The organism is Mycobacterium sp. 1245805.9, assembly GCF_001672915.1.
Taxonomy (GTDB): Bacteria; Actinomycetota; Actinomycetes; order Mycobacteriales; family Mycobacteriaceae; genus Mycobacterium.
The window spans coordinates 1-57,671 of sequence record NZ_LZKR01000168.1 but is presented as its reverse complement, the minus strand read 5'-3'; the positions used below and the strand labels follow the sequence as shown (position 1 = coordinate 57,671).

49 protein-coding genes and 1 pseudogene (1 of these 50 running past the window's edge) are annotated in these 57,671 nt (G+C 67.9%); 29 read left to right on the top strand and 21 right to left on the bottom strand.

The annotated features are described in order from the left end of the window. Positions 1–391, bottom strand: partial view of an acyl carrier protein gene (locus A9X00_RS22835; RefSeq protein ID WP_067158663.1) — the 5' portion only. It extends 2 nt beyond the left edge of the window; the window shows 391 of its 393 coding nt (coding positions 1–391); its start codon is at positions 389–391; only part of the stop codon is in view: it crosses the left edge, with 1 base visible at position 1. Further along, a complete protein-coding gene (locus A9X00_RS30170; protein ID WP_197515241.1) occupies positions 388–1,929 on the bottom strand; it encodes an AMP-binding protein in 1,542 nt (513 codons plus the stop codon). The genes A9X00_RS22835 and A9X00_RS30170 overlap by 4 nt, the downstream gene beginning before the upstream one ends. A 528-nt stretch (positions 1,930–2,457) precedes the next feature. On the opposite strand from A9X00_RS30170, the gene A9X00_RS22825 reads away from it, so the two are divergent. After that, positions 2,458–3,204 (top strand): class I SAM-dependent methyltransferase, encoded by a 747-nt coding sequence (locus A9X00_RS22825; RefSeq protein WP_067158659.1) that lies wholly within the window; start codon positions 2,458–2,460, stop codon positions 3,202–3,204. A gap of 3 nt (positions 3,205–3,207) precedes the next feature. On the opposite strand, the gene A9X00_RS22820 is transcribed toward A9X00_RS22825, so the two are convergent. The 3 genes from A9X00_RS22820 to A9X00_RS22810 form a co-directional block, all read right to left on the bottom strand. Further along, positions 3,208–3,588, bottom strand: a complete 381-nt coding sequence (locus A9X00_RS22820) for a DUF4189 domain-containing protein (RefSeq protein ID WP_067158657.1) — start codon at positions 3,586–3,588, stop codon at positions 3,208–3,210. A gap of 82 nt (positions 3,589–3,670) precedes the next feature. Then, entirely contained in the window at positions 3,671–4,105 is a 435-nt protein-coding gene (locus A9X00_RS22815; RefSeq protein WP_067158655.1) for a DUF4383 domain-containing protein, read from the bottom strand. A gap of 235 nt (positions 4,106–4,340) precedes the next feature. Then, entirely contained in the window at positions 4,341–5,897 is a 1,557-nt protein-coding gene (locus tag A9X00_RS22810; RefSeq protein WP_067158653.1) for a succinic semialdehyde dehydrogenase, read from the bottom strand. Between the two features lie 168 nt (positions 5,898–6,065). Here A9X00_RS22810 and A9X00_RS22805 point away from each other — a divergent pair, with 168 nt between their 5' ends. After that, entirely contained in the window at positions 6,066–7,499 is a 1,434-nt protein-coding gene (locus A9X00_RS22805; RefSeq protein WP_067158651.1) for an FAD-binding oxidoreductase, read from the top strand. 77 nt (positions 7,500–7,576) lie between these two features. Here A9X00_RS22805 and A9X00_RS22800 read toward each other — a convergent pair whose 3' ends face one another. From A9X00_RS22800 to A9X00_RS22790, 3 genes are all read right to left on the bottom strand, one after another. Then, complete coding sequence (locus A9X00_RS22800) at positions 7,577–10,420, bottom strand: RND family transporter (protein WP_067158649.1); 2,844 nt, start codon at positions 10,418–10,420, stop codon at positions 7,577–7,579. Then, positions 10,417–10,860, bottom strand: a complete 444-nt coding sequence (locus tag A9X00_RS22795; protein ID WP_067158647.1) for an MmpS family transport accessory protein — start codon at positions 10,858–10,860, stop codon at positions 10,417–10,419. The genes A9X00_RS22800 and A9X00_RS22795 overlap by 4 nt, the downstream gene beginning before the upstream one ends. A gap of 189 nt (positions 10,861–11,049) precedes the next feature. Beyond that, the gene (locus A9X00_RS22790) at positions 11,050–11,478 is read right to left on the bottom strand and encodes a hypothetical protein (protein WP_156772244.1); all 429 of its coding nucleotides are present in this window, start codon (positions 11,476–11,478) and stop codon (positions 11,050–11,052) included. A 113-nt stretch (positions 11,479–11,591) separates the two neighbouring features. Here A9X00_RS22790 and A9X00_RS22785 point away from each other — a divergent pair, with 113 nt between their 5' ends. The 8 genes from A9X00_RS22785 to A9X00_RS22750 all read left to right on the top strand — a co-directional run bounded on the left by A9X00_RS22785 (position 11,592) and on the right by A9X00_RS22750 (position 19,746). Further along, positions 11,592–12,164, top strand: coding sequence for a TetR/AcrR family transcriptional regulator (locus A9X00_RS22785; protein ID WP_067158645.1), 573 nt, complete (start codon positions 11,592–11,594; stop codon positions 12,162–12,164). A gap of 107 nt (positions 12,165–12,271) precedes the next feature. Beyond that, positions 12,272–13,030 (top strand): cysteine hydrolase, encoded by a 759-nt coding sequence (locus tag A9X00_RS22780; protein ID WP_067158642.1) that lies wholly within the window; start codon positions 12,272–12,274, stop codon positions 13,028–13,030. Beyond that, a complete protein-coding gene (locus A9X00_RS22775; RefSeq protein WP_067158640.1) occupies positions 13,009–13,950 on the top strand; it encodes an aldo/keto reductase in 942 nt (313 codons plus the stop codon). Before A9X00_RS22780 ends, A9X00_RS22775 begins: the two co-directional genes overlap by 22 nt. After that, positions 13,947–14,828 (top strand): pyridoxamine 5'-phosphate oxidase family protein, encoded by an 882-nt coding sequence (locus A9X00_RS22770; protein ID WP_067158638.1) that lies wholly within the window; start codon positions 13,947–13,949, stop codon positions 14,826–14,828. Before A9X00_RS22775 ends, A9X00_RS22770 begins: the two co-directional genes overlap by 4 nt. 57 nt (positions 14,829–14,885) lie before the next feature. After that, entirely contained in the window at positions 14,886–17,417 is a 2,532-nt protein-coding gene (locus A9X00_RS22765) for a SpoIIE family protein phosphatase (RefSeq protein ID WP_067158636.1), read from the top strand. Further along, on the top strand, positions 17,417–17,743 hold the full coding sequence (locus A9X00_RS22760; protein ID WP_067158680.1) for an STAS domain-containing protein: 327 nt from the start codon (positions 17,417–17,419) through the stop codon (positions 17,741–17,743). Before A9X00_RS22765 ends, A9X00_RS22760 begins: the two co-directional genes overlap by 1 nt. Positions 17,744–17,747: 4 nt before the next feature. Next, the gene (locus tag A9X00_RS22755; protein WP_067158634.1) at positions 17,748–18,530 is read left to right on the top strand and encodes a 3-hydroxybutyrate dehydrogenase; all 783 of its coding nucleotides are present in this window, start codon (positions 17,748–17,750) and stop codon (positions 18,528–18,530) included. Between the two features lie 178 nt (positions 18,531–18,708). Further along, on the top strand, positions 18,709–19,746 hold the full coding sequence (locus A9X00_RS22750; RefSeq protein ID WP_197515240.1) for a PE family protein: 1,038 nt from the start codon (positions 18,709–18,711) through the stop codon (positions 19,744–19,746). 57 nt (positions 19,747–19,803) lie between these two features. Here the strand turns inward: A9X00_RS22750 and A9X00_RS30920 are convergent, their stop codons facing one another. From A9X00_RS30920 to A9X00_RS22735, 3 genes are all read right to left on the bottom strand, one after another. After that, positions 19,804–20,550 (bottom strand): glycoside hydrolase, encoded by a 747-nt coding sequence (locus A9X00_RS30920; RefSeq protein ID WP_067158629.1) that lies wholly within the window; start codon positions 20,548–20,550, stop codon positions 19,804–19,806. A 43-nt stretch (positions 20,551–20,593) separates the two neighbouring features. Beyond that, complete coding sequence (locus A9X00_RS22740) at positions 20,594–22,231, bottom strand: L-lactate permease (protein ID WP_067158678.1); 1,638 nt, start codon at positions 22,229–22,231, stop codon at positions 20,594–20,596. Between the two features lie 229 nt (positions 22,232–22,460). Next, entirely contained in the window at positions 22,461–22,895 is a 435-nt protein-coding gene (locus A9X00_RS22735; protein WP_067158627.1) for a DUF6632 domain-containing protein, read from the bottom strand. Between the two features lie 326 nt (positions 22,896–23,221). Between A9X00_RS22735 and A9X00_RS22730 the strand changes: the two genes are divergently transcribed. Next, a complete protein-coding gene (locus tag A9X00_RS22730) occupies positions 23,222–25,501 on the top strand; it encodes an MMPL family transporter (RefSeq protein WP_067158677.1) in 2,280 nt (759 codons plus the stop codon). Positions 25,502–25,523: 22 nt separating this feature from the next. Here the strand turns inward: A9X00_RS22730 and A9X00_RS22725 are convergent, their stop codons facing one another. Continuing rightward, a complete protein-coding gene (locus A9X00_RS22725) occupies positions 25,524–25,775 on the bottom strand; it encodes a three-helix bundle dimerization domain-containing protein (RefSeq protein ID WP_067158625.1) in 252 nt (83 codons plus the stop codon). Positions 25,776–25,880: 105 nt separating this feature from the next. Here A9X00_RS22725 and A9X00_RS22720 point away from each other — a divergent pair, with 105 nt between their 5' ends. The 5 genes from A9X00_RS22720 (at position 25,881) to A9X00_RS22700 (ending at position 31,327) form a co-directional block, all read left to right on the top strand. Beyond that, positions 25,881–26,912, top strand: coding sequence for an epoxyqueuosine reductase (locus A9X00_RS22720; protein ID WP_067158623.1), 1,032 nt, complete (start codon positions 25,881–25,883; stop codon positions 26,910–26,912). 645 nt (positions 26,913–27,557) lie between these two features. Continuing rightward, positions 27,558–28,556, top strand: coding sequence for a sulfate ABC transporter substrate-binding protein (locus A9X00_RS22715; RefSeq protein WP_067158675.1), 999 nt, complete (start codon positions 27,558–27,560; stop codon positions 28,554–28,556). Next, complete coding sequence (gene cysT, locus A9X00_RS22710; protein WP_067158621.1) at positions 28,553–29,443, top strand: sulfate ABC transporter permease subunit CysT; 891 nt, start codon at positions 28,553–28,555, stop codon at positions 29,441–29,443. The genes A9X00_RS22715 and cysT overlap by 4 nt, the downstream gene beginning before the upstream one ends. Then, positions 29,440–30,243, top strand: coding sequence for a sulfate ABC transporter permease subunit CysW (cysW, locus tag A9X00_RS22705; RefSeq protein WP_067158619.1), 804 nt, complete (start codon positions 29,440–29,442; stop codon positions 30,241–30,243). Before cysT ends, cysW begins: the two co-directional genes overlap by 4 nt. Positions 30,244–30,265: 22 nt before the next feature. Continuing rightward, on the top strand, positions 30,266–31,327 hold the full coding sequence (locus A9X00_RS22700) for a sulfate/molybdate ABC transporter ATP-binding protein (RefSeq protein WP_067158617.1): 1,062 nt from the start codon (positions 30,266–30,268) through the stop codon (positions 31,325–31,327). A gap of 14 nt (positions 31,328–31,341) precedes the next feature. Here the strand turns inward: A9X00_RS22700 and A9X00_RS22695 are convergent, their stop codons facing one another. Beyond that, positions 31,342–31,677 carry a DUF732 domain-containing protein gene (locus tag A9X00_RS22695; protein ID WP_067158616.1) on the bottom strand — a complete coding sequence of 112 codons (336 nt, stop codon included), beginning with the start codon at positions 31,675–31,677 and terminating at the stop codon, positions 31,342–31,344. Positions 31,678–31,741: 64 nt separating this feature from the next. After that, a complete protein-coding gene (locus A9X00_RS22690; protein WP_067158614.1) occupies positions 31,742–32,116 on the bottom strand; it encodes a DUF732 domain-containing protein in 375 nt (124 codons plus the stop codon). A gap of 347 nt (positions 32,117–32,463) precedes the next feature. Between A9X00_RS22690 and A9X00_RS22685 the strand changes: the two genes are divergently transcribed. Both A9X00_RS22685 and A9X00_RS22680 read left to right on the top strand, forming a co-directional pair. Beyond that, complete coding sequence (locus A9X00_RS22685; protein ID WP_232006904.1) at positions 32,464–33,321, top strand: CDP-alcohol phosphatidyltransferase family protein; 858 nt, start codon at positions 32,464–32,466, stop codon at positions 33,319–33,321. After that, positions 33,318–34,007, top strand: a complete 690-nt coding sequence (locus A9X00_RS22680; RefSeq protein ID WP_082975444.1) for a lysophospholipid acyltransferase family protein — start codon at positions 33,318–33,320, stop codon at positions 34,005–34,007. The genes A9X00_RS22685 and A9X00_RS22680 overlap by 4 nt, the downstream gene beginning before the upstream one ends. Positions 34,008–34,014: 7 nt before the next feature. Here the strand turns inward: A9X00_RS22680 and A9X00_RS22675 are convergent, their stop codons facing one another. Further along, entirely contained in the window at positions 34,015–34,920 is a 906-nt protein-coding gene (locus tag A9X00_RS22675) for a phosphatidate cytidylyltransferase (RefSeq protein ID WP_067158612.1), read from the bottom strand. A gap of 167 nt (positions 34,921–35,087) precedes the next feature. Here A9X00_RS22675 and A9X00_RS22670 point away from each other — a divergent pair, with 167 nt between their 5' ends. The 3 genes from A9X00_RS22670 to A9X00_RS22660 are packed head-to-tail and all read left to right on the top strand — an operon-like array spanning position 35,088 to position 40,245. Then, entirely contained in the window at positions 35,088–36,893 is a 1,806-nt protein-coding gene (locus tag A9X00_RS22670) for an N-acetylglutaminylglutamine amidotransferase (protein ID WP_067158610.1), read from the top strand. Further along, positions 36,890–38,710 carry an N-acetylglutaminylglutamine synthetase gene (gene ngg / locus A9X00_RS22665; RefSeq protein WP_067158671.1) on the top strand — a complete coding sequence of 607 codons (1,821 nt, stop codon included), beginning with the start codon at positions 36,890–36,892 and terminating at the stop codon, positions 38,708–38,710. Before A9X00_RS22670 ends, ngg begins: the two co-directional genes overlap by 4 nt. A gap of 53 nt (positions 38,711–38,763) precedes the next feature. Next, positions 38,764–40,245 carry an MFS transporter gene (locus tag A9X00_RS22660; RefSeq protein ID WP_067158608.1) on the top strand — a complete coding sequence of 494 codons (1,482 nt, stop codon included), beginning with the start codon at positions 38,764–38,766 and terminating at the stop codon, positions 40,243–40,245. Positions 40,246–40,352: 107 nt separating this feature from the next. Here the strand turns inward: A9X00_RS22660 and A9X00_RS22655 are convergent. Further along, a pseudogene (locus tag A9X00_RS22655) lies at positions 40,353–41,009 on the bottom strand (DUF2293 domain-containing protein); the annotation flags it as partial. A 198-nt stretch (positions 41,010–41,207) separates the two neighbouring features. On the opposite strand from A9X00_RS22655, the gene A9X00_RS22650 reads away from it, so the two are divergent. The 3 genes from A9X00_RS22650 (at position 41,208) to A9X00_RS22640 (ending at position 45,968) form a co-directional block, all read left to right on the top strand. Beyond that, positions 41,208–43,385: a glutamine synthetase III gene (locus A9X00_RS22650; RefSeq protein ID WP_067158606.1), complete on the top strand. Its 2,178-nt coding sequence runs from the start codon at positions 41,208–41,210 to the stop codon at positions 43,383–43,385. A gap of 226 nt (positions 43,386–43,611) precedes the next feature. Then, positions 43,612–45,540: a serine/threonine-protein kinase gene (locus tag A9X00_RS22645; protein ID WP_156772242.1), complete on the top strand. Its 1,929-nt coding sequence runs from the start codon at positions 43,612–43,614 to the stop codon at positions 45,538–45,540. A 71-nt stretch (positions 45,541–45,611) separates the two neighbouring features. Further along, positions 45,612–45,968, top strand: a complete 357-nt coding sequence (locus tag A9X00_RS22640) for a hypothetical protein (RefSeq protein WP_067158602.1) — start codon at positions 45,612–45,614, stop codon at positions 45,966–45,968. Between the two features lie 6 nt (positions 45,969–45,974). On the opposite strand, the gene A9X00_RS22635 is transcribed toward A9X00_RS22640, so the two are convergent. Together A9X00_RS22635 and A9X00_RS22630 are read right to left on the bottom strand one after the other, a co-directional pair. Next, positions 45,975–47,792, bottom strand: a complete 1,818-nt coding sequence (locus tag A9X00_RS22635) for a serine/threonine protein kinase PknE (RefSeq protein WP_067158667.1) — start codon at positions 47,790–47,792, stop codon at positions 45,975–45,977. Between the two features lie 159 nt (positions 47,793–47,951). After that, positions 47,952–48,248 (bottom strand): hypothetical protein, encoded by a 297-nt coding sequence (locus A9X00_RS22630; RefSeq protein ID WP_369830783.1) that lies wholly within the window; start codon positions 48,246–48,248, stop codon positions 47,952–47,954. Positions 48,249–48,530: 282 nt separating this feature from the next. On the opposite strand from A9X00_RS22630, the gene A9X00_RS22625 reads away from it, so the two are divergent. Beyond that, positions 48,531–49,019, top strand: coding sequence for an SRPBCC family protein (locus A9X00_RS22625; RefSeq protein WP_067158598.1), 489 nt, complete (start codon positions 48,531–48,533; stop codon positions 49,017–49,019). A gap of 7 nt (positions 49,020–49,026) precedes the next feature. On the opposite strand, the gene A9X00_RS22620 is transcribed toward A9X00_RS22625, so the two are convergent. From A9X00_RS22620 to A9X00_RS22610, 3 genes are read right to left on the bottom strand one after another with little or no spacing between them, the layout of a single operon-like run. Beyond that, positions 49,027–49,701 (bottom strand): pyrimidine reductase family protein, encoded by a 675-nt coding sequence (locus A9X00_RS22620; RefSeq protein ID WP_067158596.1) that lies wholly within the window; start codon positions 49,699–49,701, stop codon positions 49,027–49,029. Between the two features lies 1 nt (position 49,702). After that, positions 49,703–50,200: a flavin reductase family protein gene (locus tag A9X00_RS22615; RefSeq protein WP_067158595.1), complete on the bottom strand. Its 498-nt coding sequence runs from the start codon at positions 50,198–50,200 to the stop codon at positions 49,703–49,705. 4 nt (positions 50,201–50,204) lie between these two features. Further along, positions 50,205–51,443, bottom strand: coding sequence for an APC family permease (locus A9X00_RS22610; protein ID WP_255363101.1), 1,239 nt, complete (start codon positions 51,441–51,443; stop codon positions 50,205–50,207). 42 nt (positions 51,444–51,485) lie between these two features. Between A9X00_RS22610 and A9X00_RS22605 the strand changes: the two genes are divergently transcribed. The 4 genes from A9X00_RS22605 to A9X00_RS32560 all read left to right on the top strand — a co-directional run bounded on the left by A9X00_RS22605 (position 51,486) and on the right by A9X00_RS32560 (position 57,546). Beyond that, complete coding sequence (locus tag A9X00_RS22605; protein ID WP_156772241.1) at positions 51,486–52,226, top strand: helix-turn-helix domain-containing protein; 741 nt, start codon at positions 51,486–51,488, stop codon at positions 52,224–52,226. Continuing rightward, positions 52,226–53,686: a multicopper oxidase family protein gene (locus tag A9X00_RS22600; RefSeq protein ID WP_156772240.1), complete on the top strand. Its 1,461-nt coding sequence runs from the start codon at positions 52,226–52,228 to the stop codon at positions 53,684–53,686. Before A9X00_RS22605 ends, A9X00_RS22600 begins: the two co-directional genes overlap by 1 nt. Positions 53,687–53,715: 29 nt before the next feature. Further along, entirely contained in the window at positions 53,716–55,551 is a 1,836-nt protein-coding gene (locus A9X00_RS32565) for a serine/threonine-protein kinase (protein ID WP_067158589.1), read from the top strand. A 96-nt stretch (positions 55,552–55,647) separates the two neighbouring features. Next, entirely contained in the window at positions 55,648–57,546 is a 1,899-nt protein-coding gene (locus tag A9X00_RS32560) for a serine/threonine-protein kinase (protein ID WP_067158587.1), read from the top strand. Positions 57,547–57,671 lie beyond the last annotated feature (125 nt).

Sequence of the window (57,671 nt, the reverse complement as noted above, 5' to 3'; positions counted from 1 at the left end):
AGGTAATCGGTAATCGGTACACGCCGTCGTCCTGGAGCTTTGGCAGGATGAGGTCGGCGAGTTCCGCGATCGTGAGTTCCGAGAACACGGCCACGGTCCCAACATCCAGGGCGATGTCGAGGGCGCGTTCGACTTCTAACAGGAGCTCGACCCTGGACGCCGACTCCAGGCCCAGGTCCAAGGCAAGGTTGGTGTCGCCGTTGAGTTCAAGGCCCGAAAAAGATGTGTGGATGGCGCGTACGGCGCGGATGATCACAGCCACGACGCGCTCGTGGGTCAATGGCTTGCTCCGCACGGTAGCCCCGTTGTGAGAAGGCATGGCCTTCGGAGCGGCATTATCCGTACGGATCTCGAGTTCCTCGTCGCGTGATGTGTTGGCAAAGTGGCTCATACGCTCGCCCCCTGAAGATCGGCGGCAATTCGACGCCTGCGCAATTTGCCGCTGGTTGTTTTGCTTAGCCCGTTCTGTGGGACGAATCTGACACCCGTCAAGGGCAGACCCGCTTCTCTGGCAGCTCGCAACAGCTCGCGACGAACGACGGCTGCCGCCGCGCCGTCGCCGACAGCCAAGTCGTTTTCGATCACCGCGACCATTTGGGTGGCGGCGTCGGATTCGACACCGACCACCGCGACGCGCCCCGTCTTGCCGAATCCGCCTCGCACCACGAAGTCCTCCACCTCGGTGGGCAGGTAATCCTCGCCCGCGACGCGCACGATTTCGGCCGCCCTGCCCGTGAAGACGAGTTCACCGTCGGCGATAAATCCGAGGTCCCCGGTGCGCACCGGGGCCGACGAGGGAATTGGGTCGCTCCCGAAAGGGCCCGAGCAGCGAGACGGTGACCGCACGACTACATCACCGATAACGTGCTCGCCCAACGGTTTTCCCCCGACCTCGATCCACACTTCGGTATTTCCGACGGGCGGCCCGACGGACATCAATTCGGTGGGGCGCCCATTCCGCTCAGAAATGTCGGGAGGCCTGACGGTGCGCCAGTGCCGATCTCCCGGGGTGCAGGTGACCATCAGTGTCGCGTCGGCCAGGCCGTAACACGGCCGCACCACGCCTTGGCCGCATCCGGCAACCGACTCGAAGGCCGCCAACACGCTGGGACGTACGACATCCGCGCCGACCAACACTGCGCGCAACGCATCGAGGCTGTGCCCGCGCGCTGCCAGTGCTTTGGTTGCGATGTGCATTCCGGCGGGGATGACGGGCCAGAACCTCACGCGGTGAGCTGCCATATGTTCGACCCATTGAGCCGGCGCTGTCAGGAACTCTTCGGGGCTCCATAACACGAGCGGGCAGCCGAGCCGTAAGGCCTGCAACGTGCTTATTAGACCCATGTCGTGCGACAGCGGCAGCCATGATCCCACTACGTCATCAGGCTCGGCCGCCGAGGCAGCCGCCAGTATTCCCAATTGGGCATAGATGGCGCGATGGGAAATCCGTAGCGGGCGAGGGCTGCCGACGCTGCCTGAACTGAACTGCAAGAAGGCAGTTTTCTCGTGAGCGGCGTCGCGTGCGGACTGCTCTGCTAGCTCATGCCACGTCCCGCGCAGGTAGGCGAACTGCGCGTCTACCTTTTCGGCAGCGTCAATAATGCGTTGTCGCACCGATATTGGGGACTCATAAGGCCTGGGTGCTGGCAGCACCAAAGGAACTCCACCGGCGAGTGCCACGGCAAAGAGCCCGGTTAGCACGTCCTCCGGCTGCTCGGCCAGGATCGGTACGACGGTTCCCGTCAGCTCGGGAGCGGTTGCTGATTTCGCTCGACCGGTGGCGACGATCTCTCTCGCGTCGAGCGTCGAGCGGGGACGAATGATCGGCGCCGCCGTCGACCGGCCTTCGATCCGCTCGCAGAGGTCGAGCCATATCGAACCGACGGAGGTATCTGCGGCCGATGTCCGTTCTGCAGTCCGGGATTTCATTCCCACACCTCGCATGGCCGGGCCGACACTCCGGGGTGTCTGTTGGGGGCGGCGCGTGACCTTCGCGACCGCGAAACCATGCCCTATGACCTAGTCAGATGCGAACCGGTGCACCGACATAGAGGGAGGGGGATCCATATCTCTGCAGGGATGAAATCGCCATGGATCAGTTCGCAGCAAAATGCTTGCGCAGCGCGTCGTTTCCCCGCGGTTTGATGCAGACACGATAAGTCCCCCCTGTCTGGAACACTCGCATCAGTGAATTCAGGTTACCGGCTCGGGCGGCGTTGCGGAACCACCATTTTCAGATGTATTTCGGGCGCATTGTCGGCGCCCGCACGCTCCTATCGCTCGCGTCGCGAACCTGTCGGGCGCGAGGTGTCCTCGAGTAGGCACGTAACGACGGCCCATCCGGTTCGAATCGCGGCTAACGTTGGAGCGCCGAGGAATTAGACAGTCGAGCAATTAGGTGGCGGCGCGTAGGCTGCGGTAACAGTTGGGGGATTGCAATCGCTTGGAGGAATCCATGTGACTGATTTGAATTCGACGTCGTCGCCCGCGTTGCGCAGGGCGCTGGAGTTGCTCGCCGACCCGCCAACTGAACCCGACGTCGCCAAGGGCTACCTCGATCTGCTGGGCGCCGGGGCGGTTGACGATTCCTCAGTGCCGAAGAGCACCGGGGTGATGCAGGCGGTGTGGGCTTCGTCGATTGTGGCGATGATTTACGACCACATCCAGGCCGTGCTGCGCAAGCTGCTCACCGCGTTTCAGTCCCCGGTCGAGTGGGCGAACTTCCCGCGGGGCGGAATCATGCTGGATGTCGGCTGCGGGCCCGCCAGCCTGACGGCGTCACTCGCGCGCGCCGCGGGCACGGACGGACTGGTGTTGGGCATCGATCGCTCCGCGGCGATGTTGGCACGCGCGGTACGCGTCGAATCGGGTGCGCAGATCGGGTTCCTGCGCGCAAACGCCCAGCAGCTTCCGCTGCGCGACGAAACGGTCGACGCCGTCGTCTCGGTCGGCGTCCTGCAATTCATGCCGGACCCCGCGGCGGCACTGGCGGAGATGGCGCGAGTGCTGCGACCGGGCGGACGGCTGGCCGTAGTGGTACCCATCATTCGTCACGCCGCCCGATTTTGGCGCAGGCTGCCAAGCCTCGATCCCTACGTGTTCGACGTGGACGAGGTCGGCAACACCCTGCGGGATCACGGGTTGGGCGGCGTGCGAACCAAAAACTTCGGTTCGATCCAGTGGGTGTGCGCCGAACGCGGGTAGGCACTACCCGGTGCAGTGAGTCTCGACGATGCGGCCCGACGAGACCTTGGCCAGCGCGCTGCGCTGAGCGACCGACGGGGTCGTGCCCCAGTCGGCGCCCCACCGGCCGGCTCCGAGAGCCAAAGCGGTGCAACCGTTTCGGGCCCACCCCGCGACGGTGCAGCCGGCGCCGTGCCGCTGGCAGTTACCCAGCGCGACGTGGGTGGCCTCCTCCATCGTGCTTGCATTGTTGGCCCAGCCCGTCCAGCCGGTGACGGGGGAGTAGGCGATGACGGCGTAGTGGTCGACGGCCGCGGCTTGTGCGGTGGGCGACGACATGAACGCAGCGCCGAAGAAGGCGGCGGCGGTTAAGGCGATCAGGGCGTAGATGCGGTGGCGGGTCATCGTGGAACCTCGTGAGTCGTTTTTGGTGGACGACCTCACCATCGGACGCGCCGCTTGGCGGATCCTAAAGAAATCCTTGGTGCTACCGCGCCTTTCGCAGGTCGGCGAGCGAGTTGCGCAATCCTCCGTCCAGCCGGATCTGCACGGCAGCCACCCCGAACATCACCGCCGCGGTCACCAAGTGCACCACCGCATCGGTGGTGTTGTTGGGGAACGTGAAAACGAGCGCGACCTGATGCGAGAAGAAGGCCCAAATCCCCGGCAGCGCACCGGCGATCGCAGCGACGATCAGATACAGCACGGCCCACGACTTGCGCAGCGCGAACACCAGGCCCGGGCCGAACAGGGCCAGGCCGGCGACGGCGTGCCAGCCGTTGTAGTCCATCCCGAGTAGCTGGACGGTCGGCGCGTTCGGCCCCGTCGCGAAGCTGGGCTCCATGATGAATCCGACGACCGCCTGGATGACGTGCAATACACAGATGATCAGCAGCCCGATCTGGGCAAAACTCCACCTCACATTGCACCTCCTTGTGCACTTTGGGATGCCAAAATACTACGCTTCGTAGTAGATCCAGGCAACGGTCCTCCGCTATACGGGCTGTTTTCACGTCACGCGCAGGGGGAACCCATTGTCAGAACGGGTACGACATGGACGTTGGAGTGGCACTTTTTCTGGTTGTATTGGCGATCTGGATGTTCGCCATCTGGCGTGACTACTGCGAACGTCACCCCCCGCGGCACTGACGACTCCGTCAGTGCCGCCCGGGCAGCCTCATCATCGTGCGCACGACGGGCACCAGCGACTTCTGCCAAAGGGTCGACGGAATCCCAAGGGGCGGATCGAGATTGAACACGCGCGCGGCCGCGATCGTCTGCGATTCGGTGTACTTCAGCAGGCCCTCGGCACCGTGCCGGCGGCCGACACCCGACTGGCCCATCCCGCCCATCGGCGCGCCGAGGCTGCCCCACGCGAACGCGTAACCCTCGTCGACGTTCACCGTTCCCGAGCGCAGCCGGGCCGCGATCTCCTGGCCCTCCGCGGTGGACCCTGCCCACACGCTGGCGTTCAGGCCGTACTCGGTGTCGTTGGCCTTCTCGACGGCCTCGTCGACGTCGGCGACGGGGTAGATCGAAACGAGCGGCCCGAACGTCTCGTTGGCCGCACACTCCATCTCCGGCGTGACGTCGGTGAGCACCGTCGGCTCGTAGAACAGCGGCCCGATGTCGGGGCGGGCCTTGCCGCCCGCAATCACCGTGGCGCCCTTGGCCTTCGCGTCCTCAACGTGGTCGGTCACGGTGTCCAGCTGGCTCGGCGAGATCAGGCTGCCCATGTCGACGGAGAAGTCATACGCGGTGCCGAGCTTCATGTTTCGCACCGCCGCGCCGAACTTGTTGGTGAACTCGTCGGCGACGTCCTTCTCGACGTAGATGCGCTCGATCGAGATGCACAGCTGACCCGCGTTGGAGAAGCACGCGCGGGTGGCCGCCTTGGCGACCTTGTCCAGGTTGGCCCCGCGCGTGACGATCATCGCGTTCTTGCCGCCGAGCTCGGCCGAGAAGCCGATGAGCCGACGGCCCGCGTGCTCGGCGAGCTGCCTGCCGGTGGCGGTCGAGCCGGTGAACATCAAGTAGTCGCAGTTCTCGATGATCGCGGTGCCCACCACCGAGCCCGGGCCGGGCACGATCGCGTACAGCGCCCGCGGCAGCCCCGCCCGGTACAACAGCTCGGCGCACGCCAGCGCGCAGTACGGCGTCTGGCTGTCGGGCTTGAGCACCACTGCGTTGCCCGCCACGAGCGCCGGCACCGAGTCGGACGCGGTGAGCGTCATGGGGTAGTTCCACGGTGAAATCACCCCGACGACACCCTTGGGCTGGTAGACGACCGTCGTCTTGCCCACCGCCGGGAGCAGCGCCTGCACCTTGCGCGGCTTCAGCAGGTCGGCGGCCACGTTCACGTAGTAGTTGGCGTTGGCCATCAGGTCGACGATTTCCTCCTGCGCCGCCCAGCGGGCCTTGCCCGCCTCGGCCTGCAGGAGGTCCATCAGGAACTGGCGGTTCTCGATGACCAGATCGCGATAGCGGCGGATGACGTCCACCCGCTCGGCGACCGGGCGCTTCGCCCAGTCGATCTGCGCCGCGCGGGCCTCGGCGAAAGCGGCCTCGACGTCGGCGGCCGTGCCGATGGGGATCGTGGTCAGCGGTCTACCGGTGAAAACCTCGTCGATCGTCTTGGTCTCGCGTGCGGTGATGTCCTTGATCGCGACCAGTTGACGCAGGCGGTCGAAGACCTCGGCTGACGGTGCGGACATGTCATTACCTCTCGAAAAAACGCAGCGGCCAAAACACCAGCCTAGGCCCGGCGGACCCGGGTCGGTAACGGTTGGGGCACGGTCCGGTTGCCCCGTGGCACGTCTCGCGGCCTCGCAGCGCCCGGCAATGACAATGCGGGATATGACGCGATCGCGGGAGCCCTGACGATGGCGCGTGAGATCTCTCGCCAGGCGTTCCTGCGCGGGGCCGCCGGCGCGTTGGCCGCCGGCGCGGTCTTCGGCCCGGTGCGGGCGACCGCGGTCCCCAACCCCTCCGGCTGGGACGGCCTGACCACCGCCATCGGCGGGAGGGTGGTGCTGCCGCAAGATCCCCAATTCGCCGGAGCGAAGCAGGTTTTCAACACCAACTACAACGGGTTCACTCCGGCGGCGATCGTCACCCCGACGTCGGCGGCGGACGTGCAAAAGGCGATGGCTTTCGCCGCCGCCAACAACCTGAAGGTCGCCCCGCGCAGCGGCGGGCACTCCTACATCGGCGCGTCCACGGCGAACGGCGCCGTGGTGTTCGACCTGCGCCAGCTGCCCGGGGGAATCAACTACGACGCGTCCACCGGGCAGGTCACCGTGACGCCCGCGACCAGCCTGTATGCGATCCACGAGGCGCTGGCCGCGGCCGGCCGGGGCATCCCGACGGGTACCTGCCCGTCGGTCGGCGCCGCGGGGCACGCGCTGGGCGGGGGACTGGGCGCCCAGTCGCGCCACGCCGGCCTGCTCTGTGACCAGCTGACGGCGGCATCGGTGGTGCTGCCCGGCGGCCAGGCCGTCACTGCCTCCGCAGCCAGCAACCCCGACCTGTTCTGGGCGCTGCGCGGCGGCGGTGGCGGCAACTTCGGGGTGACCACCTCGCTGACCTTCGCCACGTTTCCCACCCGGGACGTCGACGTGGTGAACCTCAACTTCCCACCGCAGGCGTTCGCGCAGGTCCTGCTCGGCTGGCAGAACTGGCTGCGCACCGCCGACGACAGCATGTGGGCACTGGCGGACAACACCGTCGACGGGTTCGGTACGCATCCCCGGATAATGGCGACCTGCCCGGCCGGATCGGGCAACAGCGTCGCGGCCGCCATCACCAAAGCCGTTGGGGTGCAACCGTCCGGGACCGAGAACCACACGTTCAACTACATGGACCTGGTGCGCTATCTGGCCGTCGGCAACCTCAACCCGTCGCCGCTGGGATACGTCGGGGGATCGGACGTCTTCACGACGCTCACCCCGGCCGCCGCCCAGGGGATCGCCTCGGCGGTCGAGGCATTTCCCCGTGGCGCGGGCCGCATGCTGGCCATCATGCACGCCCTCGACGGCGCGCTCGCCACGGTGGCGCCGGGGGCGACGGCCTTCCCGTGGCGACGGCAGTCCTCGCTGGTGCAGTGGTACGTCGAAACGGGCGACCCGGCGGCGGCGACGAGCTGGCTCGCCACGGCACACCAAGCGGTGCAACCGTATTCGGTCGGCGGCTACGTGAACTACATCGAGGCGAACCAGCCGGCGTCGCGCTACTTCGGACCCAACCTGTCCCGGCTCAGCGCCGTGCGGCAGAAGTACGATCCCGGCCGGGTCATGTTCTCGGGGCTCAACTTCTAGCGGGGTCGATCGATCTCATTTGCGATAGCGCCGGTGATATCGCAAATGGGAATCACCGCATGGCCGGCTGACGGTGCTCACGTGGCCGGCGTCGCCACGCGCTCCCGCAGCGGCCGGGACCGCACCAGCGTCGGCCACCAGAACCACGGCCCGAGGATGCGCAGGATGCACGGTACGACGAACGAACGCACGATCAGCGTGTCGAGCAGCAGGCCGATACAGACGGTCGACCCGACCTGGCCGACGGTGCGCAGATCGCTGCTCAGCATCGCCAGCATGGTGAACGCGAAAACCAAACCGGCAGAAGTCACTACACCACCGGTGCTGCCGAGCGCTCGGATCAGACCGGTGTGGATTCCGGCATGCAGCTCCTCTTTGACCCGAAGGATCAACAGCAGGTTGTAGTCCGAACCGACCGCCACCAGGATGATGAACGTCAGCGGCAACACCAACCAGTGCAGCGGCAGGCCGATGAGGTGCTGCCAGACGAGTATCGACAGCCCGAACGCCCCGGCATAGGAGAAGGCCACCGTTCCGGGGATGACGATCGCGGCCATCAGACTCCTGGTGAGGAACAGCATGATCAAGAAGATCAGCACGAAGGCGGCGATCGCCACAATGAGGAGATCGGACGCGGCGTATTGCTTGATGTCCTTGTTGGTGGATCCGGAACCGCCGATATAGACCTTCGAGCCGGCCAGCGAAGTTTCCTTGAGCGCAACGGTTATCGCGTTGGGGAACTGCTCGACGTGCTGCACGCCCTCCGGACCGTTGGCGTCGCCCTCGTGGGTGACGATGATCCGAGCGGCCTGGCCGTCCGGTGACATCAACAGCTGCATACCGGTCTTGACGTCCTCGTTGTCGAAACCCTCGTGCGGGATGTAGAAGAAGTCGTCGCTGCGGGCCTGGTCGAAGTCGAGTCCCACATTGATCTGGTCGTCGAATGTCTGGTTGGTCTGGGTGGTCTGCAGAGCCGACTGGCCGTAGGTGCTGACCAGAAGGTTGGCCAACGCCTCCGAGTCGTCGGCCGTCAACTTCAGCTGCACGATGATCTGCGGCACGATCTTGTCCATCTCCTCGAGGGAGGTCTTGGCCTGGTTGATGTCAGCCGCCAAATGGTCGATGTTGTCGAGCGTGTCGAACAACGACCTGAACGCCCAGCACATCGGGATGTCGAAACAGTGCCGCTCCCAATAGAAGTAGCTCTTGATCGGTCGGAAGAAGTCGTCGAAGTTCGAGATTTCCTGGTTCATCTCGTCCGTGACCCGTTGCAAATCCTCGACGGTGAGAACCGTCTTGTGCAGCTCGTCCGACAGGTTCTGGAAATAGTCGATCTCTTTGCGCGTGACCTCGACGGTGTGCTGCGTGATCTGCGCCTGCTGGTTGGTATTCGCGTTCTGCTGCTGGTTGAACGGCAGCTGTTGGCCGCTCCCGCTGCCTTGCGTGGTGAACAGATAGGGAATCGTGGCGTGTTCCAAGGCTCGGCCCATTGGTCGGGTGATGCTCTGCACCATCGCGACGCCGGGAAGGCGTTCGAGCGCCTTGGCCGCGCGGTCCAATGAGATGAAGTCGCCCGAGTTCCGCATGTCGTGATCCGTCTCGATCATCAGCATCTCGGAGAACAGCTTGCTCTTCGGGAAATGCCGATCGGCCGCCTGGAAGCCCAAATTGGCGGGCGCGTTGTGCGGCTGGTACTGCCGGTCGTCGTAGTTCTGCCGGTACGTCGGCACGAAGATCGCCCCGAGCAGAACCGCGGCGGCACTCGCGAACAGGATCGGCACCGGCCACCGGACCACGCTCGCCCCGATCCGCCGATACAGGTGTGCCTTGGCCTTGCTCCGCGGGTCGAAGAGCCCGAACAGGCTACCCAGCGCCAGGAAGGCGGGACCGAGCGTCAGCGCCGCCGCGATGGTGAACAGCATGCTGATCGCGACGGCCGGGCCCATGGTGTGGAAGTAGTTGAGTCGCGCGAACGTCAGGCAGTAACACGCCCCCGCGATCGTCAGCCCCGAGCCGAGGATGACCGGGGTGACGCTCTTGTAGGCGGTGTAGAAGGCCTCCTCCCGGCTCTCGCCGTCGTGTCGCGCCTCGTGATAGCGGCCCATCAGGAAGATGCCGTAGTCCGTGCCAGCGCCCAGGGTCAGCGCGACGACGATGTTCACCGCGAACGACGAGAGTTCGATGTACCCGAGATGCCCGAGGGTCGCGATCACCCCTTTCGCGACCAGCATCTCGAACAGCACCCCGGCCAGCGGCACGAACAGGGTGACGATGGAGCGGTACACCAGCAACAACATCCCGATGATGAGGAAGATCGTCACGATCGTGATGTCGTTCAGGCTCGAATTCGCGATCGCCACCGTGTCCGAGGCGAGGGGGGCCGCGCCGCTGACGTAGACCTTGAGCCCGGGCGGCGGCGTGTCCTTCGTTACGATGTCGCGAACGGCGGCAACGGACTCATTCGCTTGCATCTGGCCGATATCGCCCGCGAGGCGCAACAGCACGTAGGCGCACTTGCCGTCGAGGCTCTGCGCGCCGGCCGCGGTGATCGGCTTCCCCCACAGATCCATGGCGTACTGCACGTGCTTGGGGTCGCGCTTGAACCGGCGCATCAAATCGTCGTAGTACTGATGATCCGCGTCGCCCAGCGGCCGGTTGGCCTCCAGCACGATCATGGCCAAGCTGGTCGAATTGGACTCGTGGAACTTCGCACCGATGGACAGCAGCGCCCGCTGTGACGGCGCGTAGTGCGGGACCAATGGGCCCGCAAGCTCTTCTGCGACGCGCTCGACCTGGGGCATGAAGGTATTGGTAGACACGGCGAGCAGGCCCCAGAAGGCGATGATCGGGATCGCAAGGGCGCGAACCATTCTGGGGAAGAAGGGGCGCTTCGTCCGCTGCTCCGCCGGTTGTTCGCTCATGCGGACTTCACCAGGCAATAGACGTGTGCATCCTGATTGGTGTCGGACTGTTCAGCGCGGACAACGCCATTCACCCGAAGTCGGCAGCCGACCTGACCGCCATGAACCTGCGCCGAGATGCTGCCGGACACCACGGTGAGCGTCGTCGCCTCCGTATGCGACCACGGCAACGTCGTGAGATCGACCCGATGCGGATGCCCGTTGATATCCACCCAGACGAGCATCCCGCCTTCCCCGACGGAGCCGAACAATTCGTACGTGAGCCGCTTGATGCTGAACTCCGGCGGCGCCGCCGGCTGATTTACGGTGATGACGGGCGGGGGCTCCGAGAACTGGTGCACCTTGTACATGGCCACCCCACCAACACCGAGCGCGATGACGGCAACCAACGGCAACCAGACTCGCGCCAAGACCCGCCTGCCCACCGGTCGAGGGCTCATTCGATCACCTCTCGGAACTCGCTCGGGCCATCGTCTTTCTCCCCCCGGCCCCGCCCCTAGGCCAACTGCAGATAGTAGACGGTCATGTACTCAATGGACAGATGATCGTGAAAGAGTAGCGGCCCTGCGGCCGGAACGCGACCGCAGCGACCTGCGGGCGCACCTGCGGTCGCTCACGGCAACGCGGCTTCAGGACATCCTTTGCAGACGCCGCTTCAACCGTGCGCTGCGGAGGATTTGAGTCGTGAGATTTATGGAGGCCAGGATCGGGAAGATCCCGAGAAATGTCCGCTCGGAGGGCGTTGCTCCGTGCAAGTGGTAGAGACTGCCGAACACGTAGAAGCAGCCCAGCGAGAACAACGCACCCGGAATGCACAGCGTCAGCACCGAGCTGCGAGCGCCAAGGAGGTGCTTTGCGTAATCCAGCTCGTCTTGCGACATGGGTTCGCGCTTGCGCAGTTTGCGCGTGACCGCCTTGGCGCTGCCGATTTCGTCGCTGAGCGGGGGAGGCGGCCGGCCCTCCAGCCGTTTGACGTGTACAGCGGCAATGGCGGCGAACACCAACGCGAGCATCAGGGCGAGCAGCGTCAGGAAACCGAACAAACCCGAAGTCACCATTTCGCTCCTTCGCTCCCCGGTGAGCCGTCCAACGCCGCTCCAGACGCTACGCCACCCGACCCGCGTACACCGGCCGGCCGAAGATAGCCGACCGGTCGGCTACCATTGTTGCCATGCCCCGCCCGCCGAACCCCGAGGTGCGTGGCCGCCTGCTGGCGGCCGGGCTGGAACTCGTGCACAAGCGCGGATTCGCCGCCAGCGGAGTCAAGGACATCACCGACGCGGCCGGCGTCCCAAAGGGTTCGTTCTACGCGTATTTCCCCAGCAAGGAGGCCTTTGCCGCGGCGATCCTCGAGCACCACTGGGCAGACGTCGAGGCGCGGTTGCTGCCGCTCCTGGCGGCGGACGGGCCGGCGCAGGAACGGATCACCCGCTTCTTCCACGCGCTGGCCGACGAACACGAGGCCGGCGACTTCCTGCTCGGCTGCCTGGTCGGCAACCTGTCGCTCGAGCTCAGCGGCACGAGCGAGCCGGTACGCAAGGAACTCGTGAGCATCCTGGACCGCTGGGGTGCGGCCCTGGGCGAGTGCCTGCGTTCGGACGTTCGGGGCGACCTCGAAGCGGGAGACCTCGCCTTTCGGCTGATCGAGGCGTGGGAAGGGGCGGCCCTGCGTGGGAAGGTCACCCGCAGCCGCGCCCCGTACGACCGGTTCGAAGCGGTCACCGTCCCGGCGCTGCTGCACTGATGTGTCGCCTTCGGGAATGCCGGGACTGCCGGGCTTGTTAGATAGACGACTGGTCATCTATAGTAACGAGGTTGGATGAACCGGCGGCGATACGCAGGGAAGGCCCGATGACAGACCCGAGCGACTACGCTGAACCCCAGCATCCCGCCCTGCCGTATTCCGGCTTCACGCTCGACCTCGAGCACGCCGCACTTGTTCTCACCGATCCGCAGATCGATTTCCTCAGCCCGGAAGGCGTTGCATGGCCGGTTTTCGGTGACAGCATCCGCCAAAACGACGTCGTCGCTCACATCGGCGAGCTGCTGCACGCCGCCAAGCTGGCGGGCATCACCGTCGCGGTGTCACCGCACTACTTCTACCCGACCGACAAGCAATGGCTGTTCGGTGATCCGCTCGAGAAATTCATGGCCGGCGCAAGCATGTTCGGTCGCCGGGGTGCGTACACGACCGAGGGATTCGCCGGATCCGGTGCCGACTTCCTGCCCGCCTACCGGGACCACATCCACGACGGGCGAACCGTCATCGCCTCCCCGCACAAGATCGTCGGTCCCGAATCGAACGACCTGGTGCTTCAGTTACGCAAGCGCGGCGTCAACCAGGTGATCCTGGCCGGCATGGCCGCCAACCTGTGTGTCGAGGGCCATCTGCGCGAACTCATCGAGCAAGGTTTCGAGGTCGCGGTCGTCAAGGACGCCACGGCCGGCCCGCGCCTGCCCGAAGGCGACGGCTACCTCGCCGCCCTGGTCAATTTCCGATTCCTCGCCAGCGCGGTGTGGACCACGGGCGAGGCCGTCGCCCTGCTTACCCAACACGTCGTCACCAACAACAAGGAGGCCGAAAAGCCATGGCGCCGAACGAGAAACTAAACCAGCACAGGTTCGCGTTGAACGACGGCAGCGGTGCGATTCCGGCGCTCGGCTTCGGCACGTCGCTTTCCGATCGCAACGAGACGCGAAACGCGGTCAAGACCGCGGTCGAGATCGGGTTCCGCCACCTCGACGCCGCCGAGCGGTACCGCAACGAGGCGGACGTCGGCGCGGCGCTCAAAGAGTTGTTCGCCGCCGGGATCGTGCGCCGTGACGAACTCTTCGTCACCACCAAGCTGTGGAACAACAACCATCGACCCGAACGGGTGAAGCCCGCGCTGCAGGCCAGCCTCGACAGGCTCGGACTGGAGGCGGTCGATCTATACCTGGTGCACACGCCGTTCGCGTTCCGCCCCGGCGACGACCAAGACCCCCGCGACCGGCACGGAAACGTCGTCTACGACGACGGGGTCACGCTGCAGGAAACCTGGGCCGCGATGGAAGCCCTTGTGGACGAGGGTCTTTCGCGGGCGATAGGCCTGTCCGACATCGACGCCGCGGGCGCCCGAAAGATCGTCGAAACCGCCCGCATCAAGCCGGCGGTCGTGGAGGTCGAGGCGCACCCCTACCACCCGCAGTGGGAACTCCACGAATTGTGCGAGGAGCACGGGATCGTCCTGTTGGCCTTCGCCTCGCTGGGACATGCGCTGGAACCGCGATTGCTCGACGACCCGCTCATCGTCTCGATCGCTCGGCGCGTCGGGAAGACGCCGGCGCAAGTGCTTTTGGCGTGGGGCATCCAGCGCGGCTCGGCCGTTCTCACCTCGTCGGTCAAACCCGCACGCATCGGCGAGAACTTCGACGTCACCGCGCTTCCCGAGAGCGCGATCCGAGAGATCAACGAAAGCCTGGAAACGCGATACCGGTTCAATTCCGTGGTCGACGCCGGACAACCGGGCTTTGCCGAGGTGCCGCAATGACGTCGAGCGTCGGTTTTCATAGCGGCGAGTTGGCCGTCCAACGACAGGCCGGCGTCGAGGCCGAGGCCGCCCGGCTCGCGCCGATGGTCGGCCGCGGGCAACTACGCGCCGGCGCGGCCGCGTTCCTCTCCGAGGCGCCAATCGCGGCCATGGCCGCCCGGGACCGGTCCGGACGGCTTTGGACCTCACCGCTGTTCGGCCCACCCGGGTTCCTGCGGGCGGCCTCGCCGACCGCACTGGAGATCCACGCGGAGCTGCCGAGCGCGGACCCGCTGCACGACCTGCCTTCCGGGCAGCCGGTCGGCGTCATCGCCATGAACTTCGAAACCCGCAGGCGCGTCCGAATCAACGGTCTCCTCAGCTCCACCGAGCCCGGTGCCCTGACCGTCGACGTGGACCAGGCCTACGGCAACTGCCCGCAGTACATCCACCGGCACCGCGTCGACGTCGATGGAGCGCCCACCGAGGACCGAAAGCTGCTGTACTCCGGAAAGACGTTGCGAGCCGAGGACATTCGTCTCATCGAGGCGGCCGACACCTTCTTTCTGGGCACCACACACCCCACCGCCGGCACCGACGCTTCCCACCGCGGCGGCCCCCCGGGGTTCGTCCGGGTCGCCGACGGGAGCCTGTGGTGGCCCGACTATCCCGGCAACAACATGTTCAACAGCTTCGGAAACCTCGCCGCCGACCCGTCGGCGGCGCTGCTGTTCATCGACTTCCGCACCGGCATCACGCTCCAGCTTTCCGGTCGCGCGACCGTCCGCTGGGGCGGGCCGGGCGGCGGCGCCGGCACCGGACGGCGCGTGCAATTCAGCCCCGAGTGGGTAATCACCACCGCGATACCCGCCCTCGGTGAGAACGACCACGCCCGATAGCCGGTGATCACCGAGCCCTAAAGGGAGGGCCGGAATTTAACAATTAGATTTGGAGCTATGGGGCACAACGACCGGGACGACCCGAGGTCCCAGCTGGCCGAGCTGGAGGCGGCTCGCGACCAGATGGAAAAGCTGGTCCGGGTCATCGTCGAGATCGGCGCCGACCTGGATCTGGATTCGACGTTGCACCGAATCGTGAATGCCGCGATGGAGCTGACCGATGCCCGGTACGCGGCGCTGGGCATCCGCGCGCCCGACGGCACCTTGGCCTCGTTCGTTCAGGCGGGCATTGACGCCGGCACCGCCCGGCGGCTCGGCGACCTGCCGGTGGCCGACGGTCTGCGCGTCGATGACCTGAGCGCCCACCCAGAGGCCGCCGCACTGCAGGCGCGCGTCCCGCAGCTGCGGGCGCTGCTCGGCATACCGATCACCGTGCGGGCGGCCGACTTCGGCAGCCTCTACCTCGCCGACGACCGTCCGGGCCGGGTGTTTACCGACTCCCACGAAGCCGCCGTCCGGGCGTTGGCCACGGCGGCGGCGGCCGCCATCGACAACGCCCGACTGTTCGAGCGGGAACGCGAATCGTCGAAATGGACGAAGGCCAGCCGGGAAATCACGACCGCCCTGCTGTCCGGTGACCCGCAGACGGGGCCGTTGCAGCTCATCGTGAACCGGGCGCTGGAGTTGGCCGACGCCGAACAGGCGATCTTGCTCGTGCCACGGGAGCCAGACCTGCCCTCCGATCAGGTCGACACCCTGGTGGTGGCCGCCACGGCGGGCCGGTACGCCTCGGAGGTGATCGGCCGGCAGGTGCCGATGGACGGCTCCACCACCGGCGGCGTGGCGCGCCGCGGCCTGCCGCTGATCACCGATTCCTTCCAGTACCCGATCGAGGGGTTCACCGACGTCGGTGAACGCTCGGCGATCGTGATGCCGCTGATCGCCGACGGCCGGGTGCTCGGGGTGATCGCCGTCGCGCGCCAGCCACAGCAGCAGGCGTTCGACAACGACTACCTGGAGCTCGTCAGCGATTTCGCCCGGCACGCCGCCATCGCCTTGGCGCTGGCCGCGGGCCGCGAACACGCGCTCAACCAGGAACTCGCCCAAGCCGACACCGTCGATGACGCGGTGCACGCCGCGGCCGAGGAACTGCGCCGGCTGTGGCGGGCCCGTCGTGTTCTGGCCGTCACCTTCCCGACCCACGGTTCCGCCACGGAAACCGCCTCGGGCGAACCGCGGGTGGAATCGGTCGGGGAGCCCGCACAGTGGGCCGACCTGCCGGCTGAGACCCGGCAGATGCTCAGCTCGCTGCGCGGCGGCGACCTGCTGACCCCCAACGCGTCGCAGCCCGGCACGGCGGGGATCGCGCTGCAGCACCCCGAGGGGGTGCTCGTCGTCCGGATCGACCTGGTCGAGGCGCGGCCGTTCACCCTCGAGGACCAGACGCTGCTGACCGTGTTGGCGGGCCGCCTCGGCCAGGGCCTGCAGCGCGTACACCAGGTCGACCAGCAGCGGGAAACGGCCCTCGCGCTCCAACACGCGATCCTCGGGCCCGCGGACCTACCGCACGGATTCGCCGTCCGGTACCAGGCCGCCAGTTGGCCCCTGCAGGTTGGCGGCGACTGGTACGACGTCTTCGACCTGGACGACGGGCGCATCGCGTTGATCGTCGGCGACTGCGTCGGCCACGGCCTGGACGCCGCCACCGTGATGGGGCAGGTGCGCAGCGCCTGCCGCGCGCTGCTGTTCGAGAACCCCAGCCCCAGCGCCGCCCTGGCGGGCATCGACCGCTTCGCCGCACGGCTGCCCGGCGCGCAATGCACCACCGCCGTCTGCGCGGTGCTCGACCCCGAGACCGGTGAACTGGTCTACTCGAGCGCCGGGCACCCGCCGGCCGTCCTGGTCGACGCCGACGGCACCACCCGAATGCTTGACGACGGCCACACCATCGCCCTCGGAGTGCGACCCGATTGGCCCCGCCCCGAAGCACGGGTGACCATTCCGCCGCGCGCCACGTTGCTGCTCTACACCGACGGCCTGGTCGAACGCCGCCGTCGACTGCTGTACCAGGGCATTTCGCGCGCGGCCGGCCTCGTCCAGGACGGCCGCGATTCCACACTCGACGATTTAGCGGACCAGATCATGTCCGGTCTGGCGCCGGACGGCGGCTATCAGGACGACGTCGTGCTGCTCCTCTACCGCCATCCCGCCCCGCTGGAGTTGGAGTTTCCAGCCGACGTCAGCCAGCTCGCGCCCACCCGCACCGCACTGCGCCGGTGGCTGACCCGAGCCAAGCTGGACGCGGATCAGACGATGAACGTGCTCGTCGCCGCGGGCGAGGCCGTCGCCAACGCCATCGAGCACGGTCACCGCCACAGCCCGGGGGGCACGATCAGCCTGGGCGCCACCATATTGGTGGACCAGGTGCGGTTGACCATCACCGACAGCGGCTCGTGGAAACCTCCGCAGCCGGCCGCCGAGACCAATCGCGGCCGCGGCATCGCACTGATGCGCGGGCTCATGCAGGACGTCACCATAAACCCCGAGGCCGCTGGAACCACGGTTCACCTATGGGCGAGGATCACCTGATGCCCACCTCGCTCACCCTCGACACCGCGCGCCGCGACGACGGGAAGCTCGTGCTGACCGCGGCGGGGGAGATCGACCTGAGCAACATCGACGCGTTCAACGAAGCGCTCAGCGGCGCCATGGCCGAGGCCGCGAGCAATGGTGGCACGTTCACCGTCGACCTCAGCGCGGTCGAGTACCTGGACAGCGCCGCCATCAACGCCTTGTTCGCCCGGGCCGCCCACATCGATCTCATCGCCCACCCCCTGGTGATGCCCGTCCTCACCGTGAGCGGCATAACGGAGCTCGTCGCCGTCGAACCCGCGCGGCCGGCAGCCGAACGCTGACGCGATGCTTGGCGGAAAGTCCGTACTGGTAACGGGTTCCACGTCCGGTATAGGCCTGGGCATCGCGCGCGCGTTCGCCGCCGAGGGCGCGAACGTGACCCTCAACGGTTTCGGCGACCCCGAGACCGTTGCCGGACTGCGTCGCGACATCGAGGAGACGTTCGGGGTGAGCGCGGCCTATTCGGACGCCGATGTGACCAAGCCGCACGAGGTCGCAGACATGATCACCGGTGCCGAAAAGTCTTTCGGCGCAATCGATGTCCTCGTGAACAACGCGGGCATCCAGTACGTGGCGAAGCTCGAGGAATTCCCGGTCGAGAAGTGGGACGCCGTGATCGCGACGAATCTGTCGGCCGTCTTCCACACGTGTCGCTGCGCGCTACCGGGGATGAAACGCCGTGGCTGGGGCCGAATCATCAACATCGCCTCGGCGCACGGCCTTGTCGCCAGCGCCGAAAAAGCCGCGTATGTCGCGGCCAAGCACGGCGTTGTCGGACTGACCAAGGTGGTGGCCATCGAAACCGCCGACCACGGCATAACCTGCAACGCGATCTGCCCCGGTTGGGTGATGACACCCCTGATCGCCCAGCAGATCCAAACCCGCGCCGACGCGGCGGGCAAGTCGTTCGAAGAGGCCAAGCCGGAGTTCGTCGCCGAAAAGCAGCCGATGGCGCGCTACACCCAACCGGAGGACATCGGTGCGCTCGCGGTCTTTCTGGCCGGCGACGCGGCCGCCACCATCACCGGCGCCAGTTATTCGATCGACGGCGGGTGGACCGCCCAATGAGGCGAAATGAACAACAGCATCGGGGTTTTCGGCGGCCGGCGCCACCCGCAGTTGAGGCTCGTTGAGCAACGTAATTGCTGAAAAACGGAGTTTTCATAGGCATTTCGGCGATATGCTATTACGCTTTTAGCGTTAGGCCATCGGGCGAGTGTCGCAGCGGATCGGCGGGAGGCACATCGTGTCATACCTCGTGACGGCTCCAGAGCAGCTGCAGTCTGCGGCCGAAGGTCTGGCAGGCATCCGCTCGTTGCTGTCCGGATCCGCCGCGTCGGCGGCGGGGCCCACGACGGCCGTGGCCGCCGCCGCCCAGGACGAGGTATCGGCTTTGGTCGCAACGCTATTCAGCGACTTCGGCCAGGAATTTCAAGTCATCAACGCCCAAGCCAACCTGTTTCACGATGAGTTCGTCGGCTTGATCAACGCGGGCGCCGGCGCCTACCTCAACACCGAGCTGGCCAACGCCGGAGCCGCGGCCGCCGCGGATTTGAACCTGTCGTCGTTCCTGGGCGGCAGCGCGAGCCTGAACCTGAACGGTGGCGTGGTGACCCTGCCGCCGATCCTGGGCGGTGGGGTGCTGAGCGTGCCGTCGTTCATCACCGGGGGTGTGCTGGATCTGCCGCCGATCCTGGGCGGTGCGGAATTGATCGTGCCGTCGATCTACAGCGTCGGGTCGTCCGTCGCCACCGCACTGAACCCGATCGTCAATGGCGGCGTGGTGGGACTGCCCGCGTTCCTGGGCGGTGGGGAGTTGACCGTGCCGTCGATCCTCACCGGCGGCGTGCTCGAACTGCCCGCAACCCTCGGCGGTGGTGTGCTGGGGTTGCCCTCCATCATCACCGGTGGCCTGCTGAGCCTGCCGTCCAGCCTTGGCGGCGGCGTGTTTACGGTGCCCCCGATCAGCAGCATCTTGACCCCGATCCTCGAAGGCGGCGCGGTGACCCTGCCGCCGAGCCTGGGCGGTGGGCAGCTGAGCATCCCGTCGATCCTCACGGGTGGGGTGCTGAGCCTGCCCCCGATCGCGGGCGGCGGGGACGTCAGCATCCCGTCGATCCTGACCGGCGGTGTGCTGAGCCTGCCCTCGAATCTCGGCGGCGGGGACGTCGGGATCCCGTCGGTCGTCACCGGCGGCATTCTGACGCTGCCCCCGAGCCTGGGCGGTGGGCAATTGACGGTGCCCCCAATCGTCACCGGCGGCCTGCTCGGCCTGCTCGGCTGACCGTACCCCCGACGGAGGATCGGAATCTGCTCGGCTACAACGACATTCGGGCGTTGATCACTCGGTGGGCGCGGGTGTCATCGACCCGATGTAGTACGTCTCGTGACCCGTCGGGTAGCCGCCGCCGTTCGTGGCGATGTGAACGTGGTCGTAGTGGTTGAGCGTTTCGTTGCCCAGGTTTGACATCCAGCTCGGTGCGCCGACGCCCGGGTAGATCTTCTGGCGCCAGATCACGTGGTTGATGCCCCACCGTTTCGCGTTCGCCAGGGCGTACCCGGCGATTTCGTTACCCAGCTGGATGCCTTCGGGGCTGGCGTGGTTGGGGATCATCACGTCGATCGCCAACCCGTTGGGGTGCCACGGCAACGGGTCCTCGCGATACCCGTAGATGGTGGTGATCTCCGGGAACAGCACGCTGATGGCGCGGGCCGCCCAAATGGTCTTGACCTGCAACCGCTGCTCGGACGCGACGCCGGGGGACAACGGGAACAGGAATTGCTGGGCGGCGGCGGGAGCGCCGGCCGCCAGCTTCTCCACCTCCGCGGGACTGGCGATCTGCGGCGCCGGACCGCCCGGTGGCGGCGCGGCGGTCGGACCGGGCGCCGCCGCGGCGAGCGGCCGCCCGGACGGCGGGGCGGCCTGGCCTGCGGCCGGCTTGTCGGCGCAGCACGGAGTGGTGCCCTGAGCGTGCGTGGGTTTGGCGCCTTGCGCGTAGATGATGGCGGCCGAGACCACCAGCGAGGCCGCCAACGCCAACCAGCGGCTTCGACCGATGGCTAATCCGCCCTTGCGCACGAACAGCAGCTTAGCGCCGTCTGGGACGGCTGTGGCAATCTTTTCCGAAGAATCAGGGCACCATCCAGGACAGCAACGAGGCCTGCAGCCCCGAGAGCGCGCAGATGAACGCCAGGAACACCAGGCTCCAGACGAACACCCGGCGGAAGATGTCGCCTTCCTTGCCGTGCACGCCGACCGCCGCCGCCCCGATGGCGAGGTTCTGCGGCGAAATCATCTTGCCGAGCACTCCGCCGGAGCTGTTGCCGGCGGCCATCAACACCGGGGACAGCCCGGCCTTGGTCGCGGCGGTCACCTGCAGCGCGCCGAACAGCGAGTTCGAGGAGGTGTCGGACCCCGTCACCGCTACACCGAGCCAGCCCAGGATGGGGGAGAGCAGCGCGAAAGCGCCGCCGGCCCCGGCCATCCACGTGCCCAGGGTGATGGTCTGCCCGGACGCGTTCATCACGAATGCCAATGCCAGCACTGCCATTACGGTGACGATGGCCCATCGCAGCTGATGCAGCGTCGCCCCGTAGGCCCGTACCGCCCTCGCCACCGACAGGCGCAGCGCGACCATGGTGAGGACTCCGGCCACGAGCATCTGGGTGCCCGGCGTGGTCAGCAGATTCAACGTGAAGTTGGGCAGCGACGACGGGGCGCCTTTGGCCGTATAGAGGTGCAGCCCCGGCCAATGCACGATGAAGGTCGCCTTGTCGAGAAGCTTCTTCACCCACGAGATCTGGCAAATCACGAAGACGGCGATGACGATCGCGTAGGGCGCGTACGCGCGCAGCACCTGCCCGCGCGGGTCGGGATCCGCGACGCGCCCGGCGAAGTCGGGAGCCGGCGCGTCCGCGGCACCGCCGGCGATGACCGGGGCGCCGACGTGTTCGGGGCGTGACGGCCGGATGCGAACCACCGACACAACGGCACCCGCGGACAACAGGGACGCGATCACGTCCGCCAGTGGCACCGACACGAAGTTCGAGGTCGCGTATTGACCCAGGCCGAACACCACGCCGCCCGCGAGCGCGGGGATCCATGTTTCGCGCACGCCGCGGCGGCCGTCGACGATGGCGACCAGCGCCAGGGGGACGAAGACCGCCAGGATCGGGGTCTGGCGTCCGACCATCGCGCCGAGCGTGTCGGTCGGCAACCCGGACGTCTTGGCGAGCGTGATGATGGGCGTGGCCATCGCGCCGAATGCCACCGGTGCCGTGTTGGCGACCAGCGCCAGCACCGCCGCCTTGATCGGTTTGAAGCCCAGCGCGAGCAGCATCACTGAGGTGACCGCGACCGGCGTGCCGAACCCGGCGAGCGCTTCGAGCAACGCGCCGAACGAAAACGCGATGATGATCGCCTGGATCCGGTGATCGTCGCTGACCGTCGCAAAACTGCGTCGCAGCACGTCGAAATGGCCTGTCACCACTGTCATCTGGTACACCCAGATCGCGTTGATCACGATCCACAGGATCGGGAAGAACCCGAAGACGGCGCCCTCCGCGCCCGCCAGCGCCGCCTGGCCGATCGGCATCCCGTAGACCGCGACCGCGATCACGATCGCGACGGCCAGCGACGCGACGGACGCGATCCAGGCCCGCACCCGCAACACACCGAGCATCACGAACAGCGATGCCAGCGGCACGGCCGCAACGAGTGAACTCCATGCCAGCGAGTGGCCGACGGGATCGAGGATCTGGCGATACATGTTGCGCAGCTTCCGGACGGATGGGTGTGGAGGGCGTTTCTGGTCGCGAACCTCCTTGAGCCGCAACGGGAGTCGGTGGCCCACCGTGGGCAGGCCACCGCGGCGACCGCGGTCGTCGTCGTATCGGTGCTCCACCCAGCACTCTATCTCCGCGGGCAGCGGTCGTGGCGTTCTGTTTTCGCGCGGAGAGCTTTGTCGCGGCGCCGTTAGTCGTTGAGACTTTCGGCATTCACCTCGAATTAATCCGGTCGCCTTGCTCTTTGCGCTGCCACACGAATATGCCGAGCGCGAGGATCCACACGAACGGTATGTCGGTGAGGAACTTGCTCCAGTAGTGATCGATCTCGGTGGCCGCCTGCACGACCATCAACGCCCCGTGCGCAAGATTGGCCCACATGGTGAAGTTCAGAAACGAGGAGTAGCCACGAGGGTCAGCGGCGGCGAGCAACAGAAAGGCTCCCCACACGATGTAGATCACCATCAGCATCGGCGGAACGTGCATATGTTCGCTGCCGCAGCGCACGTCGTTCCATATCGTCCAGTTCAACGCGCCGCCATGCTCGGCCAACAGCGGCGACTGCGTGAGAAAGCCGACGAACAGCGACACGAAGATCGCCAGCGTGAGCACGCCGTAGACGCGTAGGAACACCCGGAACGCGCTCATGACCGGTCCGCCGTGCCCGTGGCCCCATGGCTTCCACCCGCTATCAAGTAGCGCGTGGGTGTCTCGTGCGTCATCTCGGTTCCTTTCGTGGGCAAACGGTCTGAACGCCTATACAGAGGCGCTGTGGTGCCCAAACTCATCGGCGCTGACACGTCGGTCCGACCCAATTCGCACTGGCGGGCTTCCTGTCGGTGAGGCCGAGACTGGCCAACCCCGAGGACGACTTCTGGATGCGCTATCGCACGCGATAGCGCCGTCGTGGATCATCGTATGACCGCCGGTCGGTACAGATGTGGCAAAAGTGGCCCGAGTCGGGAAGGAGTGTCGTGCTACACGGAATCGCACGACTGGCCATCGCCGCGCCGCGCCGCGTCATGGCGGTAGCCGTTTTCGTCATGGTCTGCACCGCGATCTTCGGCATCCCGGTCAGCAAGACCCTCTTGCCCGGTGGGTGGTTCGACCCCGCCTCCGAATCGTCGCGGGCGTCGGCGTTGCTCTCGCAGAAGTTCGGCGAGGGCGACATGATCATGCTGATCACACTGACCTCCGACGGCGGCGCGCAGGGTCCCCGTGCCACCGCGGTCGGCACCGATCTCGTTCGGCGGCTGCAGAATTCGCCACACGTGAGCCAGGTGCGGTCCGCGTGGACCGTGCCGCCGGCGGCGGCGCGCGCCTTCGTCAGCAAGGACGGCAAGACCGGCCTGATCGTGGCCGCGATTTCCGGCGGCGAGGCCAACGCGCAGAAATACGCCGAGCGTCTGTCGCGCGAGCTCGCCCATGACCGCGACGGCGTGGCGGTGCGCTTCGGCGGTGAGGCGACCGTCACGTGGGAGGTGGACGAGCAAACCCGGGACGACTTGTTGGTCATGGAGTCGCTGGCGCTGCCGCTGAGTTTCGTGGTGCTGGTCTGGATCTTCGGGGGGTTGTTCGCGGCGGCGCTGCCGGTGGCCGTCGGCGGGTTCGCGATCCTCGGTGCCATGGCGTCGCTGCGCACGGTCTCGCTGTTCACCAGCGTTTCGATCTTCGCGCTGAACCTGACCGTCGCGATGGGCGCCGCGCTGGCCATCGACTACACCCTGCTGATCCTCAGCCGGTTCCGGGATGAGTTGGCGGACGGCCAGACTCGCGACGCGGCGCTGATCCGCACGATGGCGACGGCGGGCCGCACGGTGTTGTTCTCGGCGATGACGGTGGCGCTGTCGATGGCCACGATGGCGCTGTTCCCGCAATACTTCCTGAAATCGTTCGCCTACGCGGGGGTCGCTGTGGTCGCGTTCGCGGTGGCCGCCGCGGTCGTGGTGACGCCGGCGGCGATCGTGCTGTTGGGCGAGCGGCTCGATTCCCTGGACGTGCGCCGGTTGGCGCGCCGGATCCTGCGGCGGCCGCCCTTCCGGATGGCTCCGGTCGAGCGGGGCATTTGGTATCGATGGACGAGGGCCGTCACCCGCCACGCGGCGCCGATCGTCATCGCCATCGTGGCGCTGCTGTTGCTGCTCGGCTCACCCTTCCGCGAGGTGCGGTGGGGCGTCGTCGACGACCGGGTGCTGCCCACCTCGGCGTCGGCGCGGCAGGTCGGCGACCAGCTGCGCAACGGCTTTGCGGGCAGCGGCGTCCCCGACGTCACCGTCGTGCTCCCGAACGCGGCCGGACTCGGCCCGGCCGATCTGAACGCCTACGCCGCCGCGCTGTCGCGGGTGCCGGACGTGTCGTCGGTGTCCTCGCCGGGGGGCACCTTCGTCGGTGGCCGGCTGGCCGGGCCGCCGACCGGGCCCGCAGTCATCACGGACGGCGCCGCGTTCATGACCGTGGTCACCACGGCACCGCTGTATTCCGCCGCCTCCAACGCGCAGCTCGACCGGCTGCACGCCGTCGCAACCCCGTCGGGCCGCCCGGTGCAGCTCGCGGGCGCCGCACAGGGCAACCGCGACACCGTGCACGCGATCATGACCCACCTGCCGCTGGTGCTCACGCTCATCACCCTGATCACGCTGCTGCTGGTTTTCCTGCTGACCGGAAGCGCGGTGTTGCCTTTCGAGACGCTGGTGACGAACACCCTGTCGCTGGCCGCGGCATTCGGCGCGGTGGTGTGGGTGTTTCAGCAGGGGCACCTGGGCGGCCTCGGCACCGCGGCGACCGGCACGATCGGCGTGGACTTGCCGGTGCTGTTGTTCTGCATAGCTTTTGGGCTTTCGATGGACTACGAGGTGTTCCTGATCGCCCGGATCCGGGAGTACTGGCTGGCGTCACACCGGGGCTGGGGCGCGAACGACAGGAGCATCGCGCTCGGCGTGGCGCACACCGGCCGGGTGATCACGGCCGCGGCGCTGATCATGGCGATCTCCTTCGTGGCGTTGATGGCCGCGCAGGTGTCGCTCATGCGGCTGTTCGGGTTCGGGCTCACGGTCGCGGTGCTGGTGGACGCCACGCTGGTGCGGATGCTGTTGGTGCCGGCGGTCATGCAAGTGCTCGGCCGGGCTAACTGGTGGGCGCCCGCCTGGTTGGCCCGGCTGCATGACCGGGTCGGGTTCAGCGAGAGCGGGGTGGATACCGAAAAAACCGATTGGCGGGCGGTCGGTCGCCGGGTGCTGTTCGGCGTGCACAGCTAGTCGCCAGGGTGAGGTCGCCTGATCAGACGGCGATAGCCTCGTCGACCGCGGGATCGGACAGCGGGCGGCGGCCGGTCAGGAGGAGCAGCGCCAGTTCCTGGTCCGCGAAACGCTCGACGAGCAGCGGGACGTACTCCCGCACCGGTCGGCCCTCGAACCGGGCATGAACGGCCTGCACGACGACGGCCACGGTTTGCGCTGGAATGCTCGAATACTTGCTGGTCAACCGATCGGCCACCTGGGCGATGATCGTCTGTTCACTCAACTCGATCACCGCGCCAGGTTCGCATGCGTTTCACGCCGAAGTCAAACACCGTTAACGGGGTTTCCGGGCCGCCCCGGCGCGCCGTCCAGCTGAGTATTGTGTACTATACCGAGCATGGCGGAAAGACTCCCGGCGAAGCTGGCGGAACACCCCACGGTGAAGAGGGTGGGCGCGCGGCGGAAACGGCGGCCCGGCGTGCTGGACGCCGACTGGCTGCGCGAGCTGTGCCTGGCCGCCGGCGTCGACGACGTCGCGTTCGCCGCCGTGGACAACCCCGCCCTGGCCTCCGAGGTCGAGCATGTCGAGGCCGCGCTGCCGGGAACCAGGAGCTACATCTCGCTGGTGGTCAAGATGAACCGCGACAACGTGCGATCGACGGCGCGCAGCGTCGCGAACCAGGAGTTCCACCGCAGCGGCGAAGTGCTCAACGAAGCGGCCCATCGGATCGTGCGCCGGCTGCAGGACGCCGGTTATCGGGCCCTGAACCCGTCGGCGACATTCCCGATGGAGATGGACAACTTCCCCGGCCGCATCTGGGTGGTGGCCCACAAGCCCGTTGCGGTGGCCGCCGGCCTGGGCGTTATGGGCATCCACCGCAACGTGATTCACCCGCGGTTCGGCAACTTCATCCTGCTGGGCACGATCCTGGTCGACGCCCCGATCAGCGGCTACGGCGAGCCGCTGGATTACAGCCCGTGCCTGGAGTGCAAGTTGTGCGTGGCGGCGTGTCCGGTCGGCGCGATCGGTAAGGACGGCGATTTCGACTTCGTCTCGTGCTCGGTGCACAACTACCGGGAGTTCATGGGTGGGTTCACCGACTGGGTGCAGACGGTCGCGGACAGCGCCGACGCGGCCGACTTCCGTTCGCGGGTCAGCGATTCGGAGAACGCGTCGATGTGGCAGAGCCTGGCGTTCAAGCCGAACTACAAGGCCGCCTACTGCCTGGCGGTGTGCCCGGCGGGCGAGGAGGTCATCGAGCCCTACCTGGAGAACCGCAAGGGCTTCATGGACTTGGTGCTGAAACCGCTCCAGGACAAGAAGGAGACGTTGTACGTGCTGCCGAACTCGCGGGCCAAGGCGCACGCCGAACGCCGCTATCCGCACAAACCGGTGAAGGTTGTCGACAGCGGTATCCGGGGGCGCTGACGATCCGGCCGGGGCAGACCGCAAGGCGCTCGGCTGCACCATGTTTCGGCGCGTCCCGTGGCGCCGGGGGCCGGACGTTTCTCTCAGCGTGACTTTTATGCACGTGCCACGCTTCGGCCGGCGGCGAACGCTGGAGGCGCGGCAGACGGCGGCGCCCAGTCCGCCGGTCCGTCGTCGGCCGGCCCACGGTGCACGCGAAGCGGCGCAACGCTGCTCGACCTGTGTGTTTGCCGTTCACGGCACCGATTCGTTGCTGGGCAGGTCGATCAACGAAGGGATCGAGCCCACCGATCGACCGCGAGGCCGGCGTTACGTCCGGGTAAAACCGCCCGCTTGGCGAGTGACGTCGGCGGCGCCGCGTTCGCGACGCGGGCGAGGCCGCGTTGCTGCCCGCCAGCCGATGGGGCCGCGCGCTGTTAGGCTTCGCGCCATGCACGCGGCAGCCTTTGTTTGCTCCCCATTCGTGCTTTGTTGTCGCTGACTCGTAAGCCCGTGCGCGGATTGGGAGTTGGTAAACACCGGTGATGTTCTAGCGCCTTCCGCAGCCACGGGACCCAGGTAACCCAGCACCCAAGTCCCACATTGGAAGGCCACCAATTGCTCAGCGACATCCGGAGCGCACCACGCGGGCGGCGCGCCCGCCATATCGCGGCGCTGACCCTTCTGGTCGGCGTGGTTGCCGCGTGCGGCGGCGGCGCCAGCGACATCGCGGGTGGCACTGGCCCGGCCAACGGGAACACGAAGATCACCTTGGTTGCCTATTCGGTCCCGGAGCCGGGCTGGAGCAAGGTGATCCCGGCGTTCAACGCCTCGCAGGAGGGGCGGGGCGTGCAGGTCATCACGTCCTACGGAGCCTCCGCCGATCAGTCCCGGGGCGTCGTCGAGGGCAAACCGGCAGACATCGTGAACTTCTCGGTCGAGCCTGACGTCACCCGACTGGTCAAGGCCGGCAAGGTCTCCGCGGACTGGGACAAGGGCGCCACCAACGGGGTCCCATTCGGGTCGGTGGTGACATTGGTTGTCCGCAAGGGCAATCCGAAGAACATCCGCGATTGGGACGACCTGTTGCGGCCGGGCATCGAGGTCGTCACGCCCAGCCCGCTGAGTTCGGGGTCGGCCAAGTGGAACCTGCTTGCCCCGTATGCGGTCAAGAGCGGCGGCGGCCGGGATTCCAGTGCCGGCGTCGATTTCATCAGCAAGCTGGTGCACGAGCACGTCAAGTTGCGTCCGAGTTCGGGTCGTCTGGCCACCGGTGTCTTCATCGAGGGCAGCGGTGACGTGTTGATCAGCTACGAGAACGAGGCCATCGCCATTGAGCGGCAAGGCAAATCGGTGGAGCACGTCAACCCGACGCAGACCTTCAAGATCGAGAACCCGCTGGCGGTGGTGAGCACCAGTGCGCACCTGGATGCCGCGACCGCATTCAAGAATTTCCAGTACAGCGCCGAGGCGCAGAAGTTATGGGCGCAGGCCGGTTTCCGGCCGGTCGACCCCGCCGTGGCCGACAAGTTCCGCGACCAATACCCGGTGCCGGTGAAATTGTGGACGATCGCCGACCTCGGCGGCTGGAGCAAGGTGGACGCGCAGTTGTTCGACCGGAGCGGCGGCAGCATCACCAAGGTCTACCTGCAGGCGACCGGATGACCGCCGCCGTTCTCCCCGACCCGGAGGCCGTCCGGCCCGAACTCACCCCACCCCGCGGCGAGCTACCGGAGCCGCGACCCGCGCGGGCGTCCGCTCCGCCGGGGGGCACGTCGCTTCAGGTCGGGGTGGCGACGCTGTGGCTGTCGCTGATCGTGCTGCTGCCGCTGGCCGCCATCGCTTGGCAGGCGGTTGGCGGGGGCTGGCAGGCCTTCTGGCTGGCGGTCACGTCGCACGCCGCGCTGGAGTCGTTCAAGGTGACGCTGACGGTTTCGGTGGTGGTCACCATCATCAACCTGGTGTTCGGGCTGGCGACCGCCTGGGTGCTGGTGCGTGACGACTTCGTCGGCAAGGGAGTGCTCGACGCCATCATCGACCTGCCGTTCGCGTTGCCGACCATCGTCACCAGCCTGGTCATGCTCGCCCTCTACGGCAAGAACAGCCCGATCGGCATTCATTTGCAGCACACCCCGCCGGGCGTGGCGGTGGCGTTGATCTTCGTGACGCTGCCGATGGTGGTGCGGGCCATCCAGCCCGTGCTGCTGGAAATCGACCGGGAGGCCGAGGAGGCGGCGGCGTCGCTGGGCGCGACCGGTCCGAAGGTTTTCACCTCGGTCGTGCTGCCGTCGCTGACGCCTGCCTTGTTATCCGGTGCCGGCCTGGCGTTTTCGCGTTGCATCGGCGAATTCGGCTCGGTGGTGACGATCGGCGGTCAGGTGCCGGGCAAGACCGAGGTGTCGTCGCAGTGGATCCGCGCCCTGATCGAGAACGACGACCGCACCGGCGCCGCCGCGATATCCATTGTCCTGCTGTCGATCTCGTTCACCGTGCTGCTGCTCCTGCGCATCGTGGGCGGCCGGAGGGCCAAACGCGAGGAGAAGGCCGCATGACCTCGGGCCGCCACGCGCTGCGCTCGCTGGTGCTGGCCTACCTCGGTGTGGTGCTGGTCGCCCCGGTGGCCATCATCTTGTGGCGCACCTTCCGGCCCGGACTCGCCCAGTTCTACACGTGGATCAGCACGCCGGCGGCGATCTCGGCCCTGCACCTGTCGCTGCTGGTGGTGGCCATCGTGGTACCGCTCAACGTCATATTCGGTGTCCTGGTTTCACTCCTGTTGGCGCGCAGCAGGTTCCGCGGCCGGGGTGTGCTGCAGACGGTCGTGGACCTGCCGTTCGCGGTCTCGCCGATCATCGTGGGCGTGGCGTTGATCGTGCTCTGGGGCTCGGCCGGCGCGCTGGGTTTCGTCGAAAAAGACCTCGGCATCCCGGTGATCTTCAGTACCCCCGGCATCGTTTTGGCCAGCATCTTCGTCACCCTGCCGTTCGTGGTGCGCGAGGTCCAACCGGTACTCCAGGAAGTGGGGACCGAGCAGGAGCAGGCGGCGGCGACGCTGGGTTCGGGTTGGTGGCAGACGTTTTGGCGGATCACGTTGCCGTCCATCCGGTGGGGTTTGACCTACGGCATCCTGTTGACCACCGCGCGCACCCTGGGCGAGTTCGGCGGGGTCATCATGGTGTCGTCGAATCTGCCGGGGGAATCGCAGACGCTGACGCTGCTGGTGAACGATCGCTACAACCGTGGGGCCGAATACGGCGCCTACGCGCTGTCGACGCTGATGATGGGCGTCGCGGTCGCGTTCCTGATCGTCAAGGCCATTCTGCTCATTCGCCGGGCGCGAGCTCGGGCCTAGGCATGACAAGGAGACAGCAACCATGACCGAAACCGGGAGCGGCCCGACCGCCTACGCGATCACGGTGCGTGACGCCTACAAGCGCTATGGCGATTTCGTGGCGTTGGATCACGTGGACTTCGTGGTGCCGAAGGGGTCGTTGACGGCGTTGTTGGGTCCCAGCGGTTCGGGCAAGTCGACGCTGTTGCGGGCGATCGCTGGGCTCGATCACCCCGACTCGGGCACGGTCACGATCAATGGCCGGGATGTGACGGGGGTGCCGCCGCAGCGGCGCGGGATCGGGTTTGTGTTTCAGCATTATGCGGCGTTCAAGCACCTGACGGTGCGTGACAACGTGGCCTATGGGCTCAAGATCCGCAAGCGGCCCAAGGCCGAGATCAAGGAGAAGGTGGACAATTTACTGGAGGTGGTGGGGCTGAGCGGTTTTCAGACCCGCTATCCCAATCAGCTGTCCGGGGGTCAGCGCCAGCGCATGGCGTTGGCCCGCGCGCTGGCGGTGGATCCGCAGGTGTTGTTGCTCGACGAGCCGTTCGGCGCGCTGGATGCCAAGGTGCGTGAGGACTTGCGGGCGTGGTTGCGCCGCCTGCACGACGAGGTGCATGTCACCACGGTGTTGGTGACCCACGATCAGCAGGAGGCGCTGGACGTGGCCGATCGGATCGCGGTGCTCAACAAGGGCCGCATCGAGCAGGTCGGGTCACCGCTCGAGGTGTATGACTCCCCGGCGAACACCTTCGTGATGTCCTTCCTAGGCGCGGTGTCCGTGCTGAACGGTGCTCTCGTCCGCCCGCATGACATTCGGGTGGGTCGCAACCCCGAGATGGCGGTGGCCGGCGGGGACGGCACGGCGGAGTCGATCGGGGTGGTGCGCGCCACCGTGGATCGGGTGGTCGCGCTGGGGTTCGAGGTCCGCGTCGAACTGACCGCCGAGGCCACCGGCGGGCCGTTCACCGCCCAGATCACCCGCGGTGACGCCGAGGCCCTGGCGCTGCGCGACGGCGACACCGTCTACGTCCGCGCCACCCGCGTGCCACCCATCGCCAGCGAGGTGACCGAAGATCAGGCGGGACTCAGGTCGGCGTGACGAGTCGGCCCGCTTTACCCGGCGGTCGTCCGGTATTGCGGGCAGTACGCGGACGACGACAGCCCCAGGAAGAAGCCGGCCTGCCTGGCCGAGAGATTCGCGTCCTTCATCAGCTTCATCACCAGCAGGGGCCGGGTTGTGCCCTGGTCGAGTAGGGCGCACATGTTGCGGGCCATCCCGATGGCGACGTTGTTGTCGGAAATTGGGATCGCCTGGCCCGCAAGGGCTGCGATGAACGCATCATCGTTTGGGTCGGCGGAGGCCGGCGCGGCGAAGAGCGGCGCAGCGGCGGAAAGCAGGACCGCGATGAATGTCGGCCACGTCGCAGGACCGACCCTCGCATGGGCCATGGTTCCTCTTTATGCGGGCGAATGTGCTTCGCTACAAAAATAACCGGTAAGGCAAGGGCAACCCTCACATCATCGGCGGGAACGGCACCATCCAGGTCATCGAATTGTCGGTCTTGCCCTTGTATTGCGGGCAGTAGGCGGCCACCGAAAGCCCGACGAAGTAGCCGGCCTGCTTCGGCGAAAGTGGGGTGTCCTTCACGATCCCCATCGCCACCGCGGTTGACGCCTCGCCCTTGTCGAACCCGGCGCACACCGAGTGGCCCATCGAAACCGCGGTGCCGCGGTCGGACATCGATATCCCGTTTCTGGCGAGGGCCGCGACGAAGGCATCGTCGATCGGCTCCGCGGCTGCGGGCGCCGCGCCAAGGAGCGCGGCCGCGGCCAGTACGACCCCGCAGGCAGTCGACCACTTCGCGGGACCCGCATTCGTCCGGGCCATGGCCTCTCCCTCGACGGGTGAATCGGCTTCGAGTCAAGAACGACTTGGTTGAACGGTAACTGAAATCTGGACTTTCTTCTCGCCGAGCGGCCGCAAGAATTCCGCAAGAAGTTCGCGACGAAGCGGCAAGCGCCGCGCAGCAACGTATGCGTTGCCGGTCACGGCGACCGGCCCGCAAGGAAACTTCGCAAAGAAAAGTGTCCGACCGCGGGGGAGCGGTGGCTCTTAGCTATGCGAGCGGCCGACCGGGTCGCTGCGGTTCCGATCTTGGGACCGGTAGCGGCGCGGGACAGGTCAACTTGCACACAACTACAGACCCCCACCCGAGAGGACGAGAGGAAACCCCGGTGAGCACCGACCTCGACAACGCGCCGACCCAGCGCACGCGCGGCATCAGCACGCTGACCCCCGTGAGCGAGTTCCGCATCGCTCTCCGCGGGTGCTACGCGTCGGGATCGCGCGCCCTGGCGGTGACCGAGACGTCCACGCTTCCCCGGATGAAGGCCGTCGTCCCCGCCGTAACCCCGCTGCCGGCCAAGGCTCCGCGGAAATGGCAGGGCCTGTACGCGCTGAAGCCGTGGTACACCCGCCGGTTGACGCCGATCGTGAACCTCGCGGTGCGGCGGCACATCTCCCCGGACGTCTTCACCGTCGCCGGGGTGCTGGCGGCGGGCGTGGCCGGAGTGACCGTCGCGCTGGGCTGGTACCCCCTGACGGCGGTCTTCCTGGCGCTGCGGCTGGCCGGCGCCAACCTCGACGGCGCGGTCGCCCGAGCCCGCGGCGTCAGCCGGCCGTGGGGATTCGTCGTCAACGAGATCGGCGATCGCGCCTCGGACCTGTTGACCTTCGCGGGGCTCGCGGTGTGGGCGGCGCGGCAGCGCGGCCCGGGGCTGCACTGGCTGTCCTGGCCGGTGCTCATGGTGCTGGTGGCTGCGCTGGCCGCGACGCTGCCCACCTTCGCCTCGTTGGCCGGAGCCGCCGCCGGCGCGCCCCGGCGCAACGGTGGCCCGCTTGGCAAGACGGAGCGCTGCCTCTTCGTCTTCCTGGCCACCGCGTTTCCGGTCATCCTGCCGGTGGTTGCGACGCAGCTGGTGAACGGCTCGCTGATCACCACGGTGCTGCGGCTGCGGGCCGCCCACCGCGAGCTGGCGGCCAAGCGTCAGGACGCGCAGGCCACGCAGGAATTGGCGGTGCTGGCATCATGACCGCGATCCGGATCAGCAGCATGCTGCGGCACCGGCTGTGGCGGGCGGTGTGCGCCGTTTCCGGCGGGCTGACCGTGACGGGTCGCTGGCCGGTGCGGGGCGGCTGTGTGGTGGTGGCCAACCACTCCTCGCACGCCGACACCGCCGTGCTGCTGGCCGCGCTGCCCGCGGGCGCCCAGCCGGTGTTCGCCGCGGCGGCCGACTACTGGTTCGACGTGCCGGTGCGCCGCTTCGTGGCCTCCTCGCTGATCGGGATCCTGCCCGTGCGGCGGTCCGGCAAGGACACCTACGCCCAGCTGCTGGCCGCGGCCCGCCCGGCCCTCAAGGCCGGGCGCACCGTCGTCATCTACCCCGAGGGCACCCGGTCCACGGACGGCACCATCGCCGAATTCCGTTCCGGCGCCGTCCGCTTGGCGCGCGACTGCGGCGTGCCGATCGTCCCGGTCGCGGTGCTGGGCACCGCGGAGGTCCTGCCCAAGGGCGCGAGCTTCATCTCCCACGCGCCGATGCAGGTCCGCATCGGCGAGCCCGTCGACCCGACCGAGACTTCCGCGGCACAACTGCGGGAGCAGGTCGTGGCGCTGCGGGGAGACGCCCCGGTCGAGAGCCTGGAGCGTGCCGATCGCAAGCGCGGCGAAGCCGGGCGCAGCGGGTCGGCACAAGGCAAATTGGCGCACGCCGCCTGACGCCGGCTCAGCCGAGCAGATAGGCCAGCGGGAGGACCAGCAATAGCGAGTCGATCCGGTCGAGCAGACCGCCGAATCCCGGGAGCCACGTGCCCGCGTCCTTGACCTGGGCCTGCCGCTTCACCATCGATTCCACGAGGTCGCCGAGCACGCCGCCGAAGGCCACCGCCACCAGCAGGCCGAGGGTCATCGTGCCCAGCAAGGTCAGCACCAGGAATGCCCCGATGACCGCGCCGACCAGCCCGCCGACCGTCTTGTTGGGGCTCAACGGGGACAACGGTTTTCGCGCCCAGCTCAAGAAGCGCAGGCCCTTTCCGCCGCACCAGGCCGCGACGTCGGTGGCCGCGGCCGCGAAGCACACCAGGTACGCGTCGGACCACAACGTCACCAGGTGTGCCAGGGACCAGCAGATCCACACCGAACCGAACGCGGTGAACGTCGTTCGCCGGCCGCCGTTGTCGACATCGCCGCTGAACACCGAGGGCAGTGCGCACGCCAGCACGATGATCGGCGCGAGTCGCAGCAGCGGCGGATGCAGCCAGGCGGCAAGCGGATACAGCACGGCCAGCGCCAGCAGCAGGTACGTGTCGGCCTTGCCGAGTTTCACCAGGCGCGCGTACTCGAACACCGCGACCACGGCCAGCGCGGCCGCCAGCGTCGCGGTGGTGCCCCGGCCTATCCAGATGGGGATGCCGACCACCGGCGCGATCATCACCCACGTCGTCCACCGCCGGATCAGCTCACGCCGGCGCGACGCGAGCACCACGACACCGGCGACCACCAGGATCACCACGGTGACCCACAGGAAGAACACCGACCGCGCGTACAGGTGCACGTGCAGCGGACCCACGTCGAAGTTGAGGGGTAACCGGCGGTCCCAGTGCAGGATCCGCAGGTAGTAGTCGACCAGCATCAGCGTGGCCCGTCCACATCAGCCTCCCAGCAAACTGTGGTCCAGGAAACGATAAGCCGTCCTGGCCGATCCAGGAAATGAAATCGAATCAGCGGGATTCGTGTCGGCTACCTGCGACCGTGGCCCGCACTGGGCGTCTGGGATGGGCTCGCGGTAGGGTCAGGGGAGTGTGTGGACTGACCGGTGAGGTTCGACTCGACGGCCGGGTTCCCGACGTAGCGGCGGTGTCAGCAATGGCTGCCGTCCTGGCGCCCAGGGGGCCGGACGCGGCGGGGGCCTGGTCCCAGGGCCGGGTGGCCCTCGGTCATCGTCGCCTCAAGATCATCGATTTGACCGAAGCCGGCGCCCAGCCGATGGTCGACTCGGAGCTGGGCCTGGCGGTCGCCTGGAACGGCTGCATCTACAACTACAAGGAGCTGCGGCGCGAGCTGACGGAGCACGGCTACCGGTTTTTCTCGCACAGCGACACCGAGGTTCTGCTCAAGGCCTACCACCGCTGGGGCGACGACTTCGTCAGCCATCTGTACGGAATGTTCGCCTTCGCCATCGTCGAACGCGACAGCGGTCGGGTGTTGCTCGGCCGCGACCGGCTCGGCATCAAACCGCTGTACCTGACCGAGGACGGTCGCCGGATCCGGTTCGCGTCGACGCTTCCCGCGCTGCTGGCCGGCGGCGGCCTGGACACCCGCATCGATCCCGTTGCGCTGCACCACTACATGACGTTCCACTCCGTGGTGCCGCCGCCGCTGACGATTCTGCGCGGCGTGCGCAAAATCCCGCCCGCGTCGGTGGTCGCGATCGAGCCCGACGGCCGGCGCAGCACGACGACCTACTGGACGCCCGACTTCAGCAGGCGCGCCGATCGCTCCGATTGGTCGGAACGCGACTGGGAGGACGCGGTGTTGTCCACGCTGCGGGTCGCGGTCGAGCGCCGGCTGGTCGCCGACGTCCCCGTCGGTTGCCTGCTGTCCGGCGGTGTCGACTCCAGCCTGATTGTGGGTCTGCTCGCCGAGGCGGGCCAGCACGGGCTGTCCACGTTCTCGATCGGCTTCGAGCCGGCCGGCGGCGTCGAGGGCGACGAGTTCCGGTGGTCGGACATCATCGCCCGACGCTTCGAAACCGACCACCACCAGATCCGCATCGGGACCGACCGGATGCTGCCCGCGCTCGACGGGGCGATCGGCGCGATGAGCGAGCCGATGGTCAGCCACGACTGCGTCGCCTTCTACCTGCTGAGCCAGGAGGTCGCGCGGCACGTGAAGGTCGTGCAGTCGGGTCAGGGCGCCGACGAGGTGTTCGCCGGCTACCACTGGTACCCGCCGATGGGTTCCCCGGCGGCGGCGACGCTGGAGGGGGCGGTCGCCGAGTACCGTGGCGCCTTCTTCGATCGCGATTCGACCGAGCTGGCGGGTCTGCTGGGCGCGGGCAATCTCGCGCCGGGGGATCCCAGCCAGCGCTTCGTGTCCGAGCACTTCGCGCGAGCGGGCGCCGAAACCGGCATCGACCGCGCCCTGCGGCTGGATACGACCGTGATGCTGGTGGACGACCCGGTCAAACGGGTGGACAACATGACGATGGCCTGGGGATTGGAGGGCCGGGTTCCGTTCCTCGACCACGAGCTGGTCGAGCTGGCGGCGACCTGCCCCCCGGAGCTGAAGATCGCCCACGACGGCAAGGGTGTCCTCAAACAGGCTGCGCGACGGGTGATTCCGTCGGAGGTCATCGACCGGCCCAAGGGCTACTTCCCGGTTCCCGCGTTGACCCACCTCGAAGGGCCCTACCTCGACATGGTTCGCGACGCCCTGTATGCGCCGGTCGCCAAGGAGCGCGGGCTGTTCAACTCGGAAGCGGTCGACGCCCTGCTGGCCGACCCCAACGGCAAGCTCACCCCGTTGCGCGGCAATGAGCTTTGGCAGATCGCCCTTCTCGAGCTGTGGTTGCAGCGGCACGGCGTGACGGGCCCGGCCGCATGACCGCCGTCGACCCCTCCCACGAACACACGCACGATCACACCGAGGATCACACCGAGGCCATCACCATGGGCCTGCACGACGCGTCCCCGCCCGAGCTGGTGGACGCGATGGCCAAGGACGTCGAGCTCGAAATGGGCTGGGGCCGACTGATTTTCGGTCAAACCTTTGCCGACCCGGAAACCTTGGCCGAGACGCTGCGCCGGGAGGTCGCCGGGCGGCGCGACATCTGCATCTACGCGCGCGAATCCCACGTGGTGGTCGCCGGGGCACCGACCGAGCTCTTCATCGACCCCAGCCACACCTATCGACTGCGCTTCACCGGGCACCCGGACGAGGAACGCCTGGCGCCGTCGCCCGTCGGCATGACGGTGCGCACCCTGAACGGCCCAGACGACGCCGACGCGATGAACCGGGTGTTCGTCCGCTGCGGCATGGTGCCCGCGCCGGTCGAAACGATCTGGGACAACCACCTGCACGCCGACGCGGTGACCTACCTGCTCGCCGTGCGCGACGACGACGGCGCCGTGGTGGGGACCGTGACCGGCGTCGACCACGAGTTGCTGTTCTCCGATCCCGAGGAGGGGTCCAGCCTGTGGACACTGGCCGTCGATCCCGCCGCGGCGCTTCCCGGAGTGGGTGAAGCGCTGACCCGGGCGGTGGCCGACCACTTCCGGCGTGCGGGCCGGGCCTATATGGACCTGTCGGTCGCGCACGACAACGCCGCGGCCATCGGCCTTTACGAGAAACTCGGCTTCGTCCGGGTTCCCGTGCTGGCGATAAAGCGGAAGAACGCGATCAACGAGCCGCTGTTCACGCCGCCCCCGGAGACGGTCGAGGACCTCAACCCCTACGCCCGGATCATCGCCGACGAGGCGATGCGCCGCGGAATATGGGTCGAGGTCCTGGACGCCGAGACCGGCGAGATGCGGCTCACGCACGGCGGTCGCAGCGTGATCACCCGCGAATCGCTGTCCGAGTTCACCTCGGCGGTAGCGATGTGCCGTTGCGACGACAAGCGGTTGACGCGCCGCCTGGTCTCCGAGGCGGGCATCACCGTGCCCCGCGCGCGCCTGGCCACCTTCGACGACGGCGACTTCGCCTTCCTGCAGGAGGTCGGCGAGGTCGTCGTGAAACCCACTCGCGGCGAGCAGGGCAAGGGCATCACCGTTGGGGTCGTGGCCGAGAAGGGGCCCGACGAGCTCGCCTCGGCGTTGGCGCGGGCGCGGGCGCATTACCCCGAGGTGCTCATCGAGGAGCGCGTCGACGGCGACGACCTCCGCCTGGTGGTGATCAACGGCCGGGTCGTCGCCGCCGCGCTGCGCAAGCCCCCGGAGATCATCGGCACCGGCGACCGCACCGTGCGAGACCTGATCGCGGCCGAGAGCCGCCGGCGTTCCGCGGCCACCGGCGGCGAGTCGAAGATCCCGATCGACGACATCACCGAGGCGACCGTGGCCGAGGCCGGCTGGACCCTGGACGACGTGCTGCCGCAGGGGAATCGGCTGCGGGTGCGCCGCACCGCCAACCTCCACCAGGGTGGGACGATCCACGACGTCACCGCCCAGGTGAACCCGGAACTGTGTCGCGTCGCGGTGGCGGCGGCCGAGGCGATCGGGATCCCGGTGACGGGCATCGACCTGCTGGTGCCCGACGTCACCGGGGCCGACTATGCGTTCATCGAAGCCAACGAACGACCGGGGCTCGCCAACCACGAACCCCAACCCACGGCCGCGGCGTTCATCGACTACCTGTTCCCCGGTCAGCCGGGGCAGCCACCGGCCTGGACCCCCGAGGAGTCACGCCTCGACCGCGACTGAGCTTGCGATGCGCCTTGTTTGGGTAATGCTCTGCTCACGCAGATAGGAGTCACATGAGCGCGGGCGTGCAAACCGGAACCATCACCACCCACATTCCGGCGCGGCTGGACCGGCTGCCCTGGTCGCGGTTTCACTGGCGCGTCGTCATCGGACTCGGCGGCGTCTGGATCCTCGACGGGCTCGAGGTCACCATGGTCGGCAACGTGTCGTCCCGCCTCACCGAGAAGGGCAGCGGCATCGGCCTGACCCCCGCGCAGATCGGTGTGGCGGCGGCTTTCTACATCGCCGGGGCATGCCTGGGCGCGCTGGTCTTCGGTCACCTGACCGACCGATTCGGCCGGCGCAACCTGTTCATCCTCACACTCGTGGTGTATTTGACCGCCACCGTCGCGACCGCATTCGCCTTTGCGCCTTGGTATTTCTTCATCGCCCGCTTTTTCACCGGATCGGGCATCGGCGGTGAATACGCCGCGATCAATTCGGCTATCGACGAATTGATCCCCGCTCGGGTGCGCGGTCGCGTGGACCTGGTGATCAACGGGACCTACTGGCTGGGCTCGGCCGCCGGCGCGGCCGGGGCGCTGGTGCTGCTGGACACATCGAACTTCGCGCCGAACATCGGCTGGCGGCTCGCGTTCGGCGTCGGCGCCATCTTCGGCATCTTCGTCTTGCTGGTGCGGCGCAACGTTCCGGAGAGCCCGCGGTGGTTGTTCATCCACGGGCGCGCGGACGAGGCGGAGCGGGTGGTCGGCGAAATCGAAGAAGAGGTGCGCCGCGGGAGCGACGAACCGCTGCCCGAACCGGCGGGCCGGCCCCTCAAAATCCGTCAGCGCGAGACGATTCCGTTTCGGGAGATCGCGAGGGTGGCGTTCACGCTGTACCCGCGCCGCGCGGTGCTCGGGCTGGCGCTGTTCACCGGGCAGGCGTTCCTCTACAACGGCGTCACGTTCAACCTGGGCACGCTGCTGAGCGGGTTCTACGGGGTGCCGTCCGGCAAGGTGCCGGTGTTCTTCATCCTGTGGGCGCTAAGCAATTTCGTCGGACCCCTGGCGCTGGGGCACCTGTTCGATACCGTCGGCCGCAAACCGATGATCACGGCGACCTACCTCGGGTCCGCCGTGGTGGCCGTCGTCCTCGCGGTCGTGTTCGTCACGCAGACCGGCGGCGCCTGGACGTTCATCGCCGTCCTGGCGGTGGCGTTCTTCCTGGCGTCGGCGGGCGCCAGCGCGGCGTACCTGACGGTGAGCGAGATCTTCCCGATGGAGACCCGGGCGCTGGCGATCGCGTTCTTCTACGCGGTAGGGACGGCGATTGGCGGCATCAGCGGCCCGTTGCTGTTCGGTCAGCTGATCAACTCCGGAGAGCGCGGCCAGGTGGTCTGGTCGTTCCTCATCGGCGCCGCGGTGATGGCGATCGCGGGCCTGATCGAGCTGTGGCTCGGCGTCGCGGCCGAACGGCGCCCGCTCGAGGAGTTGGCGTTGCCCTTGACGGTGGCCGACGCCGAGCGCGAGGAAGAAGCGCCCCGCCAGCCATAGCCGCGGTCTCCAGACGTTGGGTGTGAATCGTGGGCTTTGCGTGTGAATCGTGGGCGGGAAAATCGCCGGACGGCCGCCCTGGACGCACACTGAAAGCCCTGAGTTCACTAGCGCACTCGGCGCCAAGTGTTCAAGACGTCGTCGACGCGTTGGCGCACCCGATCTCGGGCTGTCGCGCGGTCGACGCCGGACATCAGCAGTTGGTCGTAGTTTGTGTCGAGGTGTCGGACGGATGCCGCGACGGCGAGGTAGACGGCGTCGGGGTCGAGTGCTCGCGCGGCGGCGCTTCGACCGACTCGACCGCTACCGCGCATCGCTGCGTGCCGCGCGATGTCGTCGGCCCGGGCGGGGCGACAACCCGGGAACAGCTCGCGGATCGCGGTGGCGAACTCGGCCTGAAACTCTAGATCCTCCGATGCGCGCCGTGCCTGGTCCCGCTCTCGGCGACGCGAGCGGGCCTCGGCATCCGATAGGCACTCCTGTTCGGCACGTTCAATTGCGTCGGCTTCAGCCAGGATTCCCTGGCGCTCATAGCGATTGCGTGCACGGCTCCACCGCACGACCACTGCAGAAAGGCCGCTTCCTTTCTTCGCGCGCCTGGTCAGCGCCGCATCGCCCGACGGCAGGAAGACGAGGTGCCCGAGGTCGGCGCAGTCCAGGCACAGCGGGGCGCCGTCTTCGATTTTCAACAAGCCGCCGGTGCCCGCGCATGAGGTGCAGGTCCACTTTTTCACGGGTGAGATCACCAGGAGATCCGGCGACCGCTTGTGCGGCCTGGTCATAATGCCTTCTCGCATTTGGGTGTGTTGGGTGGCGCCGTGGCCCGCGTCTCACGATCGAAACCATTGCGGAGCCGCCGTTGACATCGGCGTAACAAGTTTGGCATCGAACGTTCCTACTGTGGGGCGGTCCACTGTCCGGCACGAGGAAATAGTGGGCCCCCCTCAGCGATAGGAACTCAATTGAGTGGAAATGCGGTTCGCCTTCAGGCGATCAACAACGTCGAGGCGTATGTCCCCCCGGCGGTCAGCTTCGTGGCTGGCGAAGAGCCCGGCGAGGTCTTCGGCTCGAACGTCTTCACCAAGGCCGAGATGCAGGCTCGTCTACCCAAGTCGGTGTACAAGTCCATCGTCGCGACCATCGAGAAGGGCACCAAGCTCGACCCCGCGGTGGCGGACACGGTCGCCGTGGCGATGAAGGACTGGGCGCTGGAAAAGGGTGCCACCCACTACGCGCACGTCTTCTACCCGATGACCGGGCTCACCGCCGAGAAGCATGACAGCTTCCTGGAGCCCATCTCCGACGGCCAGACGCTGGCCGAGTTCGCCGGCAAGACCCTCATCCAGGGTGAGCCGGACGCGTCGAGCTTCCCGTCGGGCGGCCTGCGCAGCACGTTCGAGGCGCGCGGCTACACGGGCTGGGACGTCACCAGCCCGGCCTACATCCTGGAGAACCCGAACGGCAACACGCTGTGCATCCCGACGGTGTTCGTCTCGATGACCGGCGAGGCCTTGGACTACAAGACGCCGCTGCTGCGCAGTCAGCAGGCGATGGGCAAACACGCCGAGCGTGTCCTGAAGCTGTTCGGCCACAAGGACCTCAACCACGTCGTCTCCTTCTGCGGACCGGAGCAGGAGTACTTCCTGGTCGACCGCCACTTCTTCCTGGCGCGCCCGGACCTGGTCAACGCCGGGCGCACCCTGTTCGGTGCCAAGCCACCCAAGGGCCAGGAGTTCGACGACCACTACTTCGGCGCGGTGCCCGAGCGGGTGTTGGGCTTCATGATGGACACCGAGCGGGAGCTGTTCAAGCTCGGCATCCCGGCCAAGACCCGGCACAATGAGGTGGCCCCCGGCCAGTTCGAGATCGCGCCGATGTTCGAGCGGGCCAACATCGCCTCCGACCACCAGCAGCTGCTGATGACGATCTTCAAGACGATCGCCAAGAAGCACGGCATGGAGTGCCTGTTCCACGAGAAGCCGTTCGCCGGCGTCAACGGGTCGGGCAAGCACGTCAACTTCTCGATGGGCAACTCCGAGCTGGGCTCGCTGCTGGTCCCGGGCGACACCCCGCACGAGAACGCACAGTTCCTGGTGTTCTGCGCCGCGGTGATCCGTGCCGTGCACAAGTTCTCCGGGCTGCTGCGGGTGTCGGTGGCGTCGGCCACCAATGACCACCGTCTCGGCGCCAACGAGGCGCCGCCCGCGATCATCTCGATCTTCCTCGGCGAACAGCTTGCCGACGTGTTCGAGCAGATCGCCAAGGGCGCGGCGACGTCGTCAAAGGGCAAGGGCACCATGATCATTGGTGTCGACACGCTCCCGCCGCTGCCGACCGACCCGGGCGACCGCAACCGGACCAGTCCGTTCGCGTTCACCGGCAACCGGTTTGAGTTCCGTGCGCCGGGCTCCGGGCAGACGGTCGCCGTGCCGCTGATCATCCTCAACACGATCATGGCGGACTCGCTCGACTACATGGCGACGGTGCTGGAGAAGGCCGTCGCCGACGGCGAGGACTTCGACCATGCCGTTCAGCGGCTGCTCACCGATATCATCACCGAGCACGGTGCGGTCGTGTACAACGGCGACGGGTATTCGGAGAAATGGCAGATCGAGGCGGCCCAGCGCGGTCTGCCTAATCTCAAGACGTCGCTGGACGCCATTCCGGAGCTGATCAAGCCGGAGTCGGTTGAACTCTTCGAGAAGTACGGGGTGTTCAACGAGCGTGAGCTGCACAGCCGCTATGAGGTCCGGCTGGAGCAGTACGCCCTGACCATCGCGGTCGAGGCGAAACTGGCGCTGGAAATCGGTACGACCGTGATCCTGCCGGCCGCCATCCGGTACCAGACCGAGCTGGCCCAGAACGTCGCGACGCTGAAGAAGGCCGGCGTCGAAGCGAGTACGGTTGCGCTGGAAGCGGTTTCGACCCCGATCGCCGAGCTGCAAGAGGGCCTTGCGGCGCTGAAGTCGGCGCTGTCCGACCACTCGGCGGAGACGGCGCTGGCCGAGGCCACGCACGCCCAGAAAGAGCTGCTGCCCGCGATGGCGGCGGTGCGCGCGGCCGCCGACACGCTGGAAAGCGTTGTCGCCGACGACCTGTGGCCACTTCCCACCTACCAGGAGATGCTTTACATCCTGTGAGAGACATCGTCGGGTGTGGGGGCCGGCCGCGCCAGCGGCGGTGATCCGCGGCCCCCACGCCCGACGATCCGCGTGCGGCGCGCGCGCAAGAATTTCGCAAGAAACTCGCCAACTTCTGCCAAGTGCTGTGCCGCAACCTTTCCGCTGACGGGCCTCGCCCCGTAACAGACCGGAAAGGGACGCAAAAGTGCCGCAAAGCCGCGAAGACAAGACTTACGATTCGGCCATGTCGCTGGAAGCTGGCCAGGTATTCGCCGGATACACGATCCTGCGCCTGCTGGGTTCGGGCGGCATGGGCCAGGTGTATCTGGCGGCGCACCCGCGCCTGCCGCGCGAGGACGCGCTCAAGGTACTGCCGCCCGACTTGACCGCCGACGCGGAGTTCCGGGCCCGATTCGTGCGCGAGGCCGACCTGGCGGCGGGGTTGTCCCATCCGCACATCGTGAGGGTCCACGACCGCGGGGAAGAGGACGGCCACTTCTGGATCTCGATGGCCTACGTGCAAGGCACCGACGCGGGCCGGCTGCTGCGCCAAAACCGTCCCGGCGGAATGCCGCTCGACGAGGTCGCGCCGATCATCACCGCCGTCGCCGAAGCGCTGGATTACGCGCACCATCGGGGCCTACTGCACCGCGACGTCAAGCCGGCCAACATCCTGCTGGCCGAGCCCGACGGGCAGGCGCGGCGGGTGTTCCTGGCCGACTTCGGCATCGCCCGCCGCATCGACGACGCGACCGGGCTGACCGCGACCAACATGACGGTCGGCACCGCCGCCTATGCGGCGCCCGAACAGCTCAAGGGCGAGTCGATCGACGGACGGGCCGACCAATACGCCTTGGCCTGCACCGCATTTCACCTGCTGACCGGCGCCCAACCGTATGTCGACACCAATCCCGCCGTGGTGATCAGCCAGCACGTCAACGCCCCGCCGCCGTCGATCGGTGCGCAGCGACCGGAGTTGGCCCAGCTCGATCCGGTGTTCGCCACCGCGATGGCCAAAGACCCGTACGGCCGGTTCGCCAGCTGCGGGGAGTTCGCGGCCCACCTCGCCCGCCTGCCGACCCCGAGCTTCGCGTACGCCGGTGAGATTCCGGCCCGCCCGGACAATGAAATCACCCAGCCTTCCTTCGGCGTCGCCGCGCCCACCGTCCCGCTGCAGCCGAAACCGGCCGGCTGGAAACGGTTGAGCCGGCGCCCCGCGGTACTGATCCCCGCCCTGGCGGGCGTCGCGCTGCTGATCGCCGGTGGTGTCTTCGCCTCCGAGAAGCTCACCCAGTCCAGCAAGCCGGCGAACACCGCGGCGCCCACGGCCAGCCCGGGGCCCAAGCCTCCGCCGCCCAACACGGGCCCCTTCACCGGCGTCTACCGGGCCGACTTCGCCCGGATCACCAGCATCGAAGGCATGCCGCCCCCGGGCGCCGCGCCGTCGACCGAAACCTGGGCCGTCAGCTCGGCGTGCCGCCCGACCGGTTGCGTGGCGACCGCGACGCGCCTCACCGGCGAAACCATGCAGGTGCCGACGATCGTGTTCGACCAGGTCGGCGGAACCTGGCAGGCGGTGACCGCCGGCTCGAGCACGTGCGCCAACGCCGAAGGCGAGGTCTGGGAAACCTTCACGCTGCAGCCGCGTCCCGACGGCACACTCGCGGGGGAGGCCACCGAGATCATGGGCAAGGGCTGCGCCAACAAACGGGGCGTGACGTTCACCCGCACCGGAGACGTCGACCTCGGCAGCGTGGCCGACCCGAATGCGCTGCCGCCGCGGGTGGTGTCGCCGGCCGAGGCGCTGCGCGGCCACTACCACGAATCGGATGTCACACCAACCGGTTTCAAAGGGCAGCAGGACTACGTTGTCCGCACGGACTGCCTTCGCGGCGGCGACCGGTGCATGAGCTTTTTCCACGCGCCCCCGGCTTCGGCCATGGCGTTGGTATTCGGCGGCGGGGAGTGGATCTACGACCGCGAGTTCGACGGCCGCTGCTCCAAGGGCGGCACGGCGCACGTCCGGATCGTCGTGCATTTCCCGTTGCCCCAACCCGCACCGGACCCGATCGCGTTGATCACCGGACACGGTCACGAGGACGTGACGAATTCCGGGGGAACCAACTGCGGCAGCACCGACGTCGACGCAAAGTTCGCGCGCACCGGCGATTAGCGGCGCCCGCCCACCAACTGGGGTCGATAGTCCCTACCCCCGCGGGGTATAGGTGTGCGATCCTTCGAGGCATGACTGACACACCTGAATCAACGGTCGAACCGACCACCGTGAGTGAGCAACCCCGCTACGACAACCGATTCGGTGGGCCCAGCCGGCTGGGCCAAGCCGCGGCATGGGTCGTCATCGTCGCCGGTGTGGTGTTCATCGTCGGATCGATCTTCTTCTGGGGATTGTTCTTGGGCTGGTCCTCGGGCGTCCATTCTGGTTGGCACCGGGGCTATTACGGCGGCCGTGAGGGCAGCTGCCCGATGATGGGCTCCGGCGGAATGGGCGGAATGATGGGCCCCGGCGGCATGATGGGTCCGGGCGGCATGATGGGTCCCTCACAAACGCCCGCTCCGGCGCCTTTCACGCCGCACCCCTAACGGTGACTAGCCGAGCAGCTTGGTGAGCCAGGTCGGGTCCTGATAGTTCACCGACTTGGTGCCGTCCCACACGAACGGTGTGCCGGTGGCGTTGAGTCCGGTCAGCGTCGCGTCCCCGGCCGCGGCCTTGGCCTTGCCGGTGCCGATGTCGTCGCCGCCCTTGATGCAGTCGATCACGCTGGCGTCGACGCCGACGGTCTTGGCCAGCTGGGCTAGTTCGCCGTCGGTGCGGTCCTCGGGGGCGTCCTCCGCGGGCTGAAAATTGCTGGCGAAAAGGCCAGAGTAGAAGTTCATGTACAGCTTCGGATCATTTTGCGCTGCAACACAATACGTCGCGGCCACCGCGCGAGACGAGTAGTTCTTGCTGTGCGACTTGTCGTCGAGGAAGTTGAGCAGGTGGTAGCGTACCGCCAGCTTCTTGTTGTTCACCGCGCTGTCGATGTCACCGGCGTTCGACCGGATGAAGCTGCCGCACGGCGGGCAGATCGGCTCGTTGAAAATGTCGATCGTCGTCGGTGCCACCGCGCTGCCGACGGAGACACCGTCATCGAGGACCTTGAGCTCCACCGCGTCCGGCGGAGGTGGGGCCGACGTCGGCGTCGAGGACCGGGCCGACGGGGACGACGACTCCCACGGATGGGCGGCGACGATCACCAGGCCGACCACGACGGCCACCACGACCGCCACGACGGCGCCGATCCACAGCCAGGGCTTGCGATTGCTCTGCGGCGGCTGCCCCCACAGCGGCGCGCCGACGCTGCCCATGTCGCCGGTGCCCCACGTGGGAGTCCCGGGCCACCCCGTCGGCTGCGGCACCGGCGACCCGGGAGCCGATCCGGTGGGCCACCGGGGAGCCTGGGGCGGTGCCTGGTTCGCCATCGCGGGCGGGGGCATGGCGGCAAAACCGCTGGGCTGCTGGCCGGCGAACGCGGCCGGCAGCTTCGCCACCTGGCTGCGCTCCAAAATGTCGGTGGCCCGGTTCTGATCGGGCGTGGCCAGCGCGGCATACGCGGCCGCGGACAGGTCACCGCACGTGGCGTAGCGCGCGGCGGGATCCTTGGCCATGCCGCGGGCGATCACGCCGTCGAAGGCCACCGGGATGCTCGGGCGCGCGGCGCTGGGGCGCGGGATCGCCTGGTTGAGGTGCGCCCCCATCACCCCTATCGTGTCGCCCGTGTACGGCGGGGATCCGGTCAGGCACTCGTACAGGACGCAGGCCAGCGCGTAGATGTCGGCCCGATAGGTCACTTCGCCATCGCTGAACCGCTCCGGGGCCATGTATTTGACCGTGCCCACGGTGGTGCCGAACGTCGTCAGTTTCTCGTCGGACGTGGCGCTGGCGATCCCGAAATCGACGAGGTACGCGAAATCATCTGCGCTGACGAGGATGTTCTCCGGTTTCACGTCGCGATGCATCACCCCGGCGGCGTGCGCGGCGTCGAGCGCCGAGCCGATCTGCCGCACGATCGCCACCGCCCGCGGCGGGGACAGCGGCCCGAAACGGCTCAGCGTGGCGGCCAGGTTGTTGCCGTCGATCAGGCGCATGTCCACATAGAGCTGCCCGTCGATCTCGCCGAAGTCGTGGATCGGCACGACGTGCGGTTCCTGCAGCCGCCCCGCGGTGCGGGCCTCGCGCTGCATGCGCGAGCGGAACACCGGATCGCTGGACAGCGTCTGCGACATCAGCTTCAGGGCCACGATGCGTTCGCGCACCGTGTCCTCGGCCTCGTAGACGTCGCCCATGCCGCCGCGGCCGACCAGCCGCCGCAACCGATACGGCCCGAACTGCGAGCCCTCCCGCGAATCCGCGGTCGTGTCACCCATCGCCGACTCCTCACCCGCCGCCACGCGCCGCAAACCCACACCGAAGCGCGGCGTGCCAGGCATAAGGCTAATGGTTTGGGCAACCGCGGGGCACGCCGAATTGCCAGAAAGCCAGCTAATTCCCGGTCGGCTGGCTACGAAATCCGGGGTCGGCGAGGGTTACCGGCATTCCTCGTCGCCGGTCTTTTCGCTTAGCCCCTCCCGCGACAGCGCGCGGACGAAGCCGTAGGCCTGCATCCCCGCCGGGCCGGGATTCCTGACGATCCAGTCGTTGATCTTGCCCAGCGCCAAGGCCAAATCGTCACGCCTGACCCGGATCAGGTAGGTCTTGCGTTCGTCCTGCGGGTCGTCGATGGACTCGGCGACGGCGACGGGGTTGCGGAACGCGTAGGCGATCCCGTGCACGGAATCGTTGTTCAATGCCCACTGAAGCTCGCTGGGCCGCAGCCGGTTCACCGCCAGATTGCGGTACTCGTCCTCGCCGTTTGAATCGCTCACGTCGCCGGTGATCCTCCTCTGTGCGCCCGCGAGCGGATGTCGGACGACGGTGGACTGAAGATTGTGTCGCGCAGGCAATTCGATGAAATTTTCCCCAAGCTCTCATCATAGGAACCCCCGTGCGTCGGTGCATGCCGAGCGAGCATCCAGCAACCGAGAAGCCACTGACATCGACCGGCCGCGGCGACGTAGAGTGACCGGCGAGGCAAATCAGGTTTTCTGCGATGGCTGCGAGGACCCATGACCGAAGAACGCATCGAGACCCGTCGCACCATCCCGGCCCCGGCCGCCGATGTCTTCGCGGTGCTGTGTGACCCGCAGGGCCACGTCTCCATCGATTCGTCGGGCATGCTCCAAGGCGCCGAGGGCGGACCGGTAACCGGCGTCGGCGACAGCTTCGTGGTCCACATGGACCGCGAGGCCCTCAACGACTACCCGCAACTGGGCAAATACGACGTCACCGTCAGCATCAAGGAATTCGAGCAGGATCGGCTAATTTCGTGGACGATCCTCGGCCAGATCCGCCCGCAGATCGGCCACGTCTACGGATATCTGCTCGAACCGGCCGACGACGGCGCGTCCACCGTGGTCACGTCCTTCTACGACTGGTCGAACATCGACCCGAAGTGGCGCGACGCCGGGATCTTCCCGGTGCTCTCCGAGGGCGCGCTGCGGGCAACCCTGGGCATTCTCGATCGCACGGTCCGCCGAGGCTATCCCCGAGCCTGACCGCCGCTCAGCGGCGATACTTCAGGAACACGTAATCGTCATAAGCCAGGGCGTGCTCGAGGCGCATCCCGACGGGCACCGACAGCCGTGACGGCCGCCGGCCGCCGACGGGCTGGCTGCCGGCCAGCTTGGGCGCCACCGTCACGCAGATTTCGGCGACGGCATCGGCGTCCACCAGCTCATCCAGCAGGGTCGGCCCGCCCTCGCACAGGATGCGCTCCATGCCCTGGGCGCGCAGCAGGGCGACGGCGCGCGTCACGTCGACCGAATCCTCCCCGGCCACCAGCGTCTGGCGGCGAGGGTCCTGCCGCGCGGCCGAGCGCGCGCAGGTCACCACGATCGGCGGCTGCGCGGGCTCGCTGAACAACCTGGCCGGCAGCTCGCCCGTGCGGGTGATCACGGCGATCGGCGGCGGCGCGTCCCGTCGTGCGTCGGGAAGCCGCACGGGCCCGTAGTTCTCGGCGCGCGCCGTGCCCGCGCCGACCAACACCACGTCCGCGAAGCCCCGCAGGATTCTCAGCAGCTGCTGATCGGTGGGACAGGACAGCGGACCGGCACGGCCAGTGAACGCGGCGGCGCCGTCGGCGCTGAAGATCATGTTGGCCCGCACGCCCGCCGGGGGATCGGCGTAGAACGACGCGAGTTCGGCGATGCCGCCGACCGCGCCCACCCGGGGAGTCACATCAGGCCTCGTGACCCGGTTCCAGGTGGCGAACGTCGCCGAAGGACACCCACTGCTCGAGCTCGTGCGGCGGGCGGCCGTCCACCGGCTCGAGCAGGTGCCCGACGTGGTCACCGAGCGGGAAGCGATCCAGGATCTTGCCGGCGAACCAGGCGGCCGCGTCGTCGAGGATGGGCAGCTGCACCGGGCCGCGATGCCACGAGCAGCGGTCGAACTTGTCGATCTCGTCGCCGGTCTGGCTGCCGAACAGCTCCGCGACACCGAGGTGTTCGCGGTCGAACACGTGCACCGCCAGGTGGCTGGCGCGGGCGGCGACCCGGAACGTGTGGTTCTTCGTCGACAAACCGACCAGGAACCGCGGTGGATGGATGCTGGCCTGGCTGGCGAAGCCGACCAGACAGCCGGCCGGCACGCCGTCGGCCTGGGTGGTGACGACGAACATCGGGTAGTTCAGCAGCGACACCAATTCTTCGAATGCATCTGTTCCGGGCTCGGCCACCCGCTCAGTCTTCCCGCTCGGGCCGCCGCGGAATCGCGTACGCCGCGACACCGAGGCCCAGCACCGCGGCGCCGGCCAGCACCGAGGACAGCGGCAGCGCGCACGCCAGCACCAGGCACCCGACCAGCCCGACCACCGGGATCGCCCGACGCGGCCGGCCCTCGTCGGGCCGGAGGGTGAACGCCGAGGCGTTGGCGACCGCGTAGTAGATGAGCACCGCGAACGAGGAAAAACCAATCGCCCCCCGCAGGTCCGCGGTCGCCGCCAACACCGCCACGACGACGCCGATCAGCAGCTCGGCGCGGTGGGGCACGCCGAACCTCGGGTGCACGGCGGCGAGCGCGTGGGGGAGGTGATGGTCGCGCGCCATCGCCAGGGTGGTGCGCGAAACCCCCAGGATCAGTGCCAGCAGCGAGCCCAGCGCCGCGACCGTGGCACCCACTTGCACGACGGGCGCCAGCCAGGCCATCCCCGCCACCCGCACCGCCTCGGACAGCGGCGCGGACGCCTCGGCCAGGCGTCGCGGCCCCAACGCGGCGAGCGCCGCGACGGCCACCAGCGCGTAGACGGCCAGGGCGATCGCCAGCGCCAGCGGGATGGCCCGCGGGATGGTGCGCGCCGGATCGCGCACCTCCTCGCCCAGCGTCGCGATGCGCGCATAGCCGGCGAAGGCGAAAAACAACAGGCCCGCGGCCTGGATCACGCCGCCGACGGTGACACCCGCCAGGCGCAGGTGCTCGGCGACGACGCCGCCGGAGGCGAAGACGGCGACGACCACCGCGGCCAGCACCGCGAGGACCACCGCGACGATGATCCGGGTCAGCCACGCCGACTTCTGCACCCCGACGTAGTTCACCGCCGTCAGCGCGACCACCGCGGCGACGGCCACCGCGTGCGCCTGCGACGGCCACGCGTAGGAGCCGACGGTCAGGGCCATCGCCGCGCACGAGGCGGTCTTGCCGACGACAAAGCCCCACCCCGCCAGGTAGCCCCAGAAATCGCCGAGCCGCTCGCGGCCGTACAGGTACGTGCCGCCGGAGGCGGGGTAGAGGGCGGCCAGCCGCGCGGAGGAGGTGGCGTTGCAGTAGGCCACCACCGCCGCCACCGCCAGGCCCAGCAGCAGCCCGGAACCGGCGGCGCGCGCCGCGGGGCCGAGCGCGGCGAAGATACCGGCGCCGATCATCGAGCCCAGCCCGATCACCACGGCGTCGAACACGCCCAGGCTGCGGCGGAGCTCAGTCACGCGCCCCAACCTATCAAACTGATTTGATGTATTGTCCGAAGGGTGGCGGCAACCAAGCGCGCGGAAGTTCCACCGCTGATGCAGATGGCGTCGCACCCGGTGCGGTGGGCGCTGCTGGCCGAGCTCGCCGCCGGCGACCATCGGGTGCGCGAGTTGGCCGCCGCCGTCGACGAACCGCAAAACCTGGTGTCGTACCACCTGCGGCTGTTGCGCTCGGCGGGGCTCATCGACGCGCGGCGCAGTAATTTCGACGCCCGCGACACCTACTACCACCTGGACCTGGCGCGCTGCGCAGCCGAATTCGCCCACGCGGCAAGCGCATTGCACCCCGCGCTCGCGCCGGCTCCCGCGACTCACCCGGCCGCCTCGGTGCTGTTCCTGTGTACCGGCAACAGCGCGCGGTCCCCGATGGCCGAGGCGTTACTGCGGAAGAAGGGCGGCGGCCGCGTCCGTGTCGCGAGCGCGGGCAGCCATCCCAAAGCCCAGCTGCACCCGAACGCGGTGCGGATCATGCGCGACCTGTACGGCATCGACCTGGGTGGCGGCCGCCCACAGCCGTTGGCCGCGGTCGCCCGGCGGCGCTTCGATTGCGTGATCACGCTGTGCGACAAGGTCCGCGAATACGCCCGCGACCATGGGGTGGTCACCGCGATGCATTGGAGCCTGCCGGACCCCTCCGCCGCCGGCAGGGCGAGTTATCCCGAATTCCGGCGCGTGGCAGGCGAACTGAACGATCGCATCGAGTTTCTGTTGCCCGTTCTCGCCCAGTCCCGGGGGCGTTGATGAACTCGTTCGACCGGCGCGCGTTCCTCGGTGGGCTGGCGTTGGTCACCGCGGGCGCGGCCTGCTCACGAACGGCGCCGCCCGGACCGCCCAACGGCAAGCCCGATTACACGCTGCGGATCGGCACCGGAACCGTGGAGCTGGCGCCCGGCCACATCGCGTCGACCCTGACCTACAACGGCCAATTCCCGGGACCGTTGCTGCGGTTCAAGGAGGGGCAACGGACGTGGGTGGACATCTTCAACGACACCGATACCCCCGAGCAGCTGCACTGGCACGGACAGCAGGTCGGCGTCGACGTCGACGGGGCGGCCGAGGAGGGCACCCCCTACATCCCGGCGCACGGCATGCGGCGCATTTCGTTCGTGCCCGGCCCGGCGGGTTTCCGCTTCTATCACAGCCACGTCGTGCCGCGCGCCGACTTGTCCCGCGGCCAGTACAGCGGCCTGGTCGGCCCGGTCTACATCGAACCGAAACAGAACCCGGGCGCCTACGACCAAGAGATCTTCTTGACGCTCAAGGAGTTCGAGCCCAGCTTCACCCGCGGGGGCGACATGGCCAGCGATTTCCTGGCCGGCGAACCGGACGCCGATCTCAAGGAGAAGGGCGAGTCGGCGATGAAGGCGTCGCTCGACCGGGGCGACCCGCATGGCTACGAGGTGAGCTACGGGGCGTTCGCGATCAACGGGCGCATGCTCGGCCATGGCGATCCGATCCGCGTGCGGGCCGGGCAGCGGGTGCTGTTGCACGTCCTCAACGGCAGCGCCACCGAAAGCCGCAGCCTGGCCTTGCCCGGGCACACCTTCAACGTCGTTGCGCTGGACGGTAACCCGGTGCCCACTCCGGCGCCGGTGCCGGTGCTGTGGCTCGGTGCGGCCGAACGCATTTCGGCGTTCGTCAACATGGTGAATCCCGGCGTGTGGGTGCTCGGGGACCTCTCCGACGACGACCGCGGCCACGGAATGGGCGTGGTGGTGGAATACGCCGGGCGCGGCGGTGAGCCGCAGTGGGCGACGCCCCCGCCGTTCACGTGGGACTACCGGCTGTTCGCGACGCCCAACCCCGCGCCGGTGCCCCCGCCGGAACGCACCATCGAAATGCTGATCGAAAAGCGCAACGCCGCCGACAACGGCTTCAACGTCTGGATGTTCAACGGCGCCGCTTTTTCGATGGACACCAATCAGCCCGTGCTGGATCTGCAGCGCGACAAGCGCTACCGGCTTCGCTTCCGCAACGCGACCGACGACCTGCACCCGATGCACCTGCACCGCCACACCTTCGAAATCACCCGCATCGCCGGGACACCGACCGCGGGCGTGCGCAAGGACGTCGCGATGCTGGGCGGGTACCAGAGCATGGAGATCGACTTCGTGACCGATCAGCCCGGCTTGTCGTTGCTGCACTGCCACCAGCAGATCCACATGGACTACGGGCTCATGCTGCTGCTCAACAGCCGCTGATCCGCGACCGGGGCATCTACGATTCGGCCATGGCGCTCGAGATCGGTCAGGTGTTCGCGGGATACACCATCCTGCGGCTGTTGGGCTCGGGCGGGATGGGGCAGGTGTATCTGGCCTCGCACCCCCGGCTGCCGCGCCAGGACGCGCTGAAGGTGCTGCCCACCGAAGTCACCGCCGACCCGCAATACCGGGAGCGATTCGAGCGGGAGGCGGAGCTGGCCGCCGGGCTGTCCCATCCGCACATCGTGGCGATCCACGACCGCGGCGAATACGAGGGCCAGTTCTGGATCTCGATGGAATACGTGGCCGGCGCCGACGTGGCCCGGCTGCTGCGGGAGCAATTCGCAGGCGGCATGCCCGTCGAGGACGCAATGGCGATCGTCGACGCGGTCGCCTCGGCGCTCGATTACGCGCATCACCGAGGTCTGCTGCACCGCGACGTCAAGCCGGCCAACATCCTGGTGACCGAGTCGGACGGACAGCCGCGGCGAATCTTCTTGGCCGACTTCGGCATCGCCCGCCGCGTCGACGACGCGGCGGGGCTGACCTCGACCAAGATGGCGGTCGGCACGGTGGCCTACGCGGCGCCCGAGCAGTTGATGGCGGGGTCGGTCGACGGCCGCGCCGATCAATACGCCCTGGCGTGCACCGCATTTCACCTGCTGGCCGGTGCGCCCCCGTTCGGCGGCCCCAACATCGCGGTGGTCATCGGTCAACACGTCAGCGCCCCACCGCCGTCGATCGGCGCCCACCGGCCCGAGCTGACCGGCCTGGATCCGGTATTCGCCACCGCGCTGGCCAAGGATCCCGCCGGCCGGTTCAACAGCTGCGGGGAGTTCGCCCAGGAATTGGGGCGGCACCTCGACACGGCCGGCGCGGATCCCTCGTCGGGCCCGACTTTGCTTGCGCCGCAGTGGAAGAAACCCTCCGCCTGGAGGAGGGTGGGCCGTCGCCCCGGTGTCCTCGCCGCGGCCGTGGCCGGGGTCGTGGCGCTGGTCGCCGCCGGCGTCGTCGCGACGCTGAACGTCGTCGGTCCGCACCACCCGGCGCCGCCCGCGAGCCCCTTCACGGGCACCTATCGGGCCGATTTCGGGCTGAACATGGCTCTCGACGACGTGCCGGAGCCGGGGACCCCACCGGCGCTGACGAGCACGTACGGCCTGCGCTCTGTGTGCCGCCCCGCCGGCTGCGTGATGACCGCGTCCCGCCTCGGTGGGGAAACCGTGGCGCAACCGACGATGGTGTTCGATCAGATCGGCGCCGCCTGGGTCGCGGTAGCCGTCGCACCGGACACATGCCGCGAGGCGACCGCGGAATTCTGGCAGGTCTTCGTGCTGCGACCCCGTCCCGACGGCGGCCTCGACGGCGAATACACGGCGACCGCCGCCAACGCGTGCGCCAACAAGCGCACCGTGTCCTTTGCCCGGACCGGCGACGTCGACGTGAAAACCCTTCCCGATCCGGGCGCCCAGCCCCCGCGGGTGGCGTCGCCGGCCCAGGGCCTGCGTGGCCGTTACCGCGTGACCCGAATCTTTGCGAACGGTCTGCCGCAACAGCAGCTGAACACCGCGGTCACCACCTACTGCCTGCGCACCGCCGATCGGTGCATGAGTTACTTCCACGAAGCATCGGCCGACCAACCGCTGGTGTTCGGGGACGGACGTTGGACCTGGAACGTCGACGCCGACGTCACCTGCCCGCACTCGGGGGGCACCGCGCGCATGAAGTCCAGCGGACAGTACCCGCTGCCGCAACCGCCCGGGGACCCCATCGCCAAGCTCACCGGCCGCGCTCACCAGGAACAGAGCGCCCCGTGCGAGCTCAACACGGACTTCGACGAAACCTTCACCCGCACCGGCGATTAGGGGGAGGGCGGCGCGCCGCGGTTTGCCCGCAAGGCGCGGCTTCGCATTCGGCGCGAATTTAGGTGCCGCTGCGGCTTGAGCATTTACGATTTGCCCATGTCGCTCGAGACGGGTCAGGTGTTTGCCGGGTACACGATCGTGCGGGTGCTGGGCGCGGGCGGGATGGGCCAGGTGTACCTGGCGGCGCATCCCCGCCTGCCGCGCGAGGACGCGGTGAAGGTGCTGCCCGCGGACCTGACCGCCGATCCCGAGTTTCGGGGCCGCTTCATGCGCGAGGCGGAGTTGGCGGCCGGGTTGTCGCACCCCCACATCGTGACGATCCACGACCGCGGCGAAGAGGACGGCCAGTTCTGGATCTCGATGGATTACGTGGCCGGCACCGATGCGGGGCGGCTGCTGCGCGAAAGCCACCCGGGCGGGATGCCGCTCGAGGACGTGGTGGCGATCATCACCGCGGTCGGTTCGGCGCTGGATTACGCGCACGGCCGCGGGTTGCTGCACCGGGATGTCAAGCCGGCGAACGTCTTGCTGACCGACCCCGATGGTCAGACGCGCCGGGTCTATCTTGCCGATTTCGGGCTGGCGCGGCACATCGATGACGCGACCGGGCTGACCGCGACGAACATGACGGTCGGCACCGTCGCCTACGTCGCGCCCGAGCAGTTGAAGGGGGAGCGGGTCGACGGGCGCGCCGATCAATATGCGTTGGCCTGCACCGCGTTTCACCTGTTGACCGGGTCGGCGCCGTACGTCGATTCCAACCCGGCGGTGGTGATCAGCCAACACATCAACGCCGCCCCGCCCTCGATCGGTGCCCGCCGCCCCGAGCTCGCCGCGCTGGATCCGGTGTTCGCCACCGCGATGGCCAAGGATCCAGCCGGAAGGTATGGCAGCTGCCGCGAATTCGCCGACCAGCTGGCTCGGCAGCTTGACCCGGGCTTCACCCAGCCGGGCGACATCCCATTCCCGGACACCCAGCCCCGGATCGACGCGACGATGCCCGCGATCCGACGTCGGCGGCGCCCCCGGGCGCTCATCGGCGCTTTCGTGGGGATCGCGCTGCTCGTCGTCGCGGGCGGCGTCTTCGCCGCCGTGAAGCTGGTGCGGCACCCCGAGTCGGGCCATACCGCGACCAATCCCCCCACCGCGCCGGGAAATACCACCGTCGCGGCGCCGAACACCGGCCCCTTCACCGGTCTCTACCACGTGCGCTTCGGCCAGGGCACCACGCTGGACGGCGTCCCGGGTCAGGGCGCGGCTCCGGAAACGGACACGTACGCGGTCCGCTCGGCGTGCGGGCCGAACGGCTGCCGGGCCACCGCGCAGCGCGTCGGCGGCGAGCTGAGGCTCGCATCGAGCGCGGTTTTCGACCAGTTGGACGGGCGCTGGGTGGCCGTGACCCTCAGCTCGGACAAGTGCCGAGGCGCTCCGGCCGAAGTTTGGCAGGTGCTGACGGTGCAGCCGCAGCCGGACGGCACCCTCGCCGGCGAGTACCGCGGGGCTTCCGCCAACGCCTGCAACGAAAAGCGCACGGTGACCTTCACCCGGTCCGGAGACGTCGACATCAACAAGCTCCCGGACCCGAACACCCTGCCGCCCCGGGTGGCGTCGCCGGCCGAAGCGCTGCACGGCAGCTACCATCTCGTCCGAAAGTTCAAGGCCAGGATCGCGCCGCAGCAGTCGGACCAGGCGGTCGTCACCGACTGCCTGCGCACCGGGGACCGGTGCATGAGCTATTTCCACTCGAAAACGATTGACACACCGCTGGTGTTCGAAGGCGGCACCTGGACGCTGCACATCGAGCATGACGACAACGATCCCGGTTGCGGCGGAGCGGTCTACGCGAGAGTCACCGGGCAGTACGCGCTGCCGCAACCACCCCAGGATCCCATCACGCAGCTCATCGGCCACGATCATCTGGACGAGTCGTCCGGCCGGTCCGACTGCCAGTGGAGCGTGGACTTCGACGAAACATACACGCGCACAGGCGATTAGACGTGCCTTATCGCCATGTCCGGCCTTGAAGAGGCGCCTGAACACCGCCGGTCTTACAGTTAGGCATGTCGCATCCGTGGGACCCGGTTCGCTTGGTCGTGAACGTCGCGACGCACACCATGGCG

Coding starts and splice junctions, on each gene's coding strand:
- A9X00_RS30170 (WP_197515241.1), bottom strand. CDS start 1,929: ATGAAATCCCGGACTGCAGAACGGACATCGGCCGCAGATACCTCCGTC.
- A9X00_RS22820 (WP_067158657.1), bottom strand. CDS start 3,588: ATGACCCGCCACCGCATCTACGCCCTGATCGCCTTAACCGCCGCCGCC.
- A9X00_RS22810 (WP_067158653.1), bottom strand. CDS start 5,897: ATGTCCGCACCGTCAGCCGAGGTCTTCGACCGCCTGCGTCAACTGGTC.
- A9X00_RS22805 (WP_067158651.1), top strand. CDS start 6,066: ATGGCGCGTGAGATCTCTCGCCAGGCGTTCCTGCGCGGGGCCGCCGGC.
- A9X00_RS22800 (WP_067158649.1), bottom strand. CDS start 10,420: ATGAGCGAACAACCGGCGGAGCAGCGGACGAAGCGCCCCTTCTTCCCC.
- A9X00_RS22795 (WP_067158647.1), bottom strand. CDS start 10,860: ATGAGCCCTCGACCGGTGGGCAGGCGGGTCTTGGCGCGAGTCTGGTTG.
- A9X00_RS22790 (WP_156772244.1), bottom strand. CDS start 11,478: ATGGTGACTTCGGGTTTGTTCGGTTTCCTGACGCTGCTCGCCCTGATG.
- A9X00_RS22785 (WP_067158645.1), top strand. CDS start 11,592: ATGCCCCGCCCGCCGAACCCCGAGGTGCGTGGCCGCCTGCTGGCGGCC.
- A9X00_RS22780 (WP_067158642.1), top strand. CDS start 12,272: ATGACAGACCCGAGCGACTACGCTGAACCCCAGCATCCCGCCCTGCCG.
- A9X00_RS22775 (WP_067158640.1), top strand. CDS start 13,009: ATGGCGCCGAACGAGAAACTAAACCAGCACAGGTTCGCGTTGAACGAC.
- A9X00_RS22770 (WP_067158638.1), top strand. CDS start 13,947: ATGACGTCGAGCGTCGGTTTTCATAGCGGCGAGTTGGCCGTCCAACGA.
- A9X00_RS22765 (WP_067158636.1), top strand. CDS start 14,886: ATGGGGCACAACGACCGGGACGACCCGAGGTCCCAGCTGGCCGAGCTG.
- A9X00_RS22760 (WP_067158680.1), top strand. CDS start 17,417: ATGCCCACCTCGCTCACCCTCGACACCGCGCGCCGCGACGACGGGAAG.
- A9X00_RS22755 (WP_067158634.1), top strand. CDS start 17,748: ATGCTTGGCGGAAAGTCCGTACTGGTAACGGGTTCCACGTCCGGTATA.
- A9X00_RS22740 (WP_067158678.1), bottom strand. CDS start 22,231: ATGTATCGCCAGATCCTCGATCCCGTCGGCCACTCGCTGGCATGGAGT.
- A9X00_RS22735 (WP_067158627.1), bottom strand. CDS start 22,895: ATGAGCGCGTTCCGGGTGTTCCTACGCGTCTACGGCGTGCTCACGCTG.
- A9X00_RS22720 (WP_067158623.1), top strand. CDS start 25,881: ATGGCGGAAAGACTCCCGGCGAAGCTGGCGGAACACCCCACGGTGAAG.
- cysT (WP_067158621.1), top strand. CDS start 28,553: ATGACCGCCGCCGTTCTCCCCGACCCGGAGGCCGTCCGGCCCGAACTC.
- cysW (WP_067158619.1), top strand. CDS start 29,440: ATGACCTCGGGCCGCCACGCGCTGCGCTCGCTGGTGCTGGCCTACCTC.
- A9X00_RS22700 (WP_067158617.1), top strand. CDS start 30,266: ATGACCGAAACCGGGAGCGGCCCGACCGCCTACGCGATCACGGTGCGT.
- A9X00_RS22695 (WP_067158616.1), bottom strand. CDS start 31,677: ATGGCCCATGCGAGGGTCGGTCCTGCGACGTGGCCGACATTCATCGCG.
- A9X00_RS22690 (WP_067158614.1), bottom strand. CDS start 32,116: ATGGCCCGGACGAATGCGGGTCCCGCGAAGTGGTCGACTGCCTGCGGG.
- A9X00_RS22680 (WP_082975444.1), top strand. CDS start 33,318: ATGACCGCGATCCGGATCAGCAGCATGCTGCGGCACCGGCTGTGGCGG.
- A9X00_RS22675 (WP_067158612.1), bottom strand. CDS start 34,920: ATGCTGGTCGACTACTACCTGCGGATCCTGCACTGGGACCGCCGGTTA.
- ngg (WP_067158671.1), top strand. CDS start 36,890: ATGACCGCCGTCGACCCCTCCCACGAACACACGCACGATCACACCGAG.
- A9X00_RS22660 (WP_067158608.1), top strand. CDS start 38,764: ATGAGCGCGGGCGTGCAAACCGGAACCATCACCACCCACATTCCGGCG.
- A9X00_RS22645 (WP_156772242.1), top strand. CDS start 43,612: ATGTCGCTGGAAGCTGGCCAGGTATTCGCCGGATACACGATCCTGCGC.
- A9X00_RS22640 (WP_067158602.1), top strand. CDS start 45,612: ATGACTGACACACCTGAATCAACGGTCGAACCGACCACCGTGAGTGAG.
- A9X00_RS22635 (WP_067158667.1), bottom strand. CDS start 47,792: ATGGGTGACACGACCGCGGATTCGCGGGAGGGCTCGCAGTTCGGGCCG.
- A9X00_RS22625 (WP_067158598.1), top strand. CDS start 48,531: ATGACCGAAGAACGCATCGAGACCCGTCGCACCATCCCGGCCCCGGCC.
- A9X00_RS22600 (WP_156772240.1), top strand. CDS start 52,226: ATGAACTCGTTCGACCGGCGCGCGTTCCTCGGTGGGCTGGCGTTGGTC.
- A9X00_RS32565 (WP_067158589.1), top strand. CDS start 53,716: ATGGCGCTCGAGATCGGTCAGGTGTTCGCGGGATACACCATCCTGCGG.
- A9X00_RS32560 (WP_067158587.1), top strand. CDS start 55,648: ATGTCGCTCGAGACGGGTCAGGTGTTTGCCGGGTACACGATCGTGCGG.